General features: G+C 68.1%; 44 protein-coding genes. 19 read left to right on the top strand and 25 right to left on the bottom strand.

What is annotated here, in order from left to right; genetic code table 11:
• Window positions 1-58: 58 nt before the first annotated feature.
• From MF270_RS18595 to MF270_RS18570, 6 genes are all read right to left on the bottom strand, one after another.
• Window positions 59-325 carry a hypothetical protein gene (locus tag MF270_RS18595; RefSeq protein WP_238367280.1) on the bottom strand — a complete coding sequence of 89 codons (267 nt, stop codon included), beginning with the start codon at window positions 323-325 and terminating at the stop codon, window positions 59-61.
• A gap of 191 nt (window positions 326-516) precedes the next feature.
• Entirely contained in the window at window positions 517-1686 is a 1170-nt protein-coding gene (locus MF270_RS18590; protein WP_238367279.1) for a pyridoxal phosphate-dependent aminotransferase, read from the bottom strand.
• 92 nt (window positions 1687-1778) lie between these two features.
• Window positions 1779-2747, bottom strand: coding sequence for a LysR family transcriptional regulator (locus tag MF270_RS18585; protein WP_238367278.1), 969 nt, complete (start codon window positions 2745-2747; stop codon window positions 1779-1781).
• 481 nt (window positions 2748-3228) lie between these two features.
• Entirely contained in the window at window positions 3229-5223 is a 1995-nt protein-coding gene (tkt, locus tag MF270_RS18580; RefSeq protein ID WP_238367277.1) for a transketolase, read from the bottom strand.
• A gap of 94 nt (window positions 5224-5317) precedes the next feature.
• On the bottom strand, window positions 5318-6829 hold the full coding sequence (locus MF270_RS18575; protein WP_238367276.1) for an AMP-binding protein: 1512 nt from the start codon (window positions 6827-6829) through the stop codon (window positions 5318-5320).
• A gap of 107 nt (window positions 6830-6936) precedes the next feature.
• Window positions 6937-7647 carry a GntR family transcriptional regulator gene (locus tag MF270_RS18570; protein WP_238367275.1) on the bottom strand — a complete coding sequence of 237 codons (711 nt, stop codon included), beginning with the start codon at window positions 7645-7647 and terminating at the stop codon, window positions 6937-6939.
• A gap of 238 nt (window positions 7648-7885) precedes the next feature.
• Between MF270_RS18570 and MF270_RS18565 the strand changes: the two genes are divergently transcribed.
• The 5 genes from MF270_RS18565 (at window position 7886) to MF270_RS18545 (ending at window position 12714) form a co-directional block, all read left to right on the top strand.
• Window positions 7886-8869, top strand: a complete 984-nt coding sequence (locus MF270_RS18565) for an ABC transporter ATP-binding protein (protein WP_238367274.1) — start codon at window positions 7886-7888, stop codon at window positions 8867-8869.
• 52 nt (window positions 8870-8921) lie between these two features.
• Window positions 8922-10187, top strand: a complete 1266-nt coding sequence (locus tag MF270_RS18560) for an ABC transporter substrate-binding protein (RefSeq protein ID WP_238367283.1) — start codon at window positions 8922-8924, stop codon at window positions 10185-10187.
• Between the two features lie 200 nt (window positions 10188-10387).
• Window positions 10388-11236 carry an ABC transporter permease gene (locus MF270_RS18555; RefSeq protein WP_238367273.1) on the top strand — a complete coding sequence of 283 codons (849 nt, stop codon included), beginning with the start codon at window positions 10388-10390 and terminating at the stop codon, window positions 11234-11236.
• Window position 11237: 1 nt separating this feature from the next.
• Window positions 11238-12074 (top strand): ABC transporter permease, encoded by an 837-nt coding sequence (locus MF270_RS18550; protein WP_238367272.1) that lies wholly within the window; start codon window positions 11238-11240, stop codon window positions 12072-12074.
• Between the two features lie 4 nt (window positions 12075-12078).
• Window positions 12079-12714 (top strand): aspartate/glutamate racemase family protein, encoded by a 636-nt coding sequence (locus MF270_RS18545; protein WP_238367271.1) that lies wholly within the window; start codon window positions 12079-12081, stop codon window positions 12712-12714.
• A 21-nt stretch (window positions 12715-12735) separates the two neighbouring features.
• Here the strand turns inward: MF270_RS18545 and MF270_RS18540 are convergent, their stop codons facing one another.
• A complete protein-coding gene (locus MF270_RS18540) occupies window positions 12736-14535 on the bottom strand; it encodes an NAD(P)/FAD-dependent oxidoreductase (protein WP_238367270.1) in 1800 nt (599 codons plus the stop codon).
• 168 nt (window positions 14536-14703) lie between these two features.
• Entirely contained in the window at window positions 14704-16452 is a 1749-nt protein-coding gene (locus MF270_RS18535) for a sigma-54-dependent Fis family transcriptional regulator (protein WP_238367269.1), read from the bottom strand.
• Between the two features lie 238 nt (window positions 16453-16690).
• Here MF270_RS18535 and MF270_RS18530 point away from each other — a divergent pair, with 238 nt between their 5' ends.
• The 5 genes from MF270_RS18530 to MF270_RS18510 all read left to right on the top strand — a co-directional run bounded on the left by MF270_RS18530 (window position 16691) and on the right by MF270_RS18510 (window position 24819).
• Window positions 16691-18829, top strand: a complete 2139-nt coding sequence (locus MF270_RS18530) for a DEAD/DEAH box helicase (protein ID WP_238367268.1) — start codon at window positions 16691-16693, stop codon at window positions 18827-18829.
• Between the two features lie 94 nt (window positions 18830-18923).
• Window positions 18924-21176 carry a molybdopterin-dependent oxidoreductase gene (locus tag MF270_RS18525; RefSeq protein WP_238367267.1) on the top strand — a complete coding sequence of 751 codons (2253 nt, stop codon included), beginning with the start codon at window positions 18924-18926 and terminating at the stop codon, window positions 21174-21176.
• 152 nt (window positions 21177-21328) lie between these two features.
• On the top strand, window positions 21329-22957 hold the full coding sequence (locus tag MF270_RS18520; RefSeq protein WP_238367266.1) for a thiamine pyrophosphate-binding protein: 1629 nt from the start codon (window positions 21329-21331) through the stop codon (window positions 22955-22957).
• Window positions 22958-23023: 66 nt separating this feature from the next.
• Complete coding sequence (gene arsB / locus MF270_RS18515; protein WP_238367265.1) at window positions 23024-24058, top strand: ACR3 family arsenite efflux transporter; 1035 nt, start codon at window positions 23024-23026, stop codon at window positions 24056-24058.
• Between the two features lie 98 nt (window positions 24059-24156).
• Window positions 24157-24819, top strand: coding sequence for a helix-turn-helix domain-containing protein (locus MF270_RS18510; RefSeq protein ID WP_238367264.1), 663 nt, complete (start codon window positions 24157-24159; stop codon window positions 24817-24819).
• Here the strand turns inward: MF270_RS18510 and MF270_RS18505 are convergent.
• The 5 genes from MF270_RS18505 to MF270_RS18485 all read right to left on the bottom strand — a co-directional run bounded on the left by MF270_RS18505 (window position 24816) and on the right by MF270_RS18485 (window position 30478).
• Window positions 24816-26696, bottom strand: coding sequence for a bifunctional sugar phosphate isomerase/epimerase/4-hydroxyphenylpyruvate dioxygenase family protein (locus MF270_RS18505; RefSeq protein ID WP_238367263.1), 1881 nt, complete (start codon window positions 26694-26696; stop codon window positions 24816-24818). The two genes, MF270_RS18510 and MF270_RS18505, sit on opposite strands and share 4 nt — an antisense overlap.
• A gap of 4 nt (window positions 26697-26700) precedes the next feature.
• Window positions 26701-28014, bottom strand: coding sequence for a TRAP transporter large permease (locus MF270_RS18500; protein WP_238367262.1), 1314 nt, complete (start codon window positions 28012-28014; stop codon window positions 26701-26703).
• Window positions 28007-28528, bottom strand: coding sequence for a TRAP transporter small permease (locus tag MF270_RS18495; protein WP_238367261.1), 522 nt, complete (start codon window positions 28526-28528; stop codon window positions 28007-28009). The genes MF270_RS18500 and MF270_RS18495 overlap by 8 nt, the downstream gene beginning before the upstream one ends.
• A gap of 77 nt (window positions 28529-28605) precedes the next feature.
• On the bottom strand, window positions 28606-29580 hold the full coding sequence (gene dctP, locus MF270_RS18490) for a TRAP transporter substrate-binding protein DctP (protein ID WP_238367260.1): 975 nt from the start codon (window positions 29578-29580) through the stop codon (window positions 28606-28608).
• Window positions 29573-30478 carry a shikimate dehydrogenase gene (locus tag MF270_RS18485; RefSeq protein ID WP_238367259.1) on the bottom strand — a complete coding sequence of 302 codons (906 nt, stop codon included), beginning with the start codon at window positions 30476-30478 and terminating at the stop codon, window positions 29573-29575. The genes dctP and MF270_RS18485 overlap by 8 nt, the downstream gene beginning before the upstream one ends.
• 151 nt (window positions 30479-30629) lie before the next feature.
• On the opposite strand from MF270_RS18485, the gene MF270_RS18480 reads away from it, so the two are divergent.
• Both MF270_RS18480 and MF270_RS18475 read left to right on the top strand, forming a co-directional pair.
• The gene (locus MF270_RS18480; protein WP_238367258.1) at window positions 30630-31541 is read left to right on the top strand and encodes an alpha/beta hydrolase; all 912 of its coding nucleotides are present in this window, start codon (window positions 30630-30632) and stop codon (window positions 31539-31541) included.
• Window positions 31538-31993, top strand: coding sequence for a DUF3237 domain-containing protein (locus tag MF270_RS18475; protein ID WP_238367257.1), 456 nt, complete (start codon window positions 31538-31540; stop codon window positions 31991-31993). The genes MF270_RS18480 and MF270_RS18475 overlap by 4 nt, the downstream gene beginning before the upstream one ends.
• Before the next feature lies 1 nt (window position 31994).
• Here MF270_RS18475 and MF270_RS18470 read toward each other — a convergent pair whose 3' ends face one another.
• The 6 genes from MF270_RS18470 to MF270_RS18445 all read right to left on the bottom strand — a co-directional run bounded on the left by MF270_RS18470 (window position 31995) and on the right by MF270_RS18445 (window position 41509).
• The gene (locus MF270_RS18470; protein WP_238367256.1) at window positions 31995-35066 is read right to left on the bottom strand and encodes an AAA family ATPase; all 3072 of its coding nucleotides are present in this window, start codon (window positions 35064-35066) and stop codon (window positions 31995-31997) included.
• On the bottom strand, window positions 35063-36196 hold the full coding sequence (locus MF270_RS18465; RefSeq protein WP_238367255.1) for an exonuclease SbcCD subunit D: 1134 nt from the start codon (window positions 36194-36196) through the stop codon (window positions 35063-35065). Before MF270_RS18465 ends, MF270_RS18470 begins: the two co-directional genes overlap by 4 nt.
• A 97-nt stretch (window positions 36197-36293) precedes the next feature.
• Complete coding sequence (locus MF270_RS18460) at window positions 36294-36848, bottom strand: sarcosine oxidase subunit gamma (RefSeq protein ID WP_238367254.1); 555 nt, start codon at window positions 36846-36848, stop codon at window positions 36294-36296.
• Window positions 36849-36860: 12 nt separating this feature from the next.
• Window positions 36861-39851: a sarcosine oxidase subunit alpha gene (locus MF270_RS18455; protein ID WP_238367253.1), complete on the bottom strand. Its 2991-nt coding sequence runs from the start codon at window positions 39849-39851 to the stop codon at window positions 36861-36863.
• On the bottom strand, window positions 39848-40153 hold the full coding sequence (locus MF270_RS18450) for a sarcosine oxidase subunit delta (RefSeq protein WP_238367252.1): 306 nt from the start codon (window positions 40151-40153) through the stop codon (window positions 39848-39850). Before MF270_RS18450 ends, MF270_RS18455 begins: the two co-directional genes overlap by 4 nt.
• Window positions 40154-40255: 102 nt before the next feature.
• The gene (locus MF270_RS18445) at window positions 40256-41509 is read right to left on the bottom strand and encodes a sarcosine oxidase subunit beta family protein (protein WP_238367251.1); all 1254 of its coding nucleotides are present in this window, start codon (window positions 41507-41509) and stop codon (window positions 40256-40258) included.
• Between the two features lie 96 nt (window positions 41510-41605).
• Here MF270_RS18445 and MF270_RS18440 point away from each other — a divergent pair, with 96 nt between their 5' ends.
• From MF270_RS18440 to MF270_RS18420, 5 genes are all read left to right on the top strand, one after another.
• On the top strand, window positions 41606-42592 hold the full coding sequence (locus tag MF270_RS18440) for a GlxA family transcriptional regulator (protein WP_238367250.1): 987 nt from the start codon (window positions 41606-41608) through the stop codon (window positions 42590-42592).
• A gap of 118 nt (window positions 42593-42710) precedes the next feature.
• Window positions 42711-43418 carry an ABC transporter permease gene (locus tag MF270_RS18435; protein WP_418887888.1) on the top strand — a complete coding sequence of 236 codons (708 nt, stop codon included), beginning with the start codon at window positions 42711-42713 and terminating at the stop codon, window positions 43416-43418.
• Window positions 43411-44166 carry an ATP-binding cassette domain-containing protein gene (locus MF270_RS18430; protein ID WP_238367248.1) on the top strand — a complete coding sequence of 252 codons (756 nt, stop codon included), beginning with the start codon at window positions 43411-43413 and terminating at the stop codon, window positions 44164-44166. The genes MF270_RS18435 and MF270_RS18430 overlap by 8 nt, the downstream gene beginning before the upstream one ends.
• 21 nt (window positions 44167-44187) lie before the next feature.
• Window positions 44188-45003, top strand: coding sequence for an ABC transporter substrate-binding protein (locus MF270_RS18425; protein WP_238367247.1), 816 nt, complete (start codon window positions 44188-44190; stop codon window positions 45001-45003).
• Between the two features lie 53 nt (window positions 45004-45056).
• On the top strand, window positions 45057-45956 hold the full coding sequence (locus MF270_RS18420; RefSeq protein WP_238367246.1) for a helix-turn-helix transcriptional regulator: 900 nt from the start codon (window positions 45057-45059) through the stop codon (window positions 45954-45956).
• A gap of 3 nt (window positions 45957-45959) precedes the next feature.
• Here the strand turns inward: MF270_RS18420 and MF270_RS18415 are convergent, their stop codons facing one another.
• From MF270_RS18415 to MF270_RS18400, 4 genes are read right to left on the bottom strand one after another with little or no spacing between them, the layout of a single operon-like run.
• Window positions 45960-46661: a GntR family transcriptional regulator gene (locus MF270_RS18415; RefSeq protein WP_238367245.1), complete on the bottom strand. Its 702-nt coding sequence runs from the start codon at window positions 46659-46661 to the stop codon at window positions 45960-45962.
• 23 nt (window positions 46662-46684) lie between these two features.
• Window positions 46685-47965 carry a TRAP transporter large permease gene (locus MF270_RS18410; RefSeq protein ID WP_238367244.1) on the bottom strand — a complete coding sequence of 427 codons (1281 nt, stop codon included), beginning with the start codon at window positions 47963-47965 and terminating at the stop codon, window positions 46685-46687.
• Window positions 47966-47974: 9 nt separating this feature from the next.
• Window positions 47975-48448 carry a TRAP transporter small permease gene (locus MF270_RS18405; RefSeq protein ID WP_238367243.1) on the bottom strand — a complete coding sequence of 158 codons (474 nt, stop codon included), beginning with the start codon at window positions 48446-48448 and terminating at the stop codon, window positions 47975-47977.
• Window positions 48449-48473: 25 nt separating this feature from the next.
• A complete protein-coding gene (locus MF270_RS18400) occupies window positions 48474-49454 on the bottom strand; it encodes a C4-dicarboxylate TRAP transporter substrate-binding protein (protein WP_238367242.1) in 981 nt (326 codons plus the stop codon).
• Between the two features lie 148 nt (window positions 49455-49602).
• On the opposite strand from MF270_RS18400, the gene MF270_RS18395 reads away from it, so the two are divergent.
• Window positions 49603-50427 carry an SMP-30/gluconolactonase/LRE family protein gene (locus tag MF270_RS18395; RefSeq protein ID WP_238367241.1) on the top strand — a complete coding sequence of 275 codons (825 nt, stop codon included), beginning with the start codon at window positions 49603-49605 and terminating at the stop codon, window positions 50425-50427.
• Window positions 50428-50430: 3 nt separating this feature from the next.
• Here the strand turns inward: MF270_RS18395 and MF270_RS18390 are convergent, their stop codons facing one another.
• Window positions 50431-50838: a winged helix-turn-helix transcriptional regulator gene (locus MF270_RS18390; RefSeq protein WP_238367240.1), complete on the bottom strand. Its 408-nt coding sequence runs from the start codon at window positions 50836-50838 to the stop codon at window positions 50431-50433.
• Window positions 50839-50948: 110 nt separating this feature from the next.
• Between MF270_RS18390 and MF270_RS18385 the strand changes: the two genes are divergently transcribed.
• On the top strand, window positions 50949-51806 hold the full coding sequence (locus tag MF270_RS18385; protein ID WP_238367239.1) for an SDR family oxidoreductase: 858 nt from the start codon (window positions 50949-50951) through the stop codon (window positions 51804-51806).
• A 21-nt stretch (window positions 51807-51827) separates the two neighbouring features.
• Here the strand turns inward: MF270_RS18385 and MF270_RS18380 are convergent, their stop codons facing one another.
• Window positions 51828-52724: a LysR family transcriptional regulator gene (locus MF270_RS18380; protein WP_238367238.1), complete on the bottom strand. Its 897-nt coding sequence runs from the start codon at window positions 52722-52724 to the stop codon at window positions 51828-51830.
• Window positions 52725-52733: the final 9 nt, after the last annotated feature.

Below are 52733 nucleotides of genomic sequence, written 5' to 3'. Positions count from 1 at the left end.
GATACGACAGATGCCCGAAGGTCTTCCTCTCAGCCATCGCCCTCGCCGCAATCGTCATCTACTGGCTATGAGTCCTGGCCCTAAGGCCGCCTGTCAACTTTGTTGTAAAGCGCACGTTGCCGAACAGTTCACCAAATCCGGCCACCGGACCTGGTCGGAATAGCTTAATGCCCGGAGGCGCATCGTCGGGCGTCACATCTGTGTTTCTCGATTTCAGACCGTGCTTGATTTCCATCAGAAGTGTCGGCACGTCGTTCAGCATCTCGTACTGTAGGGTACTGTCGCCGAATCCATCTCGGACATAGATCGTACGCGTTTCCGTCATTCAACGGCTCCTTTACTGCACCTTTACTGCACCCGGCCGCCGTCATGCGCGCCCCGCCCGCCGATGTGACCGAACCCGATGCGGCGTCAGTCTCCGGCGCCCCGCTCGTCCGACCTTCCCCAGCCAAACGCACCGACGCAACCCCGACCGACCCCAAACGGCCGGACCAATGCACCGCCGCCACGGCCGCCCTACAACACCTCCCTGATCCGCCGCAGCGCCTCGAGGATGTTCTCGGTCGAGTTGGCGTAGGAAAAGCGCAGGTAGCCTTCGCCCCATTTGCCAAAGGAGGTCCCCGCCACCGTCGCCACGCCGCAGTCGTCGAGGAAGCGGTTCTGCGCCTCGATCGCGCTCATCCCCGTGCCTTCGATGTTGGGGAAGGCGTAGAAGGCCCCGCCCGCATCGGAACAGCGCACGCCGGGCAGCGCGTTCAGCTCGCGCACGATGACCTCGCGGCGCGCGTCGAACTGGGCGACCATGTCCCGCACCGCGTCTTGTGGGCCGTTGAGGGCCGCGATCCCGGCATATTGAGTGGCCGCGTTGACGCAGGAATGGTCGTTAATGCAGAGCCGCGTGACATGATCCACGCAGGCCTCGGGCCAGACCGCGTAGCCCAGTCGCCAGCCGGTCATGGCATAGGTCTTGGACCAGCCGTCGAGCATGATGAGGCGGTCGCGGATCTCGGGGTATTGCAGGAGCGAGACATGCTCGCGCCCGCCGTAGAGCATGTTGGAATAGATCTCGTCCGACATCAGCGCGACGTTCGGATGATCGGCAAGGCCCGCGACCAGCTTGTCGATCTCCTCGCGCGGGGTCACGCCGCCGGTGGGGTTGGCGGGGGAGTTGATGATGATCAGGGACGTGCGGTCGGTGATCTGGGCCAGCACTTCCTCGGCCGAGAAGGCAAAGCCGTTCTCTTCCTTCAGCGCGATGGGCACAGGCGTGGCGCCGGAATACTTGATGACGCTTTCGTAGATCGGAAAGCCGGGGTTGGGATACATGATCTCAGCGCCGGGTTGGCCGAACATCAGGCAGGCGAAGAACATCGTGGGCTTGCCGCCGGGCTGGACGACGACGGTGTCGGGGTTCACCTCGACCCCGTGGCGGCGGTGCAGGTCGGCGGCGACCGCCTCGCGCAGGGCCGGGATGCCATTGGCGGGGGTATAGCCGTGGTGGCCGTCGCGCAGGGCCTTGATGCCGGCCTCGACGATATGCTCGGGCGTCTGGAAATCGGGCTGGCCGATGCCGAGGTTGATGATGTCGCGCCCTTCGGCTGCGAGTTTCTGGGCCCGCGCCAGCACGACGAACGCGCTTTCGGTGCCAAGCCGCGACAGGCTGTCGGCGAATTTGAGCTGGGTCATGCGGACCTCTTCCCCTTTTGGTCGATGCCCGTGATAGCGGGTTTCCGGCCGCGGGCGTGTTCAGTTTTTCTAAGCGATGCTGTCAGGCAGGGTTAATCCATGCCGCCGATCAGGTCCATCTGTTCGACCTCGCGGAACGAACAGCCCATGGCGGTGAGGCAGGCGCGGACCTGCGTCTCGTGCTCGGCCGCGCGGGCGCGCAGCCAGCTGTCGAACCGGGCCACGATGCGGCGGTTGAAATGGCGCGGCGGGCTGACGATCCAGTAGGCCGGGAAGACGACGACCGGCACCTCGGGGCAAAGCGGCACCAGCTCGCCCCGTTCGAGCTCCGTGAGGCAGAGGGCCGCATTGTCGAGCGCGACGCCGCCACCCTGTTTCGCCAGTTCGATCGCCATGGACGAACGGTCAAAGCGGAACGGGTATGTCAGGTCCGGCAGCGCGATGCCCTGCGCGGCGAGCCAGAGATCCCAGCGATAGAGCGCCTTGGCGCTGTCGATCAGCCGGGCCGAGGCAAGGCGGGTGGCGAGGTCTCCGTCCAGCCCGTCGCGGTAGGCGGGGCTGCACAGCGGCATGACGAGATCGCTCATGGCGGGGTTCACGGTCAGCCCTGGCCAGTCGCCGTTGCCGTAGCGCAGGTCGAGATCGATCGCCTCGGTCTCGAAGGCGCTGTAGTCGGGGGTGGCATCGACGCGGATGTTCCAGTCGGGATTTTCCGCAGCGAAATCGGCGATGCGGGGGCCCAGCCAGCGCACGCCGAAGCTGGGAGAGGTGCGCAGAACGAGGTTGCGCAGGTCGCGCTGCCGCGCAATGGCCGACCGGGCGTTGCGCAGGGCGTGGAAGGCCTTGGTGGTGGTCTGGAACAGGCGGTCCCCGTCGAGGGTGAGGACGAGGCGGCGCTTCTCGCGGCGGAAGAGTTTCACGCCGAACTGCGCCTCGAGCGCGGAGACCTGCTGGCTGACGGCGGAGGGCGACACGCCCAGCTCGGCCGCCGCGCGGGTCACGGTGCCCAGCCGGGCGACCGCTTCGAAATATTCCGTGGCCTTGAGGTTGATGTCCCGCATGTGGGCGAGAGTAGCGGGCGGCGGCGCGGAGGGGAATGGGGTGTGGGTTTGCTTGCACGTGTCCTCTGCGGTGGTCCGCGCGATATTCGTCCACTCGCCAGAGATGTTCGCAAATGCGCGTGGCGACGACCTGAGAGCATCCTCAAACTGATGGGGCCAGCTGGAAGAAACCCGACCCGGAACCTTGGCAAATCGGACGACCTTTTCGACAAGATCCACGCGCGGAACAAAGGCCGCAAGGCCGCCGCGCATCATGCGTCAAGCATGTCTTCGACATGACCGGCCGCCCCTAGGCACGGCGATTTGGATGGGCCTGGCGCTCCCTTCGAAAGTTCTACGGACCTGGCCGGGATAAAGCGCCCCCCACGACCCTCGGATCGCCGCCCCCCGGCACGGCGATGCGCGTCTCGTCACCCGGTTCTTGGGGCGGCAGGCCAAATCGGAAATCGATGATCGTCCTTGGTCCAGGCGTGGCCACGGCTCACAGCCGCGCCTGCACCGCCTCCACCACCGCATCCGTGGTGATTCCGAAATGGCGGAACACGTCGCCCGCGTCCCCGGAAGCGCCGAAGGACGACATGCCGATGAATGCGCCGTCCATGCCAAGGTACCGGTCCCAGCCGAAGCGCACGGCGGCCTCGATCCCGACCCGAACCGTGTCCGGCCCCAGCACGGACGCGCGATAGGCGCGGTCCTGCTGCTCGAAGAGCTCCCAGCAGGGCATCGACACGACGGCTGTCGGCACGCCCTGCCCCTGCAATACCTCGCGGGCCGCGAGGGCGATCTGTACCTCGGAGCCGGTTGCCAGCAGCGTCGCGCGGCGCTCCCCGTCAGCCTCGGCCAGAACGTAGGCGCCCTTCGCAACAAGGTTCTCGGGCCGCGCATCGCAGACCAGCGGCACCGGCTGGCGCGAGCAGATGATCGAGGTCGGCCCATTCCGATGCGTAAGCCCCAGCTCCCAGGCTTCGGCCATCTCGATGGCGTCGGCGGGGCGGATCACCCACATGTTCGGGATCGCCCGCAGGGACGCCAGGTATTCGACCGGCTGGTGCGTGGGACCGTTCTTGCCGATCCCGATGCTGTCATGGCTGAAGACGAAAAGGCCGGGAATCCGCATCAGCGCGGCCATCCGAAGCGTGTGCCGCATGTAATCGGAGAACACCAGGAACGTGGTCCCCATCGCCACGATCCCGCCGTGCACCGTCATGCCGTTCATCATCGCGCCCATGGCATGTTCGCGCACGCCGTAATGGATGTAGCGCCCCGTGCGATCCGTCGCCGTGAAGGGCGCCATCTGCCGCTTGTGCCTGGTCGCCGCCTCGAGGTCGGGCGCGCCCGAGATCAGCTCGGGGATGACATCGGCAAGAGCCGAGAGCATCTCGCCCGAGGCCTGGATGCCGGGGCGCGGGCTGCCTTCGGCGGCAAAGCGCGCCTTGGCCTCGGCGATCACCGCGTCCCAGCCCTTGGGGAGGTCGCCTGCCATGACGCGGTCGAACTCGGCGCGCTCTGCCTCGGGCAGCGCATCGACGCGGGCCTGCCAGGCCGCGCGCGCCTCGGCCCCCGCGCGGCCGGGACGGTGCCAGGCATCGTAAAGCGGGCGCGGTATCTCGAACGGCGGATGGCGCCAGCCCAGCGCCGCACGGGCGGCATCGGTGTCCTCGGCAAAGATCCGGCCGCCATGGGCCGCGCGGTCGTCCTGGATCCGGGGAATGCCGAAGCCGATGAAGGTGCGGCAGGCGATCATCGACGGCCGGGCGTCGGTCTTGGCGCGGGCAATGGCCTCGGCCACGGCGATGGCGTCATGGCCATCGACAATCTCGACGTGCCAGCCGTTGTTCTCGAACCGCACCATCTGGTTTTCGCTGACGGTCTGGGTGGTCGGGCCGTCGTCGGTCATCCGGTTGTCGTCCCAAAGCCAGATCAGCTTGCCCAGTTGCAGGTGGCCGGCAAGCGCGATGACCTCCGACGCGATCCCCTCCATCAGGCAGCCGTCACCGGTATAGGCATAGGTGTAGTGGTCGACGATCCCGTCGCCGAACCGGGCGTTGAGGATGCGTTCGGCCACCGCCATGCCGACCGCATTGGCGATGCCCTGCCCCAGCGGGCCGGTGGTGGTCTCGATCCCCGCCGAGACGTCGAATTCCGGGTGGCCGGCAGTATGCGAGCCGAGGACGCGGAAGTTCCTGATCTGCTCGATGTCGATCTTGTCGTAGCCGCAGAGATGCAGCAGCGAATAGAGCAGCATCGACCCGTGCCCTGCCGAATGCACGAACCGGTCGCGGTCCGGCCAGTCGGGCACCTTGGGGTCGAACTTGAGGTGATGCGCGAAAAGCCCCGTGACGATGTCCGCCCCGCCCAGCGGCGTGCCGGGGTGGCCGTCCTCGGCCCGGACGATCGCATCCATCGACAGGAAGCGGATGGCGTTGGCCATGCCCCGCAGGGTGACTTTTTCGCGCTGCAGGATTTCCATGGTCATGACCGCCCCTCCGATGGCCGTTCCGGCACGTCAGGGTAGTCAAGGAGACCCTCCGCACTCAACCGCGAAAACTTAAACCATTTGTTAGGCCATCTTAATCGCGGGACAGCCGCGACCGCAGTTCGGTCTTCAGCACCTTGCCGTAGTTGTTCTTGGGCAAGGCGTCCGTGAAGTGGTAGATCTTGGGCCGCTTGAATCGGGCGATGTGAGCGAGGCAAAGCGCATCCAGCGCGGCCTCGTCCACCTCGGCGCCGGGATGACGGACGACAAAAGCGACGACCACCTCGCCCCATTCCGGGTCGGGCTGTCCGACGATGGCCACCTCGTGGACGGCCGGATGGGTCAGCAGGACCTCTTCGACCTCGCGGGGGTAGATGTTGGACCCGCCCGAGATGATCATGTCCTTGGACCGGTCCTGGAGGGTGACGTAGCCCTCGTCGTCCATGCGGCCCATGTCGCCGGTCCAGAGCCAGCCGTCCTTGATGGTCCTGGCCGTCGCCTCGGGGTTCTGCCAGTAGCCGGCCATGACCGTGCGCCCGCGCACCGCGATCTCGCCCACATCGCCACGGGGCAGCTCCACGCCGTCGGGCCCGAGGATCGCCACCGCAACCTCGGTCTGCGCGGTGCCGACCGAGTTCAGCCGCGCGCGCCAGCGCGGATGGCTGCGGTCCGCCACCGTCTCGCGCGGCAGGGCGGTGATGCCCATGGGGCATTCGCCCTGGCCATAGATCTGCACGAAGCGGGGGCCGAGCGCCTCGACCGCCTCGAGAATGTCGGCCTCGTACATCGGCCCGCCCGCGTAGACGATGGTGCGCAGCCCCTCGCCGGTCAGGCCGCGCGCCTTGGCGACATCGACCAGCCGCCGCACCATGGTGGGCGCGGCGAACATCGAGATCGGGCCGACCACGGGGCCCAGCGCAAGGATCTCGGCCGGATCGAAGCCCCCGCTTTCGGGCACCACGTGGCGCGCACCGCGCAGCACGTGCATGACGTTGTAAAGCCCCGCGCCATGGCTCATCGGGGCGGCGTAAAGCGCCGCGTCCTCGGTGCGCACCTCGTCCACGTCGACGAAATAGCTCAGCGCCATCGAGGCGATGTTGCCCGCCGTCAGCATCACGCCCTTGGGCTGGCCGGTGGTGCCCGAGGTGTAGAACAGCCAGACGAGGTCGTCGGGCCCCATCGGCGCGGGCGCGGTGCCCGGCGCGGCCCGCATGGCGTCGAACTCGGGCCCGGCGACCGACAGCACGCGGTTGCCCATGTAGGGTTCGAGCATCGCCGCCGCGGCGTCGTCGCAGATCACCAGCCGCGCGCCGGAATCGCCGATGATCCAGGCGGCCTCGCGTTCATGCAGCTTGGCGTTGATGGGCACCGCCGCCGCACCAATCCACCAGATGCCGTAAAGCGCCTCGAGGTATTCGGTGCAGTTGCCCATGAAAATCGCGACGCGGTCGCCCGGTTCGATCCCGCGCGCGGCCAGCGCGGCGCCGATCCCGGCGGCAGCACGGGCGAATGCGGTGTAATCGGCGACGACCTCGGCGCCCCGGATCAGCGCGGGCGCGTCCGGCCAGCGGGTCGCGCTGCGGGCCAGCCAAAGCGCGGGATTCATGCCACCCCTCGCGTCGTCACATGGTGATCGCCCTGCCCTCGGTTGCCTCTGCCCATGGTGCCCTCCCTCGTCGCGGGCAGGGTAAGGCGGCCGGGCGGCGCTGGCAATCAGCCCGACAGGATGTCCTTGAGGCTGACGTCGGTGCTGGGCGCCTCGCGCAGGTCGAGGGCCGAGACGATGTCCACGAGGTGGCTTTTCATCAGCTCTTCGGCATCCTGACCATCGCCGCGGCGGAACGCCTCGACCAGCGCGTGGTGGGCATGTTCCTCGCAAAGCGCAGAGTGCCGCTTCCAGTAGAGCGCGATGATGAGCGACGAGCGTGCCACCAGCCGCTCGATGAAGCCGGCGATGATCGACTGGTTGGCAATGTGCGAAATCTCGATGTGGAACTGACCCGACAGGCGCAGGGCCTTGCCCGATTCCCCGGCATCCAGCGCTTCGTGTTCGGCGGCGATATGCGCCTCGAGCCGGGTCAGCGCGGCTTCGGTCATCCGCTCGGCGGCAGAACGCGCGGTGCGCGGTTCGAGCAGGGCCCGCGCCTCGAACACCTCGCGCGCCTCGCGGATCGTCGGCTTGGCGACAAAGGCGCCGCGGTTGCGCTTCAGCTCGACCAGCTGCTCGTGCGACAGCGCCTGCAGCGCCTGCCGCACAACTGTGCGCGACACGTTGTAGATCTCGCTCAGCTCGTCCTCGCCCAGCTTGGTGCCGGGCACCAGCCGGTGCTCGTGGATGGCCTGCGAGAGTGAGGTCACAAGCGTCGCCGTGGGTCCCGAAACGGTGGGCTGGATGAAGGCGGGGTTCTCTGTGATTCGGGTCATGCAATGCTCCTGCCTTCCGTCATGGGCGCGGGGCCCAACGCAGACAAGAGCGCGATCTTGAACACAGTTCAAAACCAGATTGCATACAATCCTGTGCACAATAAGCCGTCATCTTGGGAGCAATTTCGATGAAAGCTTGTGCAACGCGTGAAAAACGGGCGCGGGACTCTGCATTTTCTTTGCGCAGCGCCCGGCCGGGCTGGCTTTCTTGGGTCAGCAAGCGAACGGGGCCCCCGACATGTCCATGCAATCCGACCTGGAACTGGTATCTCTGACCAAGCGCTACGGCGACGCCCTGGCCGTGGATGCGATCTCGCACCACTTCAAGGCGGGGGTCTATGCCTGCCTGCTGGGGCCCTCGGGCTGCGGCAAAAGCTCGACCCTGCGGATGATCGCCGGGCATGAAAGCGTCAGCGACGGGTCCATCGTGCTGGGCGGCCGCGACGTGTCGCACCTGCCGCCGGCGAAACGCGGCACGGCGATGATGTTCCAGAGCTATGCCCTGTTCCCGCACCTGTCGGTGCGCGACAACGTGGCCTTCAGCCTGCGCATGGCGGGTGTCGACAAGGCCACCCGCCTCAAGCGCGCGGACGAGATGCTGGCGCTGGTCGAGATGCAGAAATACGCCGACCGCAAGCCCGACCAGCTGTCGGGCGGCCAGCAACAGCGCGTCGCGCTGGCCCGCGCGCTGATCACCCGGCCGCAGGTGCTGCTGCTGGACGAGCCGCTGTCGGCGCTCGACCCGTTCCTGCGCATCCGCATGCGGTCCGAGCTGAAGAAGCTGCAGCGCGAGCTGGGCATCAGCTTTATCCACGTCACCCACGGCCAGGACGAGGCGCTGGCGCTGGCGGACGAGATCATCGTCATGAACAACGCCGTGATCGAACAGAGCGGCCCCGCGCGCGAGGTGTTCAACGCCCCCCGCACCGCTTTCGTGGCGCGTTTCATGGGCGGGCACAACGTGCTCGACCTGCCGCAGGGCAAATTCGCGCTGCGCTCGGACGAGATGGTGGTGACACCCGCCGCCGCCGGCAAGATCGACGGCCGCGTCTCGGGCATCGAGTACCAGGGCACCCATGTCGCGCTGACCGCCACCGTGGCGGGCGAGCAGGACGTGACCGCCCTGATCCCTGAGGCGCAATTCTTCGAGACACCCAGGGACCTTGGCGAGGTCATTGGGCTGGGTTGGGACGAACGGGCGGCGCATCCGCTCGCCTCCTGACCCCAAACAACAACGCCTGAACATCCATCAGAGAGGACATCACATGACCACGATCTCCAAGGTCCGCTACAGCCGCCGGTCGCTGCTGAAGACCGGGGGCGCCGCGCTGGCTGCCGCCGCGCTTCCCGCGCCCATGGTCTGGGGCCAGGAAACCAAGAACATCACCCTGCGCCAGTTCGGCACCGGGGTGTCGAACCTCAACGACGTGGCCAACAAGGTCAAGGAAGACCTCGGCTTCACGCTCGAGATGACCGCGCTGGATTCGGACAGCGTGACGCAGCGCGCGGCGACCCAGCCCGACAGCTTCGACATCGCCGACATCGAATACTGGATCTGCAAGAAGGTCTGGCCGACCGGCAACCTGCAGGCCATGGATGTCAGCCGGATCGCAAACTACGACAAGATCGTAGGCATCTTCAAGGACGGCAAGCTGACGCCCGAAAGCGAGATCGCCCAGGGCACCGCGCCGCATACCGTCGGCTTTGTCCCCGAGCAGGGCGCGACCACCTTCGCCGACGAGCAGACCAACTGGATGACCCTCATCCCGACGATCTACAACGCCGACACGCTGGGCATCCGCCCCGACCTGATCGGCCGTCCGATCGAGTCCTGGACCGAGCTTCTGAACCCCGAGTTCAAGGGCAAGGCGTCGATCCTCGACATCTCGTCCATCGGCATCATGGACATGGCGATGGTCTGCGAGGCCATGGGCGAGATCCAGTATGGCGACAAGGGCAACATGACCCGCGAAGAGATCGACAAGACCATGGCGATCTTCACCGAGGCCAAGAAGGCCGGCCAGTTCCGCGCCTTCTGGAAGACCTTCGATGAATCCGTGAACCTGATGGCCTCGGGCGAGGTCGTGATCCAGTCGATGTGGTCGCCGGCCATCACGGCCGTGAAATCGCGTGGCATTCCTTGCGTCTACCAGCCGCTCAAGGAAGGCTACCGCTCGTGGGGCGGCGGCATCGGCCTGTCGAACTCGCTGTCGGGCATGGAGCTGGACGCGGCCTACGAATACATCAACTGGTACCTCTCGGGCTGGGTCGGCGGCTACCTGATGCGCCAGGGCTATTACTCGGCCGTTCCGGAGACCTCAAAAGAGTTCATGTCGGAAAACGAGTGGGGCTACTGGTTCGAGGGCAAGGAAGCCACGGGCGAGATCACCTCTCCCACCGGCGACGTGCTGGCCCAGGCGGGCGAGACCCGCGACGGCGGTTCGTTCGAAGAGCGCATGGGCGCCGTGGCCTGCTGGAACGCCGTCATGGACGAAAACCAGTACATGGTCCGCAAGTGGAACGAGTTCATCGCGGCCTGATCCACGATTGGATGCGAAATGGGTTTCGGCGCGCCGCCGCGCGCCGACCCGCGGGGGGTCAACCCCCCGCACCACCCGACCCGCGGGGGGTCAGCCCCCGCACCACCCGACCCGCGGGGGGCCAGCCCCCCGCACCCCCCGGAGTTTATTGGCAAGATGAAGGACGGATCCATGCGGTTGATCGTCAGCGAGGCACCGAGATGAGCAGGCAGCTTGTGGCGTGGATCCAGGCGGCGCCGATGGCCGTCGTGATGCTTGCCTTCCTCGTGGCGCCGATCGCGATGATCGTGATCGTAAGCTTCTGGGGCGCGACGGAATATTCGATCTACCCCGCCTTCCAGTTCGACAACTACCAGTTCCTTTTCGGCTCGCCCGTCACCTACACGGTGTTCCTGAACACCTTCAAATACGCCGCGATCACCTGGGCGTTCACGCTGGTGATCGGCTTTACCGTGGCCTATTTCCTGGCCTTCGAGGTGCGCAGCCTCAAGTGGCAGATCGGGCTGTTCCTGGTCTGCACGATCCCGTTCTGGACCTCGAACATCATCCGCATGATCTCGTGGATCCCGTTCCTCGGCCGCAATGGGCTGGCCAATTCCACGCTGATCAGCTGGGGTGTGATCGACGAGCCCCTGGAATGGCTGCTGTTTTCCGACTTCAGCGTGATCCTCGCCTTCGTGCACCTTTACACGCTGTTCATGGTCGTGCCGATCTTCAACTCGATGATGCGCATTGACCGCGCGCTGATCGAGGCGGCCTATGACAACGGCGCGAGCGCCTGGCAGACGCTGTGGCATGTCATCGTGCCGCTCTGCAAACCCGGCATCATGATCGGCACCATCTTTGTCACCACGCTGGTGATGGGCGATTTCATCACCGTGCGCTTCATGTCCGGGTCGCAGCGGGCCAACGTGGGGCGGCTGATTTCCAACGACATCGGCCTGTTGCAATACCCCTCGGCCTCGGCCACCGCCGTGGTGCTGCTGTGCACCGTGCTCATCGTGATCGCGCTGCTGCTGCGGCTCGTCGACATCCGCAAGGAGCTTTGAGATGGAAAAACGCAGCCGCACCTTCTACCTGCTCGGAGCCTTCTTCGTGCTGTTCGTGCTCTTTCTTTACGGGCCGATCTTCACCATCGGCATCCTCAGCTTCCAGGGGCCGCAGGGGGGCCTGACCTTCCCGATGAACGGCGTGTCGATGCACTGGTTCCGGGACCTGTTCCAGGAGCAGGCGGTGGGCGACATCTGGGGCAGTTTCCGCCGGTCCTTCGCGCTGGGGCTGATGGTCATGGTCACCACGGTCACCGTCTCGGTGCTGGGGGGGCTTGCCTTCCGCAAGCGGTTCAAGGGCGCGAGCGTGCTGTTTTATCTGACCATCGCCAGCCTCGTGATCCCGTCGATCCTGGTCTCGCTGGGCGTGGGCCTCATCTTCAACCAGCTGGGCCTGCCGGTGCATTGGGCCAGCTCGGGCTATGGCAGCCAGCTGACCTGGACCTTGCCTTTTGGCCTTTTGATCATGTTCGCGGTCTTCAACCGCTTCGACAAGAGCTACGAGGAGGCCGCCCGCGACCAAGGCGCCACCGCCTGGCAGACCTTTGCCCATGTTGTCCTGCCGATCATCGCGCCGTCGCTGCTGGGGGTCGCGCTTTTCGGCTTCACGTTGAGCTACGACGAGTTTGCCCGGACCCTGCTGACGGCGGGCAGCTACAATACCCTGCCGCTCGAGATCTTCGGGATGACGACCAACGTCACCACGCCTGTGATCTTTGCGCTGGGGACGCTGACGACGATCTTTTCCTTCCTGGTGATCGGCGTGTTCTTCCTTCTGGTCTGGGTGATGTCGCGCCGCAAGGACACCACGTCGGACGCGGGCAAGGGGATGGTCTGACCCGATGGCGGTCGTCCTGATCAACCCCAACAGCACCGAGGCGATGACGACAAGCGCGCTGGCGGCGGCGCGCGCGGCCTCTCCGGGGATCGCGTTCGAAGGCTGGACCTCGCGCCTGGGCCCGCCCGCGATCGAGGGGGCCGAGGATGGCGAGGCGGCGATCCCGCCGCTGCTGGACCTGGTGCGGAAGGCCTCGGACGAGGGCGCCGAGGCGATCATCATCGCCTGTTTCGACGACACCGGGCTGGATGCCGCCCGCGCCATGGCCGCCTGCCCGGTCGTGGGGATCGGCGAGGCGAGCTATATCATGGCCGGGCTGATGCCGGGACAGGCCGCCGTCATCACCACCGTCGCCGCCGCGCTGCCGGTCATCACGGGCAATATCGCGGCGCAGGGCCATGCCCATCGCGTGGGCGAAGTGATCGCCGCCAACGTGCCCGTGCTGACGCTGGAACATGACCCGGAGGCCGCCGCGCGAGAATTCACGAAAGCGACCGAGCGGCTGCAAACCGCCCCGTCGACCATCATCCTTGGCTGCGCCGGGGCGGTGACCATCGTGGACCGGCTGAACGCCGCCCTGCCCTATACCTTCATGGACGGGGTCAGCGCCGCCGCGCGGCTTTGCCGGGCCTTCACCTGAGGGCAAAGGCCCGGACGCGCCTCAGCCGAGGTGATGCACCTCCTGCAGCCCGTAGACCGGAGTCGGGATCCCCTCCATCCGCGCCTTGAGCTGCAGGGCGAGGAACTGCGAGTAATGCCGCGACTGGTGCAGGTTGCCGCCGTGCATCCAGAGGTTTTCCACCTGGGTCGGCTTCCACATGTTGCGCTGCTCGCCCTCCCAGGGGCCCGGGTCCTTGGTCGTGTCGGACCCGAGGCCCCAGCACTTGCCAAGCTGATCGGCCTTGTCCTTGCCCATGAGGTCGGCCACCCAGCCGTTCATCGAATTGTAGCCGGTGGCATAGACCACGAGGTCAGCGTCGAGATGCGTGCCGTCGTCGAGGTTCACCCCCGTCTCATCGAGGCTCTCGACCTGCCCGCGCTTGAGCTTGATCTCGCCGTCGATGATCAGCTGGCTGGCACCCACGTCGATGTAATAGCCCGACCCGCGCCGCAGGTACTTCATGAACAGCCCCGATCCGTCGTCGCCCCAATCGAGCCAGAAGCCCGCCTTTTCCAGCCCCTCGTAGAAGGCCGCATCGCGCTCCTTCATCGCCTCGTAGGCGGGGATCTGGAATTCATGCAGGATGCGGTAGGGCAGCGAGGCAAAGATCAGGTCGGCCTTTTCCGTGGTGACCCCGGCGGCGACCGCTTCTTCGGAATAGAGCGCGCCGAGCCCGATCTCCATCAAACTGTCCGAGCGCACGATATGGGTCGAGGAGCGCTGCACCATGGTGACGTCCGCGTCGTGCTCCCAGAGCGCAGCGCAGATGTCGTGGGCCGAGTTGTTGGACCCGACGACCACGACCTTCTTGCCGGTCCACTGGTCCGGGCCCTCGTGTTCCGACGAATGCTGCTGCACGCCCTTGAAGACGTCCATGCCCGGGAAATCGGGCATCCGCTTCTTGCCCGACATTCCGGTCGCCATGACCAGCTGCCTGGGGCGCAGCACCACCTCTTCGCCGTCACGATCCACCACGACCGTCCATTCGCCCTTTGCTTCGTCGAACTCGGCCGACTTGGCGGTGGTGCGGGTCCAGTAGTTCAGCTCCATCACCTTGGTATACATCTCGAGCCAGTCGCCGATCTTGTCCTTGGGGGCAAAGACCGGCCAGTTTTCCGGGAACTTGATGTAGGGCAGGTGGTCGTACCAGACCGGGTCATGCAGGCAGAGCGACTTGTACCGCTTGCGCCAGCTGTCGCCGGGTCGGTCGTTGCGTTCCACGATGATCGTGGGCACGCCCAGTTGCCGCAGCCGGGCGCCCAGGGCGATGCCGCCCTGCCCGCCGCCGATGATCAGGACATAGGGCTGTTCGGTGTAGCCCAGCTCGGCCGCCTCGCGGGCGCGCTCCTCGGCCCAGGTCTCGCGGTTCTTGCCGGCGCCGTGCTTGGCGCCCAGCGGGCGGGCAAAGCCCTTGGGCTCCTCGTGTCCCTTCAGCTCGGCCATGGTGGTCAGCAGCGTCCAGATCTTGCCGTCCTTGAGGCGCATCAGGCCGTAGCCTCGCGCGATACCCGTCTCGAAGCGGATCCAGGCTGTGGTCACCCCGTCCTCCTCGGTCGGGATCTCGCCCTCGGCCAGTTGCCAGCCGGTAGGCTTGGTCGTCGCCAGCTGGTGGCGCAGCATGTCGCCGACCTGGTCGCGGCCTTCAACCGTCTTCAGGTTCCAGGTGAACGTCACCAGGTCGCGCCAGTAGCACTCCTCCAGGAACATCTGTTGCGCCGCGGCGATGTCGCCGCTTTCCAGCGCGCCGCCGAAATCGTCCAGGAACGCCTGCACCTGCGTGACCAATGTCGAATCGAGCATCTCACTCCTCCTCTCGTGTTGTTGGATCTCCTCCGGGGGTGAGGCTGGCAGGACGGGCCGGGGTCCGGCAACGGCGGCGGGCCTGCAGGGGCCCGAAAACGGCACGGGGCGGGTCCGGGCGTTGCGCGCGCAACAGCGGCGCAACTGGGGTGCGTCAGGCGGGTGGGGTCAGGCAGGCGGGGTGAGCCCGGCCTTGCGGCAGCGGCGCAGCACGGTCGAGCGGTTGACCCCCAGCCGCCGAGCCGCCTGCGACATATTCCAGCCGCAGGCGCTCAGCACCGCCTCGAGGTCCTCCTCGGGCCGGGGCGCGCCGTGCGAAGGGCAATGCACGGGCGGCGGCAGGTCCGGCAGGTCGATCACCGCGCCCTCGGCCAGCGCCAGCGCGACGTCCAGCGCCTGTTCCAGCTCGCGGATGTTGCCCGGCCAGTCGCGCGACTTCAGCGCGTCGCGGGCGGCGGGCGTGAGCCGCGTGTCCCCGGCCGAGCGGACGCGCAGCAACCGGTCGAGCAGCCAGTCGAAATCGGCCCGGTGGCGCAGCGGTGGCAGCGCGATCACCGCCCCGGCGACGCGGTGGAAGAGATCGGCGCGCAGCTCCTCGGCCAGCGTAGAAGGATCGGCGCGGGTCGTGGCCACCACGCGCAGGTCCGCGCGGCGGTCAAGCAGCGCCAGCAGCGCCTCCTGCGCCGCATCGGTCAGGTCCTCGACCCCGCGCAGCAGCAGCGTGCCGGGTGCTGCCGCGTTCAGCGCGGCCACCGCGTCCGGCCCCGAGGCGCAGCGCAGGTGGTGAAAGGCGTGCCCCGGCGGGCCGCAGACATGGATCGCGCGGCCCAGCTTTTCCTTGCCCGTCCCCGTCTCGCCCCGGATCAGCAGCGGCACGCCCGTGACGGCCAGCCGCGCCGTCTGCGCCAGCACGCGGGCCAGCGCGGGGTCGGGCCCGGCAAAGCTGCCCAAGCTGCCCGGCAGCTCCGGCTCACGCCGCCGCAGCCCTGCCGCCCGCGCGCTTTGCGGCGCGATGGCATGGCCGAACAGGCCCCGCCCGTCCTTGAGCCGCAGCACCCGGTCCTCGGTCGGGCGGCCGCGCATGAGGTCGGGCATGTCGTCCACCGTCACCTCGAGCCAGTCGTCGATCCGCGTGCCGATCAGCTTGCCCCACCCCTCCGGGTCCAGCGCCCGCCGCGCGCCCGAGGTCATGCCGACGATCCGCCCGGACCCGTCCAGCGCCACGGCGGCCTCGGGATCGACCTCGAGGAATTCCGGGCTGGTCGAGACCCGCAGCACCCAGTCGCGCCGCGTCATCGCCATAAGGTTCGCCATCTCGACCCGCCGGGCCGAGGCGGTCACCAGCCCCATGGCCAGGTTCTGCGAAGATTTCGGCGAGGGCGAGCGCAGCAGCGAGATGTCGAGTACGGCCGACAACTCTCCCTTGGTGTCGAAGATCGGCGCCGATGTGCATGACAGCGGCACATGCGACAGGCCGAAATGGTCGCCCTGGTGGATGGTGATCGGCTCGCCCGTCACGATACAGGACCCGACACCGCAAGTGCCCGCCAGGTCCTCGGTCCAGTCGGACCCGAGGTAGAGCCCGGCCTGCCGCAGCTCGTCCTCGAACCGCGGATCGCCGAAGAAATCCACGCAGACCCCCTGCGCATCGGCCAGGAGCAGCACGTAATTGTGCCCGGCCACGTGACGGAACAGTGCCTGCAGGCCCGACCGCGCGGTGGCGATCAGCCGCTCGGATTGTTCGCGATGCTCGCGCAGCTCGGTCTCGGTCACGATATGCGCCGGATCGGGCCGCGTCGGGTCCATGCCGTAGGTCTCGACACAGCGCCGCCAGCTGTCGGCCACGATGCGGTCGCGCCCGGTCTCGAACCCGCGCAGCACGCGGTCGATCTCGTCCACATGGTCGGTGTCGCGCATGCCGTCCTCCCACAGCCTCGCCGCGCGACACTACCATGGGCAGAACCTGCGGCCTAGCGGCACCAAGATCGTAGGCCGCCGCCCCGTGCCGGCACGCCGGCTTCAGCCATGCACGGGCTGCAACCCGCCCCGACGATTTCGCTGTATACTTTCGCCGCGCAACCCGTTATGTGCGCGACTTGCCCCATTCCATCGGCCGCCCTGAAGGCCCGCCGATCCCTCTTCGGAACCGACCCCCATGATCACCCCCCTTTCGGAAGCGCTGGCCGAGCGCGGCTTCGACACACTCACCCCGGTGCAGCAGGCCGTCACCGCCGCGGATGTCGGCGACGGCGACCTGCTGGTCTCGGCCCAGACCGGGTCGGGCAAGACGGTGGGCTTTGGCCTGGCCATCGCGCCGACGCTGCTGGGGGACGAGACCGCCTTTGGCCCCGCCGGCACCCCGCTGGCGCTGATCGTCGCGCCCACGCGCGAGCTGGCGTTCCAGGTCATGCAGGAGCTGCGCTGGCTTTACGGCAAGACCGGCGCCATGGTGAACGCCTGCGTCGGCGGCATGGATGTGCGCCAGGAACGGCGCCTGCTGGAACGCGGCACGCATATCGTGGTCGGCACGCCCGGGCGCCTGTGCGACCACATCCGACGCGGCGCGCTGGATCTGTCGGACGTGCGCGCCGTGGTGCTGGACGAGGCGGACGAGATGCTCGACCTCGGCTTCCGCGAGGATCTCGAGTTCATCCTCGAAAGCGCCCCGGCCGAACGCCGCACGCTGCTGTTCTCGGCCACCGTGTCGCCGGTGATCGCCAAGCTGGCCGAAGAGTTCCAGAAGGACGCGCAACGGATCAACACGATCGACAAGGCGCAGCAGCATGCCGACATCGCCTACAAGGCGCTGCGGGTGGCCGCGCCGGACGCCGATCACGCCATCTTCAACCTGCTGCGCTTTCACGACGACCAAAGCGCCATCGTCTTTGCCAACACCCGCGCCCAGGTGAACCACCTGACCGCGCGGCTGCACAACCGCGGCCTGTCGGTCGTGTCGCTCTCGGGCGAGCTGAGCCAGTCCGAGCGCAGCCATGCCCTGCAGGCGATGCGCGACGGCCGGGCGCGGGTCTGCGTGGCGACCGACGTGGCGGCGCGCGGGATCGACCTGCCGAACCTCAACCTCGTGATCCACGCCGACCTGCCCAAGAACACCGAGGGGCTGCTGCACCGTTCGGGCCGCACGGGCCGCGCCGGGCGCAAGGGCATCTGCGCGCTGATCGTCCCCCCGCGCGAGGTCAAGAAGGCCGAACGCCTGCTGGGCTGGGCCAAGATCAATGCCGAATGGGGCGTGCCGCCCTCGGCCGACGACATCATCGCGCGCGACGAGCAGAAACTGCTCGAGGCGCCGACCTTTGCCGAGCCGCTGACCGAGGAAGAGGCCGCCTTTGCCGCCAAGCTCCTGGAGCGCCACGGCCCCGAGGCGGTCGCCGGCGCCCTCCTGCGCCTGCACAACGCGCGCAACTCCGCGCCCGAGGACCTGCAGGATCCCGACACCGCACCGAAAAAGCGCGAGACCAAGGAATTCGGCCCCAGCCAGTGGTTCGCCCTGTCGGTCGGCCGCAACGACCGGGCCGAGGCGCGCTGGCTGTTGCCGATGATCCTGCGCACCGCCGACCTGGGCAAGGACGCGATCGGTGCGATCCGGGTCAAGGACAGCGAAACCTTCGTCGAGATCGCCGAGGGCGAGGTGGCGAAATTCCAGGCCGCGCTTGGGCCCACCGGAGAGATCCAGGACGGCATCACCGTGCGCCCGGCCGAGGCCCCGGCGCAGGGCGCCCCGCGCGGCCCGAAGCCGTCTTTTGGCGACAAGCCCCGGTATGAAAAGCGGGACGACAAACCGGCATACGAAAAGCGGGATGACAAACCCCGCGAGGATAAGCCCCGCTCCGAGAAACGGGACGACAAGCCCCGGTACGAAAAGCGCGATGACAAGCCGCGCGGCGACAAGCCGAAATGGGACAAGCCGAAGTATGAAAAGCGGGATGACAAACCCCGCCCGGACAAGCCGCGTTACGACAAGCGCGACGACAAGCCCCGCGCCGCGAAGCCGGCGGGCGCCAAGCCCGCGCCCCGCGCGGATGCCGCCCCCAGTCGGCCCGATCCGGCCAAGGCCCGCGACACCAGCCAGCGGATGGAGCGCCCCGGCAAGCCTTCGGCAAGGGCAGGCAAGCCGGCCTTCGGCAAGGGTCCGGGCAAACCGGGCGGCAAGCCCGGCGCGGCCAAGAGTTTCGGCAAGCCCGGTGGCAAGCCCGCGGGAAAGAGCTTTGGCAAGCCCTCCGGCAAACCCGGCGCCCCGCGCGGCGGCGCGGCCACCCCGCGCCGTAAGCCCAGTTGACCTGACAGGCGCGCGCCGGATGGACCGGGGCGCGCCGCTGCACTAGGCTCGGGGCCGACAGCGGGGCCACCCCGCCCCAACCGGCAGAGGCCCCATGCCCGACGACAGTCCCCGCCTGACCCGCGTCACCACCAGCCACTGGGGTGCCTTCGAGGTCGAAACGACCGGCGACCGGATCACCGGCGTGCGCCCCTTCGCCCACGACCCGGCCCCCACCGCGATCCCGCAGGCGATTCCCGCTGCCGTCCACCACCGCAACCGCGTGGCGCGCCCGTCGATCCGGCGCGGATGGCTCGACGGCAAGGGCGGCAAGGGCCGCGGCTCCGACGACTTCGTCGAGCTGCCCTGGGACGAGGCGCTGGACATCGCCGCCACCGACATCGCCCGCATCAAGCGCGACCATGGCAACGGCGCCATCTTCGGTGGTTCCTACGGCTGGTCCTCGGCCGGGCGGTTCCACCATGCGCAAAGCCAGGTGCACCGGTTCCTCAACAGCATCGGCGGCTATGTCGCGTCCTTCGGCAGCTATTCCACCGGCTGCGCGCAGTCGATCATGCCGCATGTCTTCGGCGTCAACTTCCTGGCGCTGCTTTACGAGCACCAGGACAGCTGGCAGACCATCCATGACCACACCGAGACGCTGGTGATGTTCGGCGGGATCAACCCCAAAAACGCGCAGGTCTCGATGGGCGGGATCACCGAACATGACACCGGCCCCTGGTTCGACCGCTTTGCCGCCAAGGGGATGATGCGGCTCAACATCGGCCCGCAGCGCACCGACGCGCCGACGGGCTGCGACTGGCTGCCCCTGCGCCCCGCCTCGGACACCGCGCTGATGCTGGCGCTGGCGTATGTGCTCGAAGCCGAAGGTCTGACCGACCATGCCTTCCTGTCGCGTTACACCGTCGGCTTCGACCGCTTCCGGCCCTACCTGATGGGCGAGGTGGACGGCCAGCCCAAGGACCCGGACTGGGCCGCCCCCCTCTGCGGCACCGACCCCGAGACGATCCGCGCCCTCGCCCGCCGCATGGCCGCGACCCGCACGCTGATCACCGTCGCTTGGTCCCTGCAACGGGGCGAGCATGGCGAGCAGCCGTTCTGGATGTCCGCAGTCCTGGCCGCCATGCTGGGCCAGATCGGCCTGCCGGGCGGCGGCGTCGGCTATGGCTACGGCGCGATCGGCGGGGTCGGCAAATCGGTCATGGGCCTGCGCGGCATGACCTTTTCGCAGCTGACCAACCCGGTGACCGACACGATCCCCGTCGCCCGCATCGCCGACATGCTGCGCCGCCCCGGCGCGCCCTATGACTTCAACGGGCAGCGCCGGACCTACCCAGACATCCGGCTGGTCTACTGGGCCGGCGGCAACCCCTATCACCACCACCAGGACCTCAACGCCCTGCACGAGGCCTGGCAAACCCCCGAGACGATCATCGTCAACGAGCCGTGGTGGACCGCCACCGCCAAGCGTGCCGACATCGTCTTTCCGGCCACAACGCCCTACGAGCGCGAGGATATCGGCCGCACCAGCATGGACGACTACCTGTTCCACATGCCCGCGCTGATCCCGCCGGTGGGCGAGGCGCGGGACGATTACGCGATCTTTGCCGGCCTCGCCGAACGGCTGGGCGCGGGCGAAACGTTCACCGAGGGCAAGACCGCCGACCAGTGGATCCCCGAGCTTTACGCTGAGTACCGCGCCCTGGCCGACGAGCAAGGCATCGACGTGCCCGACCTCGACACCCTGCGCGACCAGAACTGGGTGCGCCTGCCGATCACGACCGACGGCCCGAACCGCACGCTCTTTGCACCCTTCCGCGAGGACCCCGAGGCGCATCCGCTGCCGACCCCCTCGGGCAAGATCGAGATCTTCTCGGACACCATCGACAGCTTCGGCTATGACGATTGCCCCGGCCATCCGGCCTGGCTGCCGCCCGCCGAATGGATGGGCCGGGCCACGCCCGAGACGCCGCTGCACATGGTCTCTCCCCAGCCCGGGGACAAGCTGCACAGCCAGCTCGAGGCGGCGCTGGCCGACGTGCCCGGCCAGCGCCCCGTGGCGCTGGCGATCCACCCCAAGGACGCCGCGGCCCGGGGTATCGAGGACGGCACGCTGGTCCGCGTCTTCAACACACGCGGCGCGGCGCGGGCGCGGGCCCATGTCACCGACGCCATCCTGCCCGGAGTGGTCGCCCTGCCGACCGGCGCCTGGTACGGCGATCCGGGCGGCAACATCGACCCCGATGGCAACCCCAACGTGCTGACGCCCGATGTCGGCACCTCGCGCCTTGGCCAGGGATGCAGCGCGCATACGGCGCTGGTGCAGGTGGCGCCGCTCGAGGGCTGACGGCTCCGCCGCGTCAGCCGACGCACGGCCTTGATGGTTACACCCGTAACCGCCATGATCGCGCCGGGACAGGCCCCTGCCCTGCCCCGCGCGGGCCGGTCCCGTGCGCGGCGCGGCGCCCAGGGGTCCACCACCACATACCGGGAGACGTCATGACCGACGGCAAGAGCTACACCTACCAATCCATCGCGCAATCAGTGCAGGACCAGGGGCTGGACACGATGTTCGGCCTGATGGGCGATGCCAACCTGTTCATGGTCGACCACTACGTGCGCCAATGCGGCGGCAATTTCGTGCCGGTCGCCTACGAGGGCAGCGCGGTGCTGATGGCCCTCGCATACGCGCGGATCGCGCAGAAGGTGGCCGTGGCGACCGTGACCCACGGCCCCGCGCTGACCAATTGCGTCACAGCCCTGGTCGAAGGCGCGCGGGCCAACGTGCCCATGGTGCTGCTGGCCGGCGACACGGCGATGATGACGCCGCAGAACCTGCAGAACATCGACCAGCGCGAGGTGGTCAAGGTCACCGGCGCGGGGTTCGAGCAGATGCGCTCGCCCCAGACCGCCAGCTACGACGTGGCCCATGCCTTTCACCGCGCGCGGGTCGAACGGCGGCCCATCGTGCTGAACATGCCGGCCGATTTCATGTGGCAGGAAGTGGCGCATGAAAAGCACGTCTTCCCCAAGTACGGCGCGCCGTCCTACGTGCCCGAGGGCGATGATCTGGACGAGGCGGTGGGCATGATCGCCTCGGCCCGGCGGCCGATCATCCTCGCTGGCGTCGGCGCGATCACCGCGAAGGACAAGATCGTCAAGCTGGCCGAACGGATGGAGGCGCCGCTGGCCACCACGCTCAAGGCCAAGGGCCTGTTCCGGGGTCATCCGGCGAACATGGACATCTTCGGCACGCTTTCGACGCCCGCCGCCTATGACGTAATCGCCAAGGCCGATTGCGTCGTCGCCTTCGGCACCAGCCTGAACCAGTTCACCACCGACCAGGGCAAGCTGATGAAGGGCAAGCGCGTGGTGCAGATCAACGACGATCCCGTAGCCGCCGCGCATAACTACCACCCCGACGCCGCGCTGATCGCCGATGCCGGGCTGACCGCCGACAACATCGCCTGGTGGCTGGACGAGGCCGAGATCGCGCCGACCGGCTTTTCCAAAGAGCTGGACATGGAGGAGCTGACCCGCCACCCGGTCGCCACGCCCGGCAAGACCGGCGCGGGTTTCATCAACTTCGTCGAGGCGCTGGAGCGGCTCGAGCCTGCCCTGCCGGAAAACCGCATCCTGACCACGGATGGCGGGCGCTTCATGACCGAGGTCTGGTGCCGGATCTCGGCCCCCGATGCGAAAAGCTTCATCGCCACGACCAACTTCGGGTCCATCGGGCTGGGGCTGCAAGTCGCCATCGGCGCCGGGATCGCCGCGCCCGACCGGCCGGTGGTGCTGTTCACCGGGGATGGCGGCTTCATGATGGGCGGGGTGAACGAGTTCAACACCGCCGTGCGCCTGAAACAGGACCTGATCGTCGTTGTCGCCAATGACAGCGCCTACGGAGCCGAGCATATCCAGTTCCTCGACCGCAGCATGGACCCCGGCCTGTCGATGTTCGACTGGCCGTCCTTTGCGGAGGTGGCGACGTCCCTGGGCGGGCAAGGCTTTGTCGTCACCTCGAACCAAGAGCTGGATACCGCGATCAAGGCCATCGAGACCCGCGACCGCCCGCTGCTGATCGAGCTGCGGCTTGACCCGAACGACGTGCCGCGCATGCGGATCTGACGGGGGCGCTTGACGCCCCCTGGCCGGGACCCTAGCCAAGGGGCGTCACAGCTGCGAGGCCCCCCGATGACCGACACCGCCACCGCCCCGATGGGCCGCTTCGAACGCCTGCTGTCGCTTTGGGTCGCGCTGGCCATGGTGGGCGGCATCGCGGTCGGCCTCATGGCCCCCGGCCTCGTGCAGGCGATTGCCGCGGCCGAGGTCGCGTCGATCAACCTGGTGGTCGCGGTGCTGATCTGGGCCATGGTCTACCCGATGATGGTCGGCGTCGATTTCCGCGCCGTGGCGGGCGTGGCGCGCCAGCCAAAGGGGCTGCTGGTCACGCTGACCGTCAACTGGCTGATCAAACCCTTCACCATGGCGCTGCTGGCGGTGCTGTTCTTCGACCATGTCTTCGCACCCTGGATCGCGCCCGAGGACGCGGCGCAATACACCGCCGGGCTGATCCTGCTGGGCGCGGCGCCCTGCACGGCCATGGTGTTCGTCTGGTCGCAGCTGACGCGCGGGGATGCGACCTATACCCTCGTGCAGGTCTCGGTGAACGATCTCATCATGGTCGTGGCCTTCGCGCCCATCGTCGCCTTCCTGCTGGGCGTGACCGAGATCACCGTGCCGTGGGAGACGCTGGTGCTGGCCACCGTGCTTTACGTCGTGCTGCCGCTGATCGCGGGGCTGATCACGCGGCGGCTGCTCGGGTCGCAGGGCGCTATCGACGCCTTCACCGCCCGCGTGAAACCGCTGTCGGTGATCGGCCTGATCGCCACCGTCGCGATCCTCTTCGGGCTCCAGGGCGAGACGATCCTGGCCCGCCCCGCCGTGATCGCGCTGATCGCCGTGCCGATCCTGATCCAGTCCTACGGCATCTTTGCCATCGCCTATGGTGCCGCCTGGGCGCTGAAGGTGCCGCACCGCATCGCCGCCCCCTGCGCCATGATCGGCACCTCGAACTTCTTCGAACTGGCCGTGGCCGTGGCGATCAGCCTCTTTGGCCTCAACTCGGGCGCGGCGCTGGCCACGGTCGTCGGCGTGCTGGTCGAGGTGCCGGTGATGCTGAGCCTCGTCGCCTTTGCCAACCGCACGCGGGCACGCTTTCCCGGGTGACGCGGCGGCACCCAAGTCCCAATACACAGGAAACAAATTTGCCAACGGGTAAAGCCGCGCTTAGACTCGTCCCACCACTTCCCGTGCAAAGAGACCCCATGCCGGATACACGCACCAAGCCAACCGATGCCGCCAAGACAAGCAAGCTGACCCAGGACCCGCACCGCCTGCGCGAGGACCGCGAGATGGTGCTCGAGGTGGCGATCGGCCGCGAGGTGCGGTCGTTCCGCAAGCAGCAGAACATCACCGTGGCCGAGCTGTCGCGCCTGACCGGTATTTCCATCGGCATGCTGTCCAAGATCGAGAACGGCAATACCTCTCCGTCGCTGACCACCCTGCAGACGCTGGCGCAGGCGCTGTCGGTGCCGCTGACCGCCTTCTTCAAGGGGTTCGAGGAAAAGCGCGAGGCGGTGCACACCAAGTCCGGCAAGGGCGTCGAGATCGAGCGCGCGGGCACCCGCGCCGGTCATCAGTACAACCTGCTGGGCCATCTGGGCGCCAATTCCAGCGGCGTGATCGTCGAGCCCTACCTGATCGAGCTGAACTCGGAATCCGACACGTTCAAGACCTTCCAGCACAGCGGGATCGAAATGATCTACATGCTCGAGGGCAAGGTCGATTACCGCCATGGCGCCGAGCTCTACCCGCTTGAACCCGGCGACACGCTGTTCTTTGACGCCGATGCGCCGCACGGGCCGGAACGGCTGGTGCAATTCCCGATCCGCTACCTGTCGATCATCAGCTACCCCAGCGAGGGCTAGGCGGTCGGCATGCCCTTGGCGCGTCTCAGGCGCTTCTGTGCGGCGATGCGGAAGGGCGCATTGGGCGCGCCGTAGCCGCGATAGCCGGAGCGTTGCACGATCTCGAAGAACAGCCCGCCGGCAAAGGCCGACGTGTAGCACTGGAAGAAATCGCCCCGATCGTCGGCATCGTAGAGCACGTTGAACCGTTTGAGCTTGTCCAGCAGGCCTGCCGGCAGGTCGAACCGCGCGGCCAGGTCGTCGTAGTAATTGCCCGGCATCGGCAACGGCTTGAACGACAGCGCCTCGAGCTGCTCCAACGTGGCAAAGATGTCATCCGTCGCCATGGCGACGTGCTGGACAGAGGCGCCGAATGTCTCCTCGAGGAAGGCCCCCGCCAGCGTCCGGTGCGTGTCGGCCCCGTTCAGCGTGACCCGCAGCGCGCCATCGCGCGTCTCGACCGCCTGGCTGCGGACCAGCCCGTCGGGGTCGATCACGTCGACCATGGGTGACTTCTTCATGTCGAAGAGGGAGGTGTAGAACAGCGTCCAGCTGAGCATCTGGTCGTAGCTCATGGTCTGCGCCATGTGGTCGATCCGGGTCAGCCCGGCGCCCGCGGGCGAGCCCTTTGCACCGAACTCGAGGTCCCAGACCGCGCTGAGGTCCGCGCTGTCATCGATGAAATGCAGCACCGATCCGGACAGGCCCCTGACCGCCGGAATGGGCAGCTCGCCCGGCCCGGCGGGCTGGCTGAAGGGTTCCGACCCCAGCGCCCGGGCCCGCGCCACGACCTCGGCCGCGTCGGGCACCTGAAGGCCGATATCGCAGACGGCGGTGCCGCGCGCGTTCCAGACATGGGCCGCGTGCCCTTCGGTCTCGCTGTTCAGCACGATGCGGATCTCGCCCTGCTGCCACAGCGTGACCTGCTTGTTGCGATGGGTGCCGACATGGGCAAAGCCAAGGCTCGCCAGAACCTTGGCGAGCGTCTCGGCCTCCGCCCCGCGGGTGGCGAATTCGACGAAACTGACGCCCTTGGCCGCGATCCGCGCAGGCATGGGATCCATGGCGACCGGCAGGTCCGGCTCGGCTCGGCGCACGTCGTCCATCAGCGCGATCAGCGAGCGGTGGCCGTCGCGGGCCAAGGTCGCGGTGTCGCCGCCCCGGAACTGGTCGTTGAAGATCTCGAGGCTGATCGGCCCGGCATAGCCCGTCGCCGTTACCGCGCGCATGAAATCGGTCACGGGCAGGTCGCCCTCGCCCGGCATGTTGCGGAAGTGGCGCGACCAGTACAGCAGGTCCATGTCCAGCGCCGGCGCATCGGCCAGCTGGACAAAGAAGATCTTGTCGCCGGGAATGCGCCGGATCGTCTCGGGGTCGATGCCGCGCGACAGGGTGTGAAAGCTGTCGAGGATCACGCCGACATTCGGGTGATCCGCCCGCCGCACGATCTCCCATGCGTCGCGGTGGTCGTTGACGTAGCGGCCCCAGGCCAGCGCCTCGAACCCCACCTTCAGGCCGCGCTTCGCCGCCCGTTCGCCCAGTTCGTGCAGGTCGGCGGCGGCGCGGTCGATGCCGCCCAGCGCGCGGGGGTGGCAGGACGAACAGATCAGGACAAGGTCCGTCCCCAGCTCCTGCATCAGGTCGAACTTGCGCTCGGCCCGGTCGAAGGCCTTGGCGCGCAGCGGCTCGGGCAGCCCTTCGAAATCGCGGAACGGCTGGAACAGCGTGATCTCGAGCCCGTGGTCGCGCACCATCTGGCCGACCTCGCGCGGGCCGGCCTCGTCGGCGATGAAGTCCTGTTCGAAGATCTCGATCCCGTCGAACCCCGCCTTGGCAATGGCGTCCAGCTTTTCGCGCAGGTTGCCCGAGATCGAAACGGTGGCGATCGAGGTTTTCATCGGCTTATCCCTGGTAGCCAAGCAGTCGGGGGAACCATAGCACGAAATCGGGCACGAAAGTGATGATCCCCAGCGCGACAAGCAGCGCGATGATGAAGGGCCAGACCTCGCGGATGATGCGCCCGACCGGCTGGTTGGTGACGTTCGAGACGATGAACAAGAGAAGGCCATAGGGCGGCGTGATGAGGCCGAGCATGGCGTTCACGACGGCGATCACGCCGAAATGGACAAGGTCGATGCCCATGGCCTGCACGGTCGGGATGAGGATCGGGATGACGATCAGGATGATCGCGCCGCCTTCCAGCACGCAGCCGAGCAGCAACAGCAGCACGTTGATCGCGATCAGGAAGCCGGTGGGCGACAGGTCGAACCCGTTCATGAAGGCGGCGAGGTCGTTGGGGACGTTCTCGCGCGTGATCACGTAGTTGAAGGTGATCGACCCGGCGATCAGGATGCCGATGGAGCCGGCCGACTTGGACCCGGCCTTGAGCGTGCCCCAGAAGCTGGCCAGCGACACCGAACGGTAAAGCACGACCGAGATGATCAGCGCATAGGCGGCGGCGACGGCGGCGGCCTCGGTCGGGGTCATGATGCCGCCGTAGATCCCGCCCAGCAGGATGACGGGCAGCATCAGCGCCGGGAAGGCTTCGCGGGTGACGCGGGGCAGTTCGCGGGCCGGGACGGCCTCGTCCACCGGGAACCCCCGGCGCACGGCGATGATGTAGTTCATGATGCCCATGGACAGGGCCATCAGCAGGCCCGGCAACATGCCGGCGGCAAAAAGATAGCCGACCGACTGGTCCGACACGAGCGCGTAAAGCACCATCGGGATCGAGGGCGGGATGATCGGGCCGACGGTGGCGGTGGCGGCGGTGATCGCGGCGGCATAGGCCGGCGTATACTTTCCGTCGCGGGTCATCAAGCCGATGATGATCTTGCCCATGCCCACCGCGTCGGCCACGGCCGAGCCGGACATGCCGGAAAAGATCACCGAGCTCACCACGTTCACATGCCCCAACCCGCCGCGGAACCGGCCCACCAGGGCCTGGCAGAAGCGCAGCAGCCGGTCGGCCAGGCTGCCCACGTTCATGATGTCGGCGGCCAAGATGAACAGCGGGATCGCCAGCAGCGTGTAGCCGTTGTAGAGGCCCTGCAGCAGCTGCTCGGTCGCGATGGACGGGTCGAAGCCGCGCGGCATGCGCATGTCCATCATGATGAGGTACAGGAACGACCCGCTCATCATGGCAAGTCCGACGCTGAGGCCCGACAGGGCCAGCGCCGCGATCAGGACCATCGACAGGGTGAAGGGATCAATCATAATCGTGGCTTTCGGCGTCGGTGACCAGGTCTTCGGGCCGGCGCGAGCCGGCGATGCCGCCCCAGGCGACAAGCAGCATCCGGATGATCACGGCGACGTGGAACGGGATGTAGATGGCAAAGACCAGGTCGAAGGGCCAGCGGAAGGCGGCCGTCCGCTCGATCCCCATGAAGGTCACGTAATCCCAGGCATGGGGCAGCGTATAGGCAAAGATCGCGGCGGTGGTCAGGCCGGCAAAGACATCCATCGCCCGCCGCCCCGCGCGGGGCACGGCGTTGTAAAGGATGTCGAGCCGGATCATGTCCGAGGTGCGGATCACGAAGGTAAAGCTGAAGAGGATCCCCCAGAGCCAGGCGATGGTCACCCATTCCACGGTCCAGAGCACCGGCAGGCCCAGCACGTAGCGAAACAGGATCTGAAGGATGAAGACCACGAACATCGACAGCAGCAGCGCCGCCGACAGGTGGTTGGCCCAGCCCGAAATCCGGTCGGTCCATGTTCGCAATTGGGTCATCTTGCCTTGCTCTTCCTCAAGGGGTCCGGGCAGGCGGGCGCACCTGCCTGCCCGGTCATGTCAGAATGTCCGACGGGTCATTGCATCGCGTTGATCTGCTCGTACAGACCTTCGGGCCAGTCGGCGTCGGCGCCTTCTTCGGCATATACCTTTTGCACGTTTGCGGCAAAGGCGGCGAGGTCGGGCGTGTAGACGATCATGCCGTTGGCGATCATGTCCGCCTCAAGCTCGTTCTCCTGGTCAAGCGTGATCTGGTCCAGCGCGGCCTCGAAGTTGACGGCACATTCCTGCACCTTGGCCTGCTGCTCTTCAGTCATCTCGTTCCACTTCGCCATCGAGATGGTGAACTGGTTGTTGGCGATCAGGTGACCGGTCTTGCCGATGTGGTTCAGGACCTCGTCGAACTTCATGCTGCGGGTGGCCGGGAAGCCGTTGTCCTGGCCGTCGATGGCGCCGGTCTGCAGGGCGGTGTAGACTTCCGAGAAGGGCACCGGCACCGTCGTCGCGCCCATCGCGCGGCCGACCAGTTGCCAGCCTTCGCCCGGGGGCATGCGCAGCTTGACGCCGTCGAGGTCGGCGGGGGTCATGATCTCGCTGTCGCCCTTGTAGCCAAGGTGACGGGCGCCGATGTAGGGGTTGGCCAGGACCTTGACCTGGGCCTTCTCCTCGATCTCGGCAAGGATGCCGTCAAGGGCGCCGCTGTTCCAGGCTGCGCGCATGTGGGCGAAGTCACGGAACAGGAACGGCGCGCCCAGCACCTTGGTCGAGGGCACCTGGTTGTAGAAGTCGAAGATGGCGAGGTTCGCCATGTCGAGGTTGCCGCGCTGCATGGCGGTCAGCTCGGTCCCCTGCTTGAACAGGGTGGCGCCGTGGTACGACTGGAAGTCGAACTGGTCGCCAAGGCATTCGCCGAATTCCTTGCGCAGCGTGGTGGTGCGGATGTCGTTTTCCTGCACGGTGTCGGAATAGATCAGCTCGACCTTGTCCTGGGCGGCGGCCATGGTGGCCGTGAGCCCGAGAATCGCGAGGGCGCTGGTGAGGGTCTTACGCATGTGGTTTCCTCCCTTGATGCGTGGTGGGGTCCAGGGCGTCGAAAGTCGCCCGCATTCGTGTCGGATCGGGCGCGAGGCCCGAGAAAAGTTCGAAGGCGCGGACGGCCTGGTAGACCGCCATGCCCGAGCCGTCGAGCGCCCGGCAGCCGCGTGCACGGGCAGCGGCCAGAAAGGCCGTCTCGAGCGGAAAATAGATGATGTCGGCCACCCAGAGACCCGCGTGCAGAAGGTCTTCGGGCAGCGGCGTGCCGGGATGCGCGGCCATGCCGATGGGCGTCGCGTTGACGATGCCGGTGGCAGCGCGGGCCGCCTCGACGCTTTCGGCCACGCCCACGCGGTCCGCGCCCAGACGGGCGGCCAGGTCGCCCGCCAGCCGCTCGGCCGAGGCGCGGTTGACGTCGAAGATCTCGATCCGCTGCACGCCGTCGTCCAGCAGCGCATTGGCCACGGCCCCGCCGGCCCCGCCAGCGCCCAGTTGCAGGACGCGGGCCTTGTCGGCCCCCGGCAGCCCCTGCCGGAAGGCGGTGGCAAAGCCCCAGTAGTCGGTGTTGTGACCGAACCGCTTGCCGTCCCGGAACACGACCGTGTTCACCGCGTTCACCGCGCGGGCGGCATCGGACAGCTCGTGCAGGTGCTGGGCCACGACCTGCTTGAAAGGATGGGTGACGTTGACGCCGGCATAGCCCTCGGCCTCGACCCGGTCCAGCAGCGCGGCAAGGTCGGCGCCCGGTTCGTGCTCGAGGTCGAAAAGGTCGTACTGGTAGTCGAGCCCCAGAGCCCGCCCCTCTGCCATGTGCATGCCCGGGGTACGCGACAGGCCGATGCCGTGGCCGATCAGGCCGACGCGCACGGCGCGCGCGCCATCGTGGCGCAAAGTTGCGGATTCGATTTGCGTCATGTCGTCCTCCCTGCCCACAGCATTGTTCGACCGGGTACAATATGTCAAGCCGGATTTTGTACTGGACAGTTAAAAGATGCCCTGACTATGGTCCCGGCCAAGTATCCGCGCCCCTGCCCCGGCCGGGCCGCACACCCCAGGGAGGTAATTCATGAACCCGGAACTGAATGCGTTTCTCGCCCGTTGGGACCAGGAATGGTCGACCCTCAAGGACGGCGCGACCCCGGCCGACCGCCGCGAGCATTTCGAGAAGGTGGCGCAGAACATGCGCCTGCCGACCCCCGATGACGTCGATTGCGAGACCGAGCACTGGATCGACAGCCCGTCCGGCCCCGTTCGCGTCCGCATGTTCCGCCACACCTCGGGCGGCGTGCAGCCGGCGCTGATCTACATGCATGGCGGCGGCTGGATGCAGGGCAGCCCGGAAACACATTGGGACATCACCGCGCGCATCGCCTCGTGGAACAAGCAGACCGTCATCAGCGTCGACTACGCGCTGGCGCCGGAACGCCCCTTCCCCGAAGGCTTCAATCAGGTGGTGGCCGTGGCCCGCTGGGCCCATGCCACGGCGGGGGATCTCGGGATCGACCCGGCGCGCATCGCCATCGGCGGGGACAGCGCGGGCGGCAACCTGGCCGCCGCCGCCACGCTGGCGCTGCGCGGCGAGATTCCGTTTCTTGCCCAGGTGCTGGTCTACCCGGCCTGCGACGGCGACCGCACGCGGCCGTCCTACCTGGAAAACCCCGACGGCCCCATCGTCAAGCCCGATGGCAAGGTCGAGGCGCTCTATGCCAAGGACCACCAGGACAACCCCTTCGTCTGGCCCTTGCTGGCCGAGAGCCATGCCGGCCTGCCCCCCGCCTTCGTCGCCGTGGGCGAGTTCGACCCGCTGCGCGACAGCGGCGTCGCCTATGCCGAGGCGCTCGAGGCGGCGGGCGTGCCGGTGACGCTCGACCGGGGGCCGGGGCTGATCCACGGCTACCTGCGGGCGATGGACTTCTGTGCCGACAGCATGGCCAAGCTGCGCCTGATGGCCGCCTGGCTGGCCGAGCGCAACGGATGACCCCGACGCTCGAGCCGGTCTTCACCATCGAGGCCGAGATCGGCGCGGCCCGGTCTGCCGGCGCCTCGCCCATGGGCGAGCGGCTGCATATCCCGATCACCGGCGGGCAGGTCTTTGGACCGCGCCTGTCGGGCCGCGTCCTGCCCGGCGGGTCCGACTGGCCACTGATCGCGCCCGATGGCACCAGCCGGATCGAGGCGCGCTACACGATCGAAACGGACGACGGCACGCCGATCTACGTGACCAACATCGGGATGCGCGTCTCGCCCCCCGAGGTCACGGCCCGCCTGCGCGCGGGCGAGGCCGTCGCGCCCACCGAGTATTACATGCGCGGCGCCCCGGTCTTCGACGCGCCCGCAGGGCCGCATCGCTGGCTGGCCGAGTCGCTCTTTGTTTGCACCATCACCCCCGGCGGCGGCATGGTGCGGATAGAGGTCTTCCGCGTCACCTGAGTTACGCCAGCCCGCGCGTTTCGACCGTGCTGCCACCCGGCTGCTTGCGCACGTAAAACCCGTTCGGGATCGCCTCCTGCACCAGCGGCACATGCGAGATCAGCCCGACCGCGCGGTTGTCGCTGACCAGCGCGTTCAGCACCTGCAACACCTGGTCGAGCGTGCCCGAGCCGTTTTCCGTATCGAGGCTGCCGAAGCCCTCGTCGATGAAGATCGTGTCGAGCCGCACCTTGCCGCTGGCGCTTTCGACCACGTCCGCAAGCCCCAGCGCGAGGGCCAGTGCGGCGATGAAGGTCTCGCCCCCCGAAAGTGTCGCCGTGGGCCGCGCCTTGCCGGTGTGCAGGTCGAACACCTGGATGCCGAGGCCGCGCTTGCCCCGGCCGCCTTCGAGGTCCCGCTCCAGCCGGTAGCGGCCCGCGGTCATGGGGCCAAGCCGCAGGTTCGCGGCGTCCAGCACCTGGTCGAACATGGCGCCGATGGCGTAGGTCTCAAGCTCGAGCTTCTGCGCATTGTCGCCATTCGTCAGCGCTGCAAGGTGCCGCAGCGGGCCCGAGGCCGCCTCGGCCGCGTCCAGCCTGGCAAGCGTTTCGGCCAGCTCGTCGCGGAGCCGTCGCAGCTGGTTGCGCGCGTGATCCGCGCCGCTCCGCGCCTCGGTCGCGGCGGCCAGACCCTGTGCCGCCGTATGGCGTGCGGCCTCCAGCGCGGCGAGGTCCGGCGGGGCGAGATCGCGGATCGCCTCGGCCGTGCTCCGGGCGTTGTCCTCTGCGATGGCCAGGCGGCGGCCGAACTCAGCGACCCGCGCGCGGTCGGCCTCGAGCGTGGCGATGGCGGGCTTGAGGCGGGCGTAGTCGGCCTCGGTCACGCCCGCTTCCGCCAGACGGCTGCGGAAGGCCTCGGCGGCCCTGGCCTTGCGCGCCTCTGCCTGGGCCAGCGCGGTTTCGGCGGCCTCCGATTTCTCGGCCGCCGACAGCGCGGCCTCGCGACTGGTGCGGGCGGCGTCCTGCGCCGCCTGCATGGCCGTGCGGCGCGCGTCATATTGCGACTGCGTATCCTGCCGCGCCCGGGCCAGGGCCTCCGCGTCGCGCAGGTCTTTGGGCACGTCCGACAGCATCTGCGCGAGGCGCGCGGCCTCGGCCGCCCGCGTGGTCTGCAAGGCCGACAGCTCGGCCTGCGCGCTGTCCCGACTGGCGGTGAGCGCGTCGACCTCCTGCTTCAAGGTCTCGCAGGTCGCCTCCAACCCTGCGATATCCGAGGCCGGTCCAAGCGCCGCGAGCTGGCGGTCGATCGTCGCCATCCGCCCGCGCAGGTCATCCAGGCCCTCGTCAGGCGCGGGCAAGGCATCGCGCGCCCGGGCCCGTTCCTCGTGCCGGCTTTCGGCGGCCGAGAGCGCGCGTTCCGCCGCATGGTAATCGGCCTCGGCCTGTTCCCGCGTCTGCCGGGCCTTGCGGAACGCCTCGTCCAAACCCGCATGTTCCGCCGTCCCGGTGGCCGGTTCCGGGTGGTCCACACTGCCACAGACCGGACAGGGCGCGCCGGGCGCGAGCCGCGCGGCGACATGAAGCGCCTGGACGCGGGCCAGCGCGGCCTCGGCGGTGTCGAAGGCGTGACGCGCGGTCTCGGCCTGCGCCCTGGCGGTGTCGCGGGCCCCGGTTTGCGTCAAGAGGTCGGCCGCGGCCTTGGCCAGAGCTGTTTCGGCCGCGGCACGCGCCTCGGCCTCGCTGAGACGCTGGCCGAGCGCCTGTCGCCCGGCCTCCAGCGCGCGGCGCTCCGTGTCGGCCTCGCGGGCCTGGCGCAGCCAGGTTTCGGACTCACGCAGGCTGTCCTGCCGGGCGACGCGTTGACGGGCGGCGATGTCGGACGCGCGCCCCGCCTTAGCCACGCCCTCCGTCGCCCGCCCGAGCGCTGTGCGGACATGGGCGGATTTCTCGAGGACCTCGGCGTGACGGCCAAGGGTTTCGACTGTGCGACGCAGGGCCTCGGTTTCGTCCGTCCGGGCGTCTTCGCGGGCGAGGGCCTGCTGCGCCTGCGCGGCGGTGGCGGCCGAGGTGACGGCAGCCCCCCGCGCGAGGTCGCGCGCGGCCCGCGCCTCACGCGCCTCCGCGTCGGCCCCGTGCACGGCCGCCTCGGCATCCACCAGCCGGCCGGCCTTTTCCGCGCGCGCCACCCGGGTCGCGAGGGCGTCGATCCCGGCCTTGCCGGCCGTCAACTCCGCCAGCGCCGCGCGGGCGGTTTCGGCGGCCCTGAACCGGTCAGACAGCGCCTGCCCGGCCTGCACGGCCGCCTGCGCGGCCTCAAGGCTGGCGCGGGCGGTGGCCTCCAGCGCAGTACGTTCGGCACAAAGTGTGTCGGCCGCCACGATGCCTTCGGCCAGCGCGTCGGTGCTCTCGAACCCTTCGGCCGCGAGGCGCCCGGCGCAGACCTCGCGGGCGGCACGCACCTCGCGCTCGGCCTCGGCCGCGTCGGCCTTCAGCCGGGCGGCGAAGTCGCGGTAGAGCGAAACGTCGAAGAGATCGCGCAGGATCGCCAGCCGGTCGCGGGTCTTGGCGGTCAGGAAGGTTTCGAACCGGCCCTGCGGCAGCAGCACGATCTGGCGGAACTGCTCCGGGCCGTAGCCGAGCATGTCAGAGACGGCGGCATCGACGATCCCGACCTTCTTTTCCGCGACGATCTTGCCGCGGGCGTCGTCGGTGATCTCGTCCGGCGCAAGGCCCGTGGCGTCGAAGAGGAACGCCTCGTGCGCCTGTTTCGTCTCGCCCTCGCCGCGCGCCTTGGGGCGCATCTGTTCGGGCCGGCGCAGCACGACATAGCGGCGCGGACCGACGTCGAAGACGAATTCGACCTCGGTCATCTGCGCCGGGTCGGCGTGGTCGGAGCGGAGCGAGGGCGATTCCTGCTCTCCCTTGGCGGGTTGGCCGAAAAGCGCGAAGGTCATGGCCGAGAAGAGCGTGGACTTCCCCGAACCGGTCTGGCCGTAGATGCCGAAGAGGCCGGCAGCCACCGGCTCGCGGAAATCGACGACCTGGCGACCGGCATAGGGGCCGAAGGCCGAAAGGGTCAGGCGGACGGGTCTCATGCGGCATCCTCCGGCGTGCCCAGCGCCTCGGTGGCGACGGCGCGCTCGGCCTCCGTCAGCCCTTCGTCACGGACATGGGTCAGGAAGTCGTCCAGCACTTCGAGGGGGCTGGCGAAACGCGCCGACGGTGCTGCGACCGGCTTGAGCGCCCCGGCCCGGTCGCGGGATTCGTAGCTGAGCTCGCAGGCGTTGGGAAAGACGGCGCGCAGGCGTTTCATGCCGTCGATCACGGGCACCTCGTCGGTCAGCACCGCCTTGACGAAATCGTCGGTGGGCGGGGCCAGCAGCAGCTCGGCATGTTTGCCGCGCAAGACCTGGATGCCACGCGGCGGGGCGAAGGGGACGGTGTCGATGGTCACGGACCCGCCGGCGGCAAGGTCCACCAGCGACATGGATTTTTCCGACCCCGCCTCGTCGAAGCCGAAGGCCAGCGGCGATCCGGAATAACGGATGTGCGGCGCGCCGACCGCCTGGGGCCGGTGCAAATGGCCAAGCGCCACGTAGGCCGCGCCGTCGAACACCTCTGCCCCGACCGTCTCGACGCCGCCCACCCGCACCAGCGAGCGTTCGCCGTCGCTGGGCCGCGCGCCGGTGACGAAGGCATGGGCGGTGATGACCCAGCGCGCGCCCGTCGGCAACGCGGCGCGGGCGGCGGCGACCTCGGCCGCCAGCACGTCGGCGGGGGTCGACAGCGTCTCGTCCCCGAAGACCTCGCGCGCGGCGAATTCGTAGGCGAAGGGCAGCGCGGAGAAGGCAACCGGGCCGTGGGCGTCATGCAGCACCAGCGGCGGGTCATGCGGGCGAGGCACGCCGCGGATCAGGGCGCGGCGCGCGTCGGTGAGGATCGACATCGCTTCGATCCGGTCGCCGGAATCGTGGTTGCCCGAGATCATGACGACCACGGCGCGGGTTTCCGTGGCGATGCGGGTGAGGAAGGCGTTGAACATGCGCACGGCCGTGGCCGGCGGCGCGGCGCGGTCGTAGATGTCGCCGGCGACGACCAGCGCGTCCACGTCATGGTCCTTCACCGCCTCGACCACCTGCGCAAGGATCGCGGCGTGGTCGTCCTCGAGCGAGAGCCCGTTGAACTGGCGCCCGAGGTGCAGATCGGCGGTGTGGAGGAATTTCATGACGCGGCCTGTACGCTTTTTGTTCCCATAGCATCCATGGGTCCGCGCGGGGCGTCAAGGGATCCGCGCGCCCGTGTCGGGGCGCGCGGGGCATGGATCAGGCGTGTTCGGCCGCCAGCTCGGCGCAGCCGGTCTTCAAGAGGTCGAAGACATGCCCCGAGAAGCTGTTCCAGACATCCATGCGGAAGGCAGTGTCGCCGTCGCGCCACAGGATCACGGTCTGGCCGTCAAAGAAGGTGCGGCGCCCCTCGCCCACCGGGATACCGTCGATGTCGCGGGCACAGCCGATGGTCAAGAGCTCGGCCGCATGGGCGCCCTTGATGGTCAGCGTGACCTCGCGCGCCGAGACATCGACGAGGCTGTGGGGCAGCGTGGCATAAGCATCGGCGCAAGCCGAGGCGATGGCAGCGGTATCATCCGAAGGCGCGTGGATCATCCATTCGTCAGGGCCGAGGCAGATCACCTGCCGCTCGCCCGCCGGGACCACCTGGCCGATGCGGGTGGGCAGCGTGAGCCCGAGCGCCGCGTTCAGCGGGGCCAGGTCACCCCGCGCGCGCAGCGACAGGCGGGCGCAGGGCGCGGCAAGGGCGATCTCGGCGGCGGTGGATGCCGCCAGCACGCCGGGGGCCTTCTGGGAAATCGGTGCGGACATGGCGCTCTCTCCTCAGATCTTCAGGCGGGTGTTGTCGGGATCGACGAACACCATCGGGGTGATCTTGGCAGCGATGGTCCGGTCGGGCATCGGGATGTAGACGGTCTCTCCCATCTTGTCCTGCCCGCCGGCGACCAGCGCCAGGGCGATCGGCTGACCCACCGCGTCGGATGTGTACGACGAGGTGACATGGCCGACCATGGTCATCGGCAACGGCTGGTTCGGGTCGAATACGATCTGCGCGCCCTCTTCCAGCTTGCTCTTGTCCTCGGTCAAGAGGCCAACGAGGTGCTTGCGGCCCTTGGTCACCAGGTCGGGCCGCGCAAGGCCACGCTTGCCGACAAAGTCGGGCTTCTTGCGACCCACGGCCCAGCCCAAGCCGCAATCGTCCGGCGTGACGGTGCCGTCGGTGTCCTGGCCGACGATGATGTAGCCCTTTTCGGCGCGCAACACGTGCATCGTTTCCGTCCCGTAGGCGGTGATGCCGTATTGCTGGCCGGCCTCCCACAGGGTCTCCCACAGCTTGCGGCCCATGGGGGCGGGCACGTTGACCTCGAACCCGATCTCGCCGGTGAAGCTGACGCGCCAGAGGCGGGCGGGCATGCCTGCCACCTCGAGCTCGGTGCACGACATGTGCGGGAAGGTCTCTTCGGTCAGTTCCAGGTCCTTGACGAAGGGCTGGAGAAGCTTGGCGGCGTTGGGGCCGTTCAGCGCGATGGTCGACCATTGCTCGGAGGTGGAGGTCAGCCAGACATTGAGGTCGGGCCACTCGGTCTGGAGGTAATCCTCCATCATGTTCAGCACCCGCGCCGCACCGCCGGTGGTGGTGGTGACGTGGAACCTATCCTCGGCCACGCGGGCGATCACGCCGTCGTCGCGGATGAAGCCGTCATCGCCCAGCAGCAGACCGTAGCGGCAGCGGCCGACGGCGAGCTTGGTCCAGGGATTCGTATACACGCGGTTCATGAACTCGACCGCGTCGGGGCCGACCACCTCGATCTTGCCCAGGGTCGAGGCGTCGAAGATGCCGACCGACTTGCGCGTCGCCACGCATTCGCGGCGCACGGCGGCCTCCATGTCCTCGCCCGCTTTCGGGAAGTACCAGGCGCGGCGCCACTGGCCGACGGGTTCGAACACGGCGCCGTTTTCCTCGGCCCAGGCGTCGATCTGCGTCTTCCGCGTCACCTCGAAATGGTCGCCCCGGTGGTAGCCGCAAAAGGCCCCGAAGGACGTCGGCGTATAGGGCGGGCGGAAGGTGGTCAGGCCCACCTGTGGCTGCTTCTTGCCCAGCGCATCCGCGGCGATGTTCAGGCCGTTGATGTTGGACATCTTGCCCTGGTCGGTCGCCATGCCGTTGGTGGTGTAGCGCTTGACGTGTTCGATGGACCGCATGCCTTCGCGCACGGCCAGCCGCAGGTCCTTGGCGGTCACGTCGTTCTGGTAGTCGACGAATGCCTTGGCCCGGCCGGGGTTCAGGTCGGTCGGCAGTTCGCGATGGGTGACGCCGGTGCCGGGACGGTCGTTCTCGACCGCGTAGGTGGCATCGGCGCCGGTCTTGCCCAGCGCGGCCACGCTCTCGCGGCCCTTCTCGGCGCCGTCGTTCAGCGCGGCCTCGACGCCCCAGAGCCCGCGCGAGGCGCCGGCGATCAGGCAGTCTTCGGGCGTCACATCGGGCAGGAAGGTGGTCTTGTCGTCGTCCCAGGCCAGCTTGCCTTGCGTGTGCGAAAAGAGGTGCAGGGAGGGCGTCCAGCCGCCCGACGTCAGCACCGCGTCGCAGGCGATGTTCTGGCCGCCTTCCACATGGCCGCTGCGGATCGTATTGACGCGCAGGGCGTTCACGCGCAGGCGGCCCGAGGTGCCGGAGGCGGTGTGCGACAGCTTGACCGGGATGCCGCGCGACTGCGCGCCGTCCAGCAGCGCCTGCGGGACGGACTCGCGGGTGTCGACGATGGCCTGCACTTTGGCGCCGGCGTCCGACAGGTCGAACGCGGCATACCAGGCGCTGTCATGGCAGGTCAGCACGATGGGCTTGCGACCCACCAGCACGCCGTAGCGGTTGAGGAAGGTCTGCGCCGAGCCTGCCAGCATCACGCCGGGGCGGTCGTTGCCGTGGAACACCAGCGGCTTTTCCAGCGCGCCCTGCGCCAACACGACCCGCTTGGCGCGGACGCGCCACATGCGCTCGCGCGGGGTGTCCTTGGGCAGGGTCGGCAGGTGGTCGGTCAATTTCTCGACCATGCCGATCATGTTCTGGTGGTAATAGCCGATGGCCGTGGTGCGGGTCATGATCCGGACCCCGGCGTCTTTCAGCGCGGCCAGTTCCGACGCCAGCCAGTCCCAGGCCGGCTTGCCGCCGATCTGCGCCTGCGGCTCGGACAGCAGGGTGCCGCCCGCTTCGGCGTTCTCGTCCACCAGCACGACCTTCAGCCCGTCCACGGCGGCGGCCTTGGCGGCGGCGATCCCGGTGGGGCCCGCACCGACGATCAGCACGTCGCAATGCAGGTAGCGCGAGGCATAGTGGTCCGGGTCTTCCTCGGTCGGGCTCACACCCAGGCCGGCGGCGGCGCGGATGAAGGGCTCGTAGACCTTGTGCCAGAAATTCTTGGGCCACATGAAGGTCTTGTAGTAGAAACCGGCCGAGAACAGCATGTAGGCGGCGTCGTTCACCGCGCCCACGTCGAATTTCAGCGACGGGTACTTGTTCTGCGAATTGGTCTGCAGACCGTCCCAGATCTCCTGCACGGTGGCGCGGGTGTTCGGCTCGAACCGGCCCGGTCCGCGACGGGTGCCGATCAGGGCGTTGGGCTCTTCGGACCCCGCCGCCACGGCACCTCGCGGGCGGTGGTACTTGAACGACCGGCCCATGAGGTGGACGCCATTGGCCAAGAGGGCCGAGGCGACGGTGTCGCCCTTCAGGCCCGAAAAGGTCTTGCCGTCAAAGGAAAAGCTGACCGGGCGCGCGGCATCGACGCGGCCCTTGCCGGAAACGCGGTACTCGCTCATTTCTGGCCCTCCGGGAGCAGGGTGGAGAGGTCGGGACGCGGCGCGCCCGCCTTGTAGGTCGTCAGGAACTTGTCGCTGACGGTGTCGCGCACCGCGTTGAAGAACCGGCCGCAGCCGTGGAAATGCCGCCAGCGTTCATAATGCGGCCCCTTGGGGTTGGCGCGGATGAACAGGAACTCTTCCCACTGGTCGTCGGTCTGGCCGCTGGGGTTCTCGGGGCGGATGATATGCGCTTGGCCCGCATAGGTGAACTCGGCCTCGGGCAGGGTTTCTTCGCAATAGGGGCAATGGATCAGAAGCATCTCGGGTCCTCTGGCGCGCGGGGCGCGGATATGTCGTCAATCGGGGGCTCGCCTGTGGCACACCCGTTTCGTCTTTGGGTAGGGTGGGGTTTCACCCCACCTTTAGTGGGCAACCGCGGCGGCCGCCGCTTCGTCGATCAGCCGGCCGGTCTTGAACCGCTCGAGCGTGAAGGGTGCGTTGATCGGGTGCGGTTCGTTCTTGGCGATGGTCCAGGCAAAGGTATGCGCGGCGCCCGGCGTGGCCTTGAAGCCGCCCGTGCCCCAGCCGCAGTTCACATAAAGCCCTTCGACCGGGGTCTTGCCCAGGATGGCCGAGCGGTCCGGCGTCACGTCCACGATGCCGCCCCATTTGCGCAGCATCCGCATGCGGTTGAAGATCGGGAAGACCTCGGTGATCGCGGCCACGGTGTGCTCGATCAGCGGCAGGCCCCCGCGCTGGGAATAGCTGGTGTACTGGTCGGTGCCCGAGCCGATCACCAGCTCGCCCTTGTCGGACTGGCTGATGTAGGCGTGCACTGCGTTCGACATCACCACGCAGGGGAAGATCGGCTTGACCGGCTCGCTCACCAGCGCCTGCAGCGGGTAGCTTTCCAGCGGCAGGCGCACATCGGCGGTCTGCATCACGACCGAGGTGTGGCCGGCAGCGGACACGGCGACCTTCTTGGCGCCGATGAAGCCCTTGGCCGTCTCGACCCCCGCGACAGACCCGTCCGCGTTGCGGCGGATCGCCGTCACCGGGCAGTTCTGGATGATGTCCACGCCGCGCATCGCCGCGCCGCGGGCATAGCCCCAGGCCACCGCATCGTGACGCGCGGTGCCGGCCCGTTCCTGCAACGCCCCGCCCATGACGGGATACCGCGCGTTCTGGCTGATGTTCAGCGGCGGGCAGTATTCCTTGCATTCTTCGGTGGTCAGCCAGCGGTTGTCGACGCCGTTCAGACGGTTGGCGTGGATGTGCCGCTTGAAACTTTGGACGTCATGCACGTTATGCGCCAGCATCAGCACGCCCCGGCGCGAATACATGACGTTGTAGTTCAGCTCCTGGCTGAGGCCTTCCCACAGGTCCACCGCGTGATCGTAAAGCCTGGCGCTTTCGTCATAAAGGTAGTTCGAGCGGATGATCGTGGTGTTCCGGCCGGTGTTGCCGCCGCCCAGCCAGCCCTTGTCGATCACGGCCACGTTGGTGATGCCGTGCTGCGTGGCCAGGTAATAGGCCGCGCCCAGGCCGTGCCCGCCCGCGCCGACGATGATGACGTCGTATTCTTTCTTGGGCTGGCTGTCGGGCCATTGCTCGGTCCAGTTCTTGTGACCGGTCAGGGCGTTCTTGAGCAGCGAAAAAGCGTTGAAGCGAGTCATGGGCGAACCCTCGGCTTGGGGGTGATGGGCCGCTGGTAGACGCTTTGCGTAGGGCGCGTCTGGACAATTGCGTCACGCTGGCGGAATATTTTCGCCATGCCCCGGAATCCTGCGTCACATCTTCCTGAACAGCGCCTGCGCGTCGCCTTCCTGCTGGCCGACCGGTTCACTCTGACGGCGTTTGCCAGTTTCGTGGACGTGCTGCGGCTGGCCGCCGATGACGACGACCGCTCGCGGCCGATTCTCTGCGACTGGACGGTGCTGGGCGAAACGCTGGACGGGGTGACGTCCAGCTGCGGGGTCAAGGTCGAGCCGAACACAAGGTTCCGCAACGCGCCCGCCGCGGATTACGTGGTCGTGGTCGGCGGCCTCATCGGGGACGAAAGCGCCCTGCGGCCCGAGGCGCTGCGCTTTCTGCGCGACCGGGCAGAGGCGGGCGTGCCGATCATCGGGCTTTGCACCGGCGTCTTCATCCTGCAGGAGGCGGGGCTGCTCAACGGCTACCGCTGCTGTGTCAGCTGGTTCCACCACCAGGATTTCCTCGACCGGTTCGACCGGCAGACGCCGGTGTCGGACCAGCTGTTCGTCGTGGACCGCGACCGCCTGACCTGTTCGGGCGGGCATGGCGCGGCGCATCTGGCGGCCTTCCTGATCGACCGGCACATCGGCACGGCGGCTGCGCAGAAAAGCCTCAACATCCTGATGGTTGACGGCCCGCTGAGCGGAGAGCGCCCCCAGCCCGGCCAGCAGGCCCGCCACGCGCCGCGCGACGCGCTGGTCAAGCGGGCGCTACTGAAGATGCAGCAGAACATCGGCGTGCCCCGCACCGTGGCCGAGATCGCCGAGGCGGTGGGCGTCGGCCGCCGCAGCCTGGAACGCCGCTTCCTGGCCGACCTGGGCGCAACGCCGGCACAGGTCTACCTCGACCTGCGGCTCGACCGGGCGCTGCAGAAACTCCGCGCGACATCCGAGCCGGTGGCCGAGGTCGCGCTGGCTACCGGGTTCTGCGACGGCTCGCACCTGACGCGGGTGCTGCGCAAGGAACGCGGGTTGCGCCCGACCGAGGTCCGCGCCGAGGCGTGAGTGCCGTTCATCGATGTGAACGCGAAGGGGCCATTTGGCCCCCGGACCCGTCTTGCGCTTTGCGCGCAAACCTGCATAACTGCGGGGAGTTCGGAAAAAATGCGCGAGTCGGGAAATTTTGCAGGATATGGGGGAGGCACTGGGACTGGCCATCGGGCTGGTCCTGTCGGGCGACGCGGACCTGGCCGAGATCGTCGGCCTGTCGCTGCGCGTCAGCCTGACCGCCACCGGCCTTGCCTGCTTGATCGGCCTGCCCATCGGTGCTCTCGTCGCCATCGGCCGTTTTCCCGGCCGCAGCGCGGTGCTGGTGCTGATGAACGCGCTGATGGGCCTGCCGCCGGTCGTGGTCGGCCTGCTGGTCTACCTGCAACTCTCGCGCTCCGGGCCCTTGGGCTTCCTCGGCCTGCTCTATACGCCGACCGCGATGATCGTCGCCCAGACCATCCTGATCGCCCCCATCGTCGCCGCCCTGTCGCGCCAGGTGCTCGAGGACCTGCATGTCGAATATGCCGAGCAGTTCCGCTCGCTCTGCCTGACGACCACCCAGACCGTGCAGGCGCTGATCTGGGACGCGCGCTATTCGCTGCTGACCGTGGGGCTGGCGGGGTTCGGCCGCGCGGTGGCCGAGGTCGGCGCGGTCATCATCGTCGGCGGCAATATCGACCACCTGACGCGGGTCATGACCACGGCCATCGCGCTGGAAACCTCGAAGGGAGAGCTGGCGCTCGCCCTTGCCCTCGGCATGATCCTGCTGGTCATCGCGCTGGTGGTGAACGGCGCGGTGCAGACAATCCGCATGTCGGCGGTGAGGCAGGCCCATGTCTGACGCCGCCCTCATCACCCCGCTGCGCGCGGCCCACGCCCCCGGCCCCACGCCACTGCTGCCGCTGGCCGTCCGCGACCTGACGCTGCGGTTCGGGGACACCACCGTGCTGGACAGCGTCAGCTTTGACCTGTCGCCGGGCGGCTGCACCATGATCATGGGGCCGAACGGGGCCGGGAAAAGCCTGCTGCTCAAGCTCTTGCACGGGCTGATGGCGCCCACGTCCGGCCGGATCGACTGGGGCGGGCACAGCGCCCATGCCGCCACGCCGCGGCAGGCGCTGGTGTTCCAGAAACCCGTGCTGCTGCGCCGCTCGGTCGCGGCCAATATCGACTTTGTCCTCAAGGCCCGGCGCAAGGACCGCGCCCGCCGCGATGCGCTGCTGGAACACGTCGGCCTTGCGCATAAGACCCGCCAGCCCGCCCGGCTGCTCTCGGGCGGAGAGGCGCAGCGGCTGGCGCTTGCCCGCGCGCTGGCCACCGACCCCGAGGTGCTGCTGCTGGACGAGCCGACCGCCAGCCTCGACCCCGCCTCGATCCTCGCGATCGAGACCATCGTGGCCGAGGCACGCGCCCGGGGCACGCGCATCATCTGCGTCACCCACGACCTGGGCCAGGCGCGGCGCATGGCGGACGAGGTCGTGTTCCTTCATCGCGGCCGCGTCGCCGAACAGGCCCGCGCGGTCGATTTCTTTCCGCAGCCGCGCAGCGCCGCCGCGCGGAACTACCTGGACGGCCGAATCGTCGTCTGAAGACTCAAAGGGAGCCCCCATATGTTCGCCAAACCCCTCGCCGCCGCGGCGGCGGCCCTTCTGCTGACCGGCGCGGCCTTCGCGCAGGACTCGATCATCGTGCAATCCACGACCTCGACCGCCAATTCGGGGCTTTACGATTACCTGCTGCCGATCTTCCAGGACAAGACCGGCATCACCGTGAACGTGGTGGCCGTGGGCACCGGCCAGGCGATCAAGAACGCGGAAAACTGCGACGGCGACGTGCTGCTCGTCCATGCCAGGCCGGCCGAGGAGAAATTCGTGGCCGCCGGTTACGGCACGGTGCGCATCGACCTGATGTACAACGATTTCGTCATCGTCGGGCCAGAGGCCGACCCGGCCGGGGTCGGCGGGATGGAGGACGTGCAGGCCGCGCTGCAAAAGATCGCCGGGACTGGCGCGCTCTTTGCCTCGCGTGGGGATGACAGCGGCACCCACAAGAAGGAACGCGCGCTCTGGTCCGACGCCGGGATCGACCCGACCACGGCCAGCGGCGACTGGTACCGCGAGACCGGCTCGGGCATGGGCGCGACGCTGAACACCGGCATCGGCATGGGCGCCTATGTCTTGACCGACCGCGCGACCTGGATCAGCTTTGCCAACAAGCAGGATTACACCGTGCAGGTGCAGGGTGACGCAGACATGTTCAACCAGTACGGCGTGATTCCTGTCAGCCCCGACAAGTGCCCGTCGGTCAAGGTCGAGGCCGCGCAGACCTTTGCCGACTGGCTGGTCTCGGCCGAGGGGCAGGCGGCCATCGCCGGCTACAAGGTGGCGGACCAGCAGTTGTTCTTCCCCAACGCGCCGCAAAACTGATAGATGTGCCGGGGCGCGACCGCGCGTCCCGGCATCCACCAGAACGGCCCCGCATGACTGACCTTGCCTTTCCCGACCACGAATACCTCACGGTCAAGGAACTGGCCGAGCTTCTGCGGCTCAAGGAACGCAAGGTCTATGACCTCGCCGCCTCGGGGGCGGTGCCGTGCTCCAAGGCGACGGGCAAGCTGCTGTTTCCGGCGGCCGAGATCCGCGACTGGATCGAACAATCCCGCACCGGTGCCCTGCCCGGCGCCCCCCGCCCCACTGCATCGCGCCCGCCCATCGTGCTGGGCAGCCACGATCCGCTGCTGGACTGGGCGATCCGGCAATCGCGCTGTGGCCTCGCCAGCTATTACGACGGATCGCTCGACGGGCTCGACCGGTTCCTGCGCGGCGAGGGCGTGGCGGCCGGGATGCATATTCACGACGCAGCGACCGATGGCTGGAACGTGCCCGCCGTCAGCCGTGCGGCCTCGGGGCAGGATGCGGCGCTGGTGGCGTTCGCCACGCGCCGGCGTGGGCTGGTCTTCCGGCCCGGCGACGCGGCGCCCGCGCAGCTGGCCGACCTGTCGGGCCGCCGGGTGGTGCCACGGCAGCCGGAATCGGGCACCGACACGCTGTTCCGCGAACTCGCGGCCAAGGACGGGCTGGACCTCGGCGCGCTTGACCTCGCCCCCGTGGCCCGGACCGAGGACGAGGCGGTCGAGGCGGTGCGCCGGGGCGATGCCGAGGTGGCCTTTGGCCTCGAAGCCGTCGCGCGGGGCTACGGGCTGTCCTTCGTGCCGATCGTCGAAGAGCACTTCGCCCTGCTGGTCGACCGCAAGGCCTGGTTCGACGCGCCGATGCAGGCGCTCATGGCCTTCTGCCGGTCCGACACCTTTGCCGCCCGCGCCGCCAGCACCGGCGGCTATGACACCTCGGCCCTGGGTCAGGTCGCCTGGAACGCCTGACGGTCAGGCGAAATGTTGGGGATATTGCACCATGATCTCGGGCAGCCGCGCGATGGTGCCCGACAGGTGCGCGCGCATGGCATCCGTCGCGGCGTGCCGGTCGCCGGACATGATCGCTTCCAGCAGCGCCGCGTGGCCCTCGATGACCGAGGCGCGCTTGCCCTCGCTGGGCAGGTCGAGCGTGCGCAGCCGGGCCATCTGGTTCGACCCTTGCAGCACCACGCCATGCAGCTCCGCAAAACCGGCGGCAACGAAAAGCGCGCGGTGAAAATCCTCGTCCAGCTGGCGGAAAAGATCGACCTGGTCGGGGTCGCCAGCCAGCGCGCGCTGCATCTTCAGGATCGCGGCGGTCTTGGCCAGCGCGGCCTTGTCCGGCAAGGCGGCCAAGGCGTTCGCCACCTCGCATTCGATGGCGGTGCGCAGGAAATGCTCCTGTCGCAGGCTTTCCGCATCGAGATGCGTCACCACCGTGCGTGACTGCCGGAAGGTGGCCACCAGCCCGTCGCGTTCCAGCCGCTGGAGCGCCTCGCGCAGGGGTGAGGCGCTGACCCCGAACATCTCGGCCAGCTCGGGCCGCGACAGCCGCGCGCCCGGCGGCAGGTCCAGCGCGACGATGCGTGCCCGCAGCGCCTCGTAGACCCGCGAGGCGATGGTCTGGTCCTGCAAGGTGTCCGGCAGTCGGGCAGTCGGGCTGGCAGAGGGCATGGGCGCGGGGGTCCTCGGGCAGGTCACATGACGGCGCGCGGTAGCGCGGTCGACAGGGCGGGGACAAGGGCGAGCAGGATGAAAAACACCGCCAAGGCGACGAAAAACGGCAGCGCGGCGCGGGTATAGGCGCCGGTCTTGACGTTCAGGATGCCGCAGACGGTGAACATGATGACGCCCACGGGCGGAGTCAGGCCGCCGAGATTGATCAGCAGCACGATCAGGATGCCCATGTGGATCGGATCGAAGCCCGCATTCGTGAGCACCGGCATGACGATGGGCGTGACCAGCAGGATGTTGGCCGCCCCTTCGAGGAACATGCCCGACACCACCAGCACGGCGACGATCAGCATCAGGATCGCCCATCGGTTTTCCGTCAGCGTGGTGACGAAGGCGGTGATCTGCTGCGGCGCGCGCTCCAGCGTGATGGCATAGCCCAGCACCCCGGCCATCATGATCAGCAGCATGATCATCCCGAGGTCATTGAGCGATTCCGTCATCGCCTCGATAAGCTTGGCGACGGTCAGCTCGCGGTAGACGAGGACCCCGATCAACAGCGCGTAGAAGACAAGGAAGGCTCCCGCCTCGGTCGCGGTGAAGATGCCGAAGCGGAAGCCGACGATCAGCACCACAGGGAACATCAGCGCCCAGACGCTGTCCTTGAAGCTGGCCCAGAGCGCGCCGCGTTCCGGCCGCACATCCAGCATCGGCACATGGCCCGACCGGCGCGCGATCAGCCAGGTCGTGCCCATCAGCATCACCGTCAGCAGGATGCCCGGGATGACGCCGGCGAGGAACAGCCGCCCGATCGAGACCTCGTTGATGAAGCCGAAAAGGATCAGCCCGATCGACGGCGGGATCGTCGCGGTGATGATCGAGCCGAAGGCAAGGATGGCGGCGGTCATCGGCGGGCCGAAGCCTTCGTCGATCATCGACGGCCCCAGCAGGCGGCTTTCCATCGAGGCATCGGCCACCGCCGAGCCCGAGATGCCGCCCATCATGAACGACAGCAGGATGGACACCTGCGCCAGCCCGCCCGCCAGCCGCCCGGTCAGGAGGCGCGAGAAGGTCACCAGCCGCTCGGTCACGCCGGTGACGTTCATCAGGTTGCCGGCGAGGATGAAGAAGGGCACCGCCAGCAGCGGAAAGCTCTGCGTGGCCGAGACCATCTTCTGGATCGCCACGGTCGGCGGCATGGTCCCGCTGAGGACAAAGACCGGGATCGCGGCCAGCATCAGGGCAAAGGCCACGGGCTGTCCCAGCACGAGGAACAGGGCAAAAAGCGCGACGATGAGCAGGAGCATTGAGGTCAGTCAGCCGGTCGGGGCGTCACGCCACAGCGCGACGGATTGAACGATCATCGTGCGCAGCAGCAGGCAGAGCCCGGCCACCATCGACGCGTGGATAAGCGACCCGTGCATCTGGGTCGCCCCGATCAGGCGCGGGTGCATCAGCACCGCGTTGCGCCAGGCGTAGGTCAGCAGGAACGCCAGCAGCACGACCAGCACGGCGCGGTTCGCCAGCTCCAGCCAGCGGCGGTGCCGGGGGTCGAGGGCATCGGGCAGCGCGGTCAGGCCGAAGTGCCGGTTGCCCTGCAGCGCGAGGTCGGCCGAGAGCATGCAGAGCCAGACAAAGCACAGCTGGGCGATTTCGACCGACCAGATGATCGGCGCGCCCATCGCGCGGGTGATGGATGCGACGGCCACCAGGACCACGATGGCGATGAGCAGGAGGATGGCGCAGCCTGTTTCCACGCGACGAAACAGGGCCCCGGCTTTGCGATACATGGCTGCGTCCTCCCCCCGCCCGGGATCACTCGGCCAGCACGGCGCGGACGATCTCGGCTTCTGTCTCAAGGTCCAGCATCGTGTAGACCTTGGCAACCGCCTCCTTGAACGGGGCGAGGTCGACCTCGCTGACGGTGACGCCTGCCTCGGCGACCTTGGCCAGCGCTTCTTCGCCCTGCTCGATCGTGAGGCCCGAGGCATAGCGGCCGTTCTCGACCGCCAGGTTGCGGACGATGGCCTTGTTCTCGTCCGAGAGCTCGTCCCAGCTGTCGGCCGAGATGACCAGCGCGGTGACCAGCTGGATATGGCCGGTCTTGGTCACGTTCTCGATCACCTCGTACAGCTTGGCGCCCCAGATCGCGGTCGGCTGCGCCTCGGCCGCGTCGATCGAGCCGAGTTGCAGCGCGGAATAGACCTCTCCCCAGGCGATGGGCGTGGGTTCGGCCCCCATGGCGCGGATCGTCTCGATCCAGACCGGGGCGCCGATGGTGCGCATGCGCACGCCCGCAAGGTCGGCGGGGCCCGAGATCGGTTTCTGCGTCAGCGCATGGCGCGCGCCCTGGTACCAGTTCGACGCCAGCATCACGAGGCCGGCCTTTTCGGCCAGCTCGTCGCCCCAGGCCAGGTATTCGTCGGAGAGGGCGAATTTGTCCGCCTGCTCGTAGGTGTCAAAGAGGAACGGCGCCGACATGATCGCCAGCGACGGGACAAAGGACGACAGCCGCGCCACATCCGTCACCGTGCCCACATTGGCCCCGGCGCGGGCCTGGTCCAGCATTTCGGTCGTGTCGCCCAACTGGCTGTTGTGGAAGATCTCGACCACGACCTCCCCGCCCGTGGCCTCGGCCACCTCGGCCGCGAACTTGTCGAGCCCCTGACCCATCGGATCGTTCGGTGCCAGCACGGTGCCGATGCGCAGCGTGGTTTCCGCCTGCGCCCCGGCCGCGAGGGCCAGGCACGTGGCCAAAGCGGCGGACAGCAGCCGCCCCTTTCTTGCGAAAGTCATGGTGAATTCCTCCCTGTCTTGGATGTTCCTCCAAAGTAATATATTAATATTCTTATCTACACAGTCCTGTCAATTGCCTTGCGCCCTGCGGGCTTGACGGCTGGCGTCAGGGCGCGGAAGGATCGGTAGGACCGAGAGGGGAAAGCGCATGCAGGACAAAGGGTTGACGGCTGAGGCGGCCATGTTCCGGCCGCTGTCGGATAAGGGAGCGAAGCTGGGCGAAAGCCCGGTCTGGTCGGCGCGGGACGGGGCCGTCTGGTGGGTCGACATCGACGGGCGGCAGCTTTTGCGCACCCGCATGGACGGATCGACCGACGCATGGCAGACGTCCGAGACGCCGGGATTCGTGCAGATCCTCGGCGATGACGTGGTGCTGGGCATGGAAAGCGGTCTTTTCCGCTTTGCCCCCGACGCGGGCTTCGCGCGGATCGCGGAGCTGGCCGCAAAGGGCCAGCGGTTCAACGATGCCTGCCTTGACGCGCAGGGGCGGCTCTGGGCCGGGACGATGGACCGCGAGGCGCGGCGCGACGATGGCGTGCTTTATCTCTACGAGGCGGGCGGCCAGCTGCGCCCGGTGCTGGACGGGTTCCGCATTATCAACGGGCTGGCCTGGGACGACACCCGCCAGCGGCTTTACCTGTCGGATTCGCACCCCGAGGTGCAGACGGTCTGGACATGTTCGGTGGGGCCCGAAGGCAAGCCTGGCAACCGCGCGACCTTCGCCGCGTTTCACGACCTCAAGGGGCGCCCAGACGGTGCATTGGTCGATCCGGGCGGCGCCTACTGGATCGCCGGCGTGGGCGGCGCGCAGATCTACCGCTACGCCCCCGACGGCAGGCTCATGGCCACCTACGACGTGCCGGTCGCCGCGCCGACAAAACCGGCGCTGAGCCCCGGCGGCATGGTGCTGACGTCAAAGCACGACGCGCAGGGGCTCGGGCGGCTGCACCTCTGGGCCAGTCCGCCCGTCTGAGCGTCAGGCCGAGGCCGCGTCGAACGCCGCCCGCGCCGCCAGGATCTGCGGCATCCCCGCATCGGCCCAGTCCACCAGCGCCAGCAGGTGCGGCAGGAACCCCTCGCCCAGCGCGGTCAGGCTGTAGCGCACGCTGGGCGGCTTGGTGTCGAACACCTCGCGCCGCACCAGCCCGTCGCGTTCGAGGTTGCGCAGCGACTGCGTGAGCATCCGCTTCGAGATATCCGGCAACGCCCGCAACAACTCGTTGAAGCGGCGCGGCTCTTCGCCCAGCTCCATCAGCACCAGCACCGGCCACTTGGCCGAAACATGGTCGAGCACCTGCCGCACCGGGCAATTGTTCGGCTCGAACCCTTGCGCGCGCCAGGCCTCCATCCGGCTGGCCTTGGCGCCCCCCATGCTTCCATCCATGACGCGGTCCCCTTTTCGTAACCTTGTGCCGAAAACCTGCCTCCTTCCGAGGCAAGCCATAAGTCTCTAAATGAGACCTGTACACGATTCGAGACCTGAAAGGAAAGACCATGACCACCCATCTCGTGACCGGCGCATCGGGCCAGCTGGGCCAGCGTGTCGTCGACCACCTCGCGACCCTCGTGCCCGCTGCCGACATCATCGCCCTCGTGCGCTCGGACAGCGCCGCCGAGGCCTATGCCGCCAAGGGCATCGCCACGCGCCGCGGCGATTACGAAGACACCGCCGCGCTGGAAGCCGCCTTCGAAGGCGTAGACCGGCTGCTGCTCATCTCCTCCTCCGAGGTCGGCAAGCGCGCCACCCAGCACGCAAACGTGCTGAATACGGCCAAGGCCGCGGGCGTCGGCTTTGTCGCCTATACCTCGATCCTGAACGCCGAGACCGGCGGCATGGCCTTGGCCGAGGAACACCTGGCCACCGAGGCGGCGCTGAAGGGAAAGGGCATCCCCTACACCCTGCTGCGCAACGGCTGGTATTCCGAGAACATCGCCGGCACCGCGCCGCAATCGGTCTCGATGGGCCAGCATTTCGGCGCCGCCGGTGAGGGCCGCTTCAACACCGCCTCGCGGCAGGACTACGCCGAGGCCGCCGCCGCCGTGCTGGCCGGGGCCGGCCACGAGGGCAAGGTCTATGAACTGGGCGGTGACAGCACCTTTACCCTCACGCAATACGCCGCGCTGCTGAGCGAGGTGTCCGGCAAGGAGGTCGCCTATGTCGACCTGCCCGAGGCCGCCTATGCCGAGGCGCTGGTCGGTGCGGGCCTGCCCGAGGGGTTTGCCGGCATCCTTGCCGACAGCGACGCCAAGGCCGCTTCGGGCGCGCTGGCGACCGAGAGCCGCGACCTGAGCACGCTCATCGGCCGTCCGACCACGCCGATGCGCGACACGCTGACGGCCATCCTGGGCTGAGCACTCCGATGGCGTCCGGCGTCACAGCACGTCGGACGCCTTCATGTCCTCGACAGCAAAGTCGATCAGCGCCCGCACCTTGCGCGGCAGCGTCCGCCCCTCGAGGTAGACCGCGCTGACCGGCGCCGTCGCCCCCGTGAACCCTTCGAGCACCGGCACCAGATCGCCCGCCGCCAGCGCCGCGCCCAGCGCGAAGCGGGGTCCGTAGGCGATCCCCATGCCCGCCCGCGCCAGCGCCGCCGCCGCGCGGGCCGAGTTCACCTGGAACCGGCCCTGCACCTCGACCACCCGGTCCAGATCGCCCTGCCGGAACGACCAGCGCCGCGGCGCGCGGCGGTTGGTGTCAAGGATGCAGGGATGATCCGCCAGCGCCTCGGGCGTCTCGGGCGCGCCATGGGCCGCGACATAGGCCGGGCTCGCCACCGCGACCGAGCGCATCTCGCCCAGCTTGCGCGCCTTGAGCGACAGCATGTCCGACTGCCCGATCCGAAAGGCGACGTCGATCCCGTCGCTGGCGAGGTCCGCATAGCCATCATGCAGGCGCAAATCGAAGGTCAGGCCGGGGTTCTGCGCCCCGAACCGTGCAAGCATCGGCGCGACGTAGATCTCGCCAAAGGTCACCGGCGCCGAAATGCGGATCACCCCCATGAAGCCGCGCGAGCCCTCGGACACCTCGGCCAGCAGGTCGTCAAGCTCGTCCAGCAGCGCAGGCGCCCGGGCCAGCAGGTCCTCGCCCGCCGGGGTCAGCCCGACCCGCCGCGTGGTGCGCTGGAACAGGCGCACGCCCAGCCGCCCCTCAAGTTCGGCCACGTATTTCGAGGTCAGCCGGTTCGACATGCCCAGCTGGTCCGCCGCCCCGGTGAAGGAGCCCGTCTTGGCCGTGGCCACGAAGGCCTTGAGTTCATCGACGATGTCCATGGCATCCCC

Source organism: Mesobacterium pallidum, assembly GCF_019966535.1.
GTDB classification, from domain to species: Bacteria; Pseudomonadota; Alphaproteobacteria; order Rhodobacterales; family Rhodobacteraceae; genus Mesobacterium; species Mesobacterium pallidum.
The sequence above is the reverse complement of the archived record's forward strand: the minus strand, read 5'-3'. Positions and strand labels throughout refer to the sequence as shown.

Coding starts and splice junctions, on each gene's coding strand:
- MF270_RS18595 (WP_238367280.1), bottom strand. CDS start 325: ATGACGGAAACGCGTACGATCTATGTCCGAGATGGATTCGGCGACAGT.
- MF270_RS18590 (WP_238367279.1), bottom strand. CDS start 1,686: ATGACCCAGCTCAAATTCGCCGACAGCCTGTCGCGGCTTGGCACCGAA.
- MF270_RS18585 (WP_238367278.1), bottom strand. CDS start 2,747: ATGCGGGACATCAACCTCAAGGCCACGGAATATTTCGAAGCGGTCGCC.
- tkt (WP_238367277.1), bottom strand. CDS start 5,223: ATGACCATGGAAATCCTGCAGCGCGAAAAAGTCACCCTGCGGGGCATG.
- MF270_RS18575 (WP_238367276.1), bottom strand. CDS start 6,829: ATGAATCCCGCGCTTTGGCTGGCCCGCAGCGCGACCCGCTGGCCGGAC.
- MF270_RS18570 (WP_238367275.1), bottom strand. CDS start 7,647: ATGACCCGAATCACAGAGAACCCCGCCTTCATCCAGCCCACCGTTTCG.
- MF270_RS18565 (WP_238367274.1), top strand. CDS start 7,886: ATGTCCATGCAATCCGACCTGGAACTGGTATCTCTGACCAAGCGCTAC.
- MF270_RS18555 (WP_238367273.1), top strand. CDS start 10,388: ATGAGCAGGCAGCTTGTGGCGTGGATCCAGGCGGCGCCGATGGCCGTC.
- MF270_RS18550 (WP_238367272.1), top strand. CDS start 11,238: ATGGAAAAACGCAGCCGCACCTTCTACCTGCTCGGAGCCTTCTTCGTG.
- MF270_RS18545 (WP_238367271.1), top strand. CDS start 12,079: ATGGCGGTCGTCCTGATCAACCCCAACAGCACCGAGGCGATGACGACA.
- MF270_RS18540 (WP_238367270.1), bottom strand. CDS start 14,535: ATGCTCGATTCGACATTGGTCACGCAGGTGCAGGCGTTCCTGGACGAT.
- MF270_RS18535 (WP_238367269.1), bottom strand. CDS start 16,452: ATGCGCGACACCGACCATGTGGACGAGATCGACCGCGTGCTGCGCGGG.
- MF270_RS18530 (WP_238367268.1), top strand. CDS start 16,691: ATGATCACCCCCCTTTCGGAAGCGCTGGCCGAGCGCGGCTTCGACACA.
- MF270_RS18525 (WP_238367267.1), top strand. CDS start 18,924: ATGCCCGACGACAGTCCCCGCCTGACCCGCGTCACCACCAGCCACTGG.
- MF270_RS18520 (WP_238367266.1), top strand. CDS start 21,329: ATGACCGACGGCAAGAGCTACACCTACCAATCCATCGCGCAATCAGTG.
- arsB (WP_238367265.1), top strand. CDS start 23,024: ATGACCGACACCGCCACCGCCCCGATGGGCCGCTTCGAACGCCTGCTG.
- MF270_RS18510 (WP_238367264.1), top strand. CDS start 24,157: ATGCCGGATACACGCACCAAGCCAACCGATGCCGCCAAGACAAGCAAG.
- MF270_RS18505 (WP_238367263.1), bottom strand. CDS start 26,696: ATGAAAACCTCGATCGCCACCGTTTCGATCTCGGGCAACCTGCGCGAA.
- MF270_RS18500 (WP_238367262.1), bottom strand. CDS start 28,014: ATGATTGATCCCTTCACCCTGTCGATGGTCCTGATCGCGGCGCTGGCC.
- MF270_RS18495 (WP_238367261.1), bottom strand. CDS start 28,528: ATGACCCAATTGCGAACATGGACCGACCGGATTTCGGGCTGGGCCAAC.
- dctP (WP_238367260.1), bottom strand. CDS start 29,580: ATGCGTAAGACCCTCACCAGCGCCCTCGCGATTCTCGGGCTCACGGCC.
- MF270_RS18485 (WP_238367259.1), bottom strand. CDS start 30,478: ATGACGCAAATCGAATCCGCAACTTTGCGCCACGATGGCGCGCGCGCC.
- MF270_RS18480 (WP_238367258.1), top strand. CDS start 30,630: ATGAACCCGGAACTGAATGCGTTTCTCGCCCGTTGGGACCAGGAATGG.
- MF270_RS18475 (WP_238367257.1), top strand. CDS start 31,538: ATGACCCCGACGCTCGAGCCGGTCTTCACCATCGAGGCCGAGATCGGC.
- MF270_RS18470 (WP_238367256.1), bottom strand. CDS start 35,066: ATGAGACCCGTCCGCCTGACCCTTTCGGCCTTCGGCCCCTATGCCGGT.
- MF270_RS18465 (WP_238367255.1), bottom strand. CDS start 36,196: ATGAAATTCCTCCACACCGCCGATCTGCACCTCGGGCGCCAGTTCAAC.
- MF270_RS18460 (WP_238367254.1), bottom strand. CDS start 36,848: ATGTCCGCACCGATTTCCCAGAAGGCCCCCGGCGTGCTGGCGGCATCC.
- MF270_RS18455 (WP_238367253.1), bottom strand. CDS start 39,851: ATGAGCGAGTACCGCGTTTCCGGCAAGGGCCGCGTCGATGCCGCGCGC.
- MF270_RS18450 (WP_238367252.1), bottom strand. CDS start 40,153: ATGCTTCTGATCCATTGCCCCTATTGCGAAGAAACCCTGCCCGAGGCC.
- MF270_RS18445 (WP_238367251.1), bottom strand. CDS start 41,509: ATGACTCGCTTCAACGCTTTTTCGCTGCTCAAGAACGCCCTGACCGGT.
- MF270_RS18440 (WP_238367250.1), top strand. CDS start 41,606: ATGCCCCGGAATCCTGCGTCACATCTTCCTGAACAGCGCCTGCGCGTC.
- MF270_RS18430 (WP_238367248.1), top strand. CDS start 43,411: ATGTCTGACGCCGCCCTCATCACCCCGCTGCGCGCGGCCCACGCCCCC.
- MF270_RS18425 (WP_238367247.1), top strand. CDS start 44,188: ATGTTCGCCAAACCCCTCGCCGCCGCGGCGGCGGCCCTTCTGCTGACC.
- MF270_RS18420 (WP_238367246.1), top strand. CDS start 45,057: ATGACTGACCTTGCCTTTCCCGACCACGAATACCTCACGGTCAAGGAA.
- MF270_RS18415 (WP_238367245.1), bottom strand. CDS start 46,661: ATGCCCTCTGCCAGCCCGACTGCCCGACTGCCGGACACCTTGCAGGAC.
- MF270_RS18410 (WP_238367244.1), bottom strand. CDS start 47,965: ATGCTCCTGCTCATCGTCGCGCTTTTTGCCCTGTTCCTCGTGCTGGGA.
- MF270_RS18405 (WP_238367243.1), bottom strand. CDS start 48,448: ATGTATCGCAAAGCCGGGGCCCTGTTTCGTCGCGTGGAAACAGGCTGC.
- MF270_RS18400 (WP_238367242.1), bottom strand. CDS start 49,454: ATGACTTTCGCAAGAAAGGGGCGGCTGCTGTCCGCCGCTTTGGCCACG.
- MF270_RS18395 (WP_238367241.1), top strand. CDS start 49,603: ATGCAGGACAAAGGGTTGACGGCTGAGGCGGCCATGTTCCGGCCGCTG.
- MF270_RS18390 (WP_238367240.1), bottom strand. CDS start 50,838: ATGGATGGAAGCATGGGGGGCGCCAAGGCCAGCCGGATGGAGGCCTGG.
- MF270_RS18385 (WP_238367239.1), top strand. CDS start 50,949: ATGACCACCCATCTCGTGACCGGCGCATCGGGCCAGCTGGGCCAGCGT.
- MF270_RS18380 (WP_238367238.1), bottom strand. CDS start 52,724: ATGGACATCGTCGATGAACTCAAGGCCTTCGTGGCCACGGCCAAGACG.